The organism is Bacteroidota bacterium, assembly GCA_018698135.1.
Lineage (GTDB): Bacteria > Bacteroidota > Bacteroidia > CAILMK01 > JAAYUY01 > JABINZ01.
The window spans coordinates 1-40,803 of the sequence record JABINZ010000246.1; the positions used below are offsets into that span (position 1 = coordinate 1).

Genomic DNA, 40,803 nt, shown 5'->3' on the forward strand with positions numbered 1-40,803 from the left:
AACCAAAGCCATTGAAATATTGATAACTTTTTAAACGCTAAAGCTAAAAGTTACCAACATTACAACAGCATTATGAATATTATTATAAATTTGAAATTAAAGGAAATTATAACCAGACAGAGTTTGATTTACACTCCCTCTGTATGCTAAACACAACTCTGGTTTAAGCTTGAAACTTAAACATTTGTAGAAGTGAGGCGATCTCAAAAGTCAAAAATTATATCCTGTGGCTTCATATGCCTGCCTGGCCAGTCGCTACCGTGTGGACACAATTATTGATTTGCAATTTTCCATCCTTCAAATATTAAATCAAAACGATCTAGGCCTCTTTTTAGAGTAATGGGACCAGGTGGTCTTTGCTTCACATTTCCCTTCCATCCTCCTAATCTAGCAATTATCCAAGTTGCCCATGACAGCCTTTTACTGTCACACTTGTTCTCAACTTGAGTTCTTTCTTGTTCAAGCTTTATCAGCAGACTATTCAAACACTTTTGCTCTTCTTTATTAAAAACTTCATCCTGTGGTTGACTATTCTTGTTCTTATATGCTAAGAGTAGCTGCATTGTCCTTAACACACTATTTAGTAATAGTATTGTTAGCTTCCTGATTGCCCAACCAGATGTTAATTCAGTATCTTCTATTTTAAAACCTTGCTTTTTAAGCAACCTGAACGCTTGTTCAATATACCATCTTTGTTTATACTTATTAATTGTTTCTATTGCTTCTTCAAAGCATGAAACTTTATGTGTAGTCAGTATTCGCCATTTTATAGCATCTTCTTTCGTACTTCCAACTTCTTTTGCTTCTACAGCAAATACTTCTAATTGTTCAGGTAATTCCTTTGATATTTTTCCATTGGGTTTCTTTATTTCAACTTTTGTGTACCTAACCTCCAAAGTTGCGATCCTTTCCTCTATATTTTTTCGCTTATCACCCTCTACTTTTATTTTGTGTATCCCTGCCAGTTGTTCTGATGATAATGCGTCATACAACCGAGTGCCATTAGAGATCCTTCTATTATCTCTACTCCTAATCAGTAAATCTGTTTTGTCATCTTTAAGAATGCAAAATTGTTCATAAATAACTCCTTCACGATCTTCTATAATTGTAATATTTTTCGCTTGTTCAAGTAACTTTTTGCTTTTTAAACCTGAACGAATCCACCTGTATGACTCTTTTTCTTCTATATGCTGGGTCTTATAAATTCTTGTTGTATTATTCGATTTGTCTTTTTCTCTATGCCAAAGATGAATATCAGAAAAACCTAGCATAGTACAATCATTTGAATCCATGACCAAACAACAATGACCTAAAAAACCAAGGCCTTTTTTGTTACCCACTAAACCCAGTCCACTATTAGGTTTTAAATGCTTTCGGTGTTTACTTAATCCAAAGTTGGTACTATCTTGTATTACCAGAACATGGCGACCTGAAACATTAGAACTACAGCGTTGTGTTAATTCCTGTATAAGCTTATCTTCAGCAACTTCCTCATTCATAAGAAATCTATAAAAACCTTTCTGCTCTGCTTCATTGTTTGTCATACTTTTAATTGGGCATTTTTGACCCTTTTTGACCAATGAACTTACAATATTTCCTCGTTTATCTAAACGTTTGTCATTAAAAATACCTGTGAAATTTGATTCGAAAAGTGATTCTCTCATGGTTTTTGAAACAAACGTATTAATTAATAAAATAGTTATGGAAATTTTGTGTCCACACGGTAGCTGGCCAGTCGGACTGAAAAATTGGAATCTCTGTCTTTAATTACATAATTCCTATTCTATGTAACTAGACCAATACAGAACTATCTCAAATATTATTGTTGAATTTTGAGAATATAATGTCAAATTGCAATTATAGTAATATCAATATTCCATAGCTTATATTTGCATCCAAATTTGGATTGTGTTGCCGCAATTTAAACAAGGCTTAGGGTTATTTATGAAGTATATCGACTTAGAAAAGGAAATAAAAGAGGGTAATATAAAAGCGCTTAAGCGTTTACCTAAATTTATGATCAATATCATTAAGAGAATTATTTATGAGGATAAAATCAATGATATATTAGATAAATGTCAAGGTCTTGAGGGTGTATCATTCCAAAACAAACTAATAGAAATATTTAATATTAAATTAGAAGTTATTGGGATAGAAAATATGCCTAAAGATTCCCGAAACATCTTTTTTGCGAATCATCCATTTGGTGTAATGGATGGAATGATCATTTCAAAAATTGTTTTAGATCATTATGGTAATTTTAAAGGAATAGGTAACGATGCATTCAAATTTGTTCCTAACCTTAAGCCCTATGTAGCTGTGGTAAATGCCTACGGACAAACGTCAAAAGACGGAATTACTGAATTAGAAAATGTTTTCAAATCGGATGTTGCTGTAACCCATTTCCCTGCTGGTGAAGTATCACGTCATTACAAGCGAAAGATTCAGGATAGAGAATGGCGAAAAAGCTTGGTCAGTCGTGCGGTTGCACATAAACGAAATTTAGTACCTTTTTATTTTTATGGCAGGAATTCACGATTGTTTTACGCTATTAACCTATTGCGAAGAGCCATTTTTATTAAACTAAATATTGAATTAGCCTTGCTCCCTCATGAAATGTTTAATAAACGAAACAAAACAATAAAGGTAAAAATAGCCAAGCCTATTCCCTATTCAACCTTTTCAAAGAAACATTCACCAAAAGTATGGACTGAGAAAGTGAAAGAATATGTGTATGAAATGGGTATGGCTGAGCAAAATAATATCGAGTTTCGTGCCGAATAAAACGTAAGTGAATCATATCAATACCTCAAAATATTATCTTTGTTTCTTAAATTCTAGTTTTTCACAGCTTATAGCTTCATTGTATTTAAATGTATAAAAACAAATCCATAGCAGTTGTAGTACCTGCTTACAACGAAGAAATACAAATTAAATTAGTCATTGATCAAATGCCTGATTATGTTGATCGGATCATTATTGTTAACGATTGTTCAACAGATCAAACTGCTCAGGTTGTTCAAAACTACCTTATAGATTCAGACAAACGACCACTGCTTAATCCAAAGTCATTAATTGAAGAAAGTGTTTACAGTCAGGCTGATATAATGATTCAAAAGTTAAATGCTGAGGAAATCAATTATTTTGCCCCATCTGAAGTTGTAAATGATGACGAAGACAACGATAGAATTATCCTGATAAATAATTTGGTCAATACAGGTGTTGGAGGAGCTATTGCCAGGGGTTATAAATGGTGTAAAGACCATGAAATAGACTGCACAGCAGTGATGGCTGGAGATGCACAAATGGATCCTGCAGAGTTGATTGATATCATCAGCCCTGTAGTTGAAGAAAATGTCGATTACGTTAAAGGAAATAGATTAAAGCACCCTACGGCTTCATTGATTGTACCTCGAACCCGCTTTTTTGGAAATGCTACTTTATCTATTTTAACGAAAATTGCCTCCGGTTACTGGCATATTTCCGATACACAAACAGGTTTTACAGCCATCTCAAAAAGTGCATTAAACCAGATTAAGCTATACAAAATATATAAACGTTATGGCATGCCTAACGATCTTTTGGTTCGCTTGAATATTGCAAGCTGTAGTTTGAAAGAAGTAGGGATTAAGCCCATTTACAATGTTGGTGAGCAATCAAAAATGCGCCCGATGCGCGTAATACCAAGCATTTCGTGGCTTTTATTACGTTCATTTGGAAGACGTTTATGGGTGAAATATTTATTCAGGGACTTTCATCCACTTTTTCTATTGTACAACCTCGGATTCTTACTACTAACTGCATTCATCCCCGTTTTGCTGTATATGATTCCAATTATTTTCCGACCTGGCGAATCAGTTAGCATAAGTGTTATGTTTATAGCTGCTTTTTTGCTCATAACTGGCCTGCAAAGTTTATTTTTTGCCATGTGGATGGATATTGGCGATAATCAAAAACTCTATAAGTATTAATAAAGCTCTATGAAGAGGTTTAAACTTCTTTTTAATTTTCTGATTTACTTATCAATAGCTTTTTTAGTCTATTATCTTTATCGTTTCGATTATTTCAATTTTGAGGGTATCGAATTTGATTACGCCTATTTAATAGTTTCCTTGCTTCTTTTATGGTCTGGATTTTTGATTTCTCCATTTGCATGGAAAAATCTTTTATTCAAGCATCAGGTTTCAACAACTTATCCAAGTTCATTAATATCAGAAGGGATTGCTATTTTTACAAAATATATTCCCGGAAAAGTCATGATCATTTTAGGTCGTGCTGGATATATTTCATTACAGGGTCCATCTCTTAAGTTAACACCTTTGGTGTCGTTGAAAGCACAATTCGTAGCCTTTTGGGTAGGACTTGCCATTGGCTGTATTCCCTTGTTTTTCATTCAGGATTCGACTGAACTTATACTTTTGGCAATAGGATCTTCTTTATTGATAATCTTGTTTTTACATAACAAGTATATTCATAGAATAATTTCAATGATATTGTCGAAAGTGCTCAAGAAAAATCTTGAGATTCCCTTACTTGGTTTTAAAGAAACAATAAAATCAATATTAATATATAGCCTGATGTGGTCTTTTTGGGGATTGGGTTTTCTGTTTCTAACCAAGGCCATGAGCACTCCTATCGATTTCCAATTGTTTTTGTTATTTCCATTAGCTGCAACAGCAGGAATGTTGGCTATTATTATTCCGGGAGGCTTAGGTGTTCGAGAAGGAATTATCACTTTTGTACTACACAAGTCAGGAGTTCCATTAGAAATTGCCGGCAGCATTTCCATTATCAGCCGATTATGGTATTTAAGTGGTGAAATTTTCGTGTTTCTAACAGCAATACTATTAAAATCAAGAAAGAAAGCTTTAAAAGAGACTACTCTTTAAACTTATAGAGTCGAAAATGCTCGTTGAAATAAACAACCTCTAGTTTATAGCCATAGTTTTCAATATACACTTGCATGGCAGAATCTCTGATTTCATTGAAATTCTCTAATAAATAGTCTACATGGTATTTTTTATAGATATAATCCAACGAATCGGCATCTCGTTGTTTTTTGTTATTTGCCAGGCAATATCGATCAGTATATAATGAAAGGGCTCTTGGCTTGATAAACACAAAAACAGAAGTATCGGCTGTATTTTCCTTGATATAATCGAATACGTCAATTGACTCTGGTAATTGGGGGCCATATATAGGCTTCAGTTTCTCAGGTCTTGACATACGAGCAATGCCTGGTTCATACTGAGCAAGCAATAAAATGAAAAAGCTATAGGCAATTACATACTCTTTCTTGATTTTCAAGTTTTTAGCCAGAAATCTAAATCCCTCAACCATATAAAGAAAAACCAGAGGAACCAGAGGAAGCAAATATCTAAAACCGGGGTTAGCCGGATAAGCGAATACGACCAATATGAATCCAATAAAGAAAAAATCCGCTATTTCTATTTTTCTAAATATTTTCACAACAAAACCACCTAATGTAAAGGCAGAAAACACAATAATATTGAATGTGTGAATACCAGCAGGCATTTTAAAAGTATGGAAGAAACCTACAAAGTAGTTATAGTAATAACGAATATGTCGCGTAAATACTTCCCATAAATTGTGTTCCTGAAGGTAGCCAACATAAGATCCATCTTTTGGATTTGGAAAAAATAAGTTATCCAACAACTTGTAAAAACCAATGCTGATAACAGCAAAAAGAAACAAACGAAGCATTCTTTGTCTTGCATCTAAGGCACATGTGCCCTTTTTCAGCCGATGAGAAATGAGTTCATATAATGTAATGGCTATCACTGAAAGAACAAATACAACTCCTAAGGTTCGGACAGATATGACAAAACCAGCTAGCAGAGCTAGTATCATATATTTCAGCCAATCATTCTTCCATTTTTGTTCATACAGATTGAACATGATAAATAACAAAGCTAAAAACGGAATATCAGATAGTATGTTATATTTAAAAACGAGCACCCATCGATTATAAACAATAAGAAGTATTAAAATAAGAGACAACCAAAAGGGAAATCTTTTTCTAAAAAAGAGCAGAATAGATATGGCAGCCAATAATAAATAAAATGTCATATATATTGTAAAAGAGAGTATTTCTCCCTTCCAAATTGCATAAATGGGCGCCAGCAAAATGGAAAAACCAATGGAAACAGATGAAACCATAATGGGATTATCATCATTGAAAATCAAGCCGGTTTCCTGAGGTGAATCTCCTTCCACTAAATTCTTAGCCTGATGCAGATACAATGCAAAGTCATCACCCCAATTGTGAACTTCGCGCATATTAATTAGAAAAAGTGGAATTAAAAGGACAAAAGCTATAAGAAGTTGTTTGAGCTGCTTTTTATTGGTATGTATAATCATGAATTTGGGGGCTTTTCTGTATGGTCGCTGATGATATAGTGTGGTCGGTGCTTTAAAGCAATAAATATTTTTCCAATATATTCTCCTATTATGCCGATAGTAATGAGCTGAATTCCACCTATCAATAAAATTGAAATTAACAAGGATGCCCAGCCCATTCCTGTAACATGTAAGATGTATTTTGCCACTAAAGCGTATACAATGTAGGCAAATGCAAAGGTTGAAATAATGAAACCAAGTAAAGTAGCTAAGCGTAATGGCTTAATACTGAACGACATCACGCCATCTTTGGCAAATCGTATCATCTTCTTAAGTGTGTACTTGCTTTGGCCGCTGAATCTTTCTTCTGCTATATAGGGAATGCTTATGCTATTATAACCAACCCATGAAATAATGCCGCGTATAAACAAAAAATACTCGTTCATTTCCTTGAATTGATTCACCACTTTTCTATCCAGTAATCTAAAATCTGATGCACCATCTTCAATTTCAACATCCGATAAAAAATTCATTATTTTGTAAAACAGATGTGAAGAGAATTTCTTGGCAACTCCTACCCCTTTTGTATCTTTTCTTATCGCATTTACAATTTGATATCCTTCTCTCCATTTTTCATAAAAAGATTCAATAAGGCTTGGTAGATGTTGCATATCAGCATCCATCGAAATGACTGCATTGCCCTGAGCCTGATCAATTCCCGCTTTTAAAGCATATTGATGACCGAAATTTCTTGAGAAACGGAATCCTTTTATTTGTGTATTGTTTAGAGCCAATCTTTCAATTATCTCCCACGATTTATCTGAACTACCGTCATCAACAAATATAACTTCCCAACTTGTTTTCAACTTAAGCTCCAGAACTTCTTTTAAAGCTGTGAATACAATTCCGATATTGTATTCTTCATTATAAACAGGTATTACAATAGATAGTTCCATAATCAGCTATTACTTGAATTAGGCTTGGCATATTGCCTATAAAAATACGTTGCAATCCACATTAAAATAATGGCCAGACAAAGCATTGGAAAAGTTGAATTAAATGTAGCATTCCCTTTTGCAAATATAATCAGTGGTGTTAACGATAGTGGCAAAGAAGCTATTAGCAAATATATAAAGCGCCATTCCTTTGCCATAAGCAACAAAATGAACACTGGAAAAATGAGCCATCCACTTCCTGAAAACGGCAAGGTACGATTGAGTATACGTTCAAATCGTTTTAAAATAATATTGGCATACCATGCTTTATCATTTCGAATATCGTGTAAAACCTTGGCTTTCACTATTTGATCATATTCGTCAAATTCTTCCAATTTTTTATAATACAAACTATCCTGATCGTAATACTCATCTAAACCATATTTCCCTGAATAGGCTAAATCAATAGCGTACTCTTTTTGCATCATATCCAAACCGTAACGATAAGCAACGATATCATCCCATTTGTAGCCATATTTGCTATCAAAATCACCTAAGCCGCAGTAAACCGGATGCCAGAAGGAATGCGCCCCCATACGTGGTCCAGTGTAAACATGACCTCCATGTTCTTTTACAAAGACAGTTGCTTTCTCAAATTTTATATCAAAATAATGCCTGATTGTTTTTTGCATGCCAATGCTGGAAGCTATTAATAAAATGATCAATCCTACTTTAGTAATGAATTGTAGTTTAGATGCAAAAAAATACAATAAGGTTGCCGACAGAAGTAAAACTTTTATTTCACCCCTGATTTCTGTAAAAAATCCAATAATCAATCCTGTGATAATAGGTATAAGCAAATAGGCTATTTTACTTCGTTTATAATATAAAAAACGAATATTCATTCCTACGATTAACAGAAAAACTGAAGCTAATAATCCGAAAATATTTTTATTGTGATACACCTCATACAAATAAAAAGGTGTGAAACTGAATAATAAAACAAGGATAATAGCCAATAATGGGTAACCAATTCGTGATAATCCTATAAAAATTGAAATAAGGCCACTAACAAACAGAAGGGTATTAAACAGCTTCATGGTAGGTTTGGCTGCACTTCCACTAACCCAGGCATCTGGCAAATAGGCAAAAATGCGTGCGTTTTCACCCATTCTACTCCAATGTTTGTATTCCATTATCAGGCTTTCCCCATTGCTATCTGCCAATTTCTGGGCTCCCTCCTTACTGAAATCCTTTTCTTTTACGAGACTTGCAACTGGAAATTGATTTTGATAATAGAAGTAGTAGAAAAAATGTTGACCAAAATGGTGTACAAAACCGGATGTTAATTCACGTTTTTGCAAGCCTTTGTAATTTGGACTGTTGATAGCTAAAACTAGGTGTAAAACAAGAATTGCTAGAATTCCAAGCCATATAAACCTTCGGCTCGGCACTTTTCCTTGAATTGTCAATTCTTTTATTTTACTCCCAATGTTCATTTAAACTATATTTGAGTTTTAAATTTCAGGACGAATACTTTTACTAAGCAATTGTATTTTGAATAATTGAAGCAAAAAATTATCAGCGCACGAAAATAAGTCTTCTATGAAGAAATACGTAATATTCATATATATATCCTTTTTCATTGAAATGGCCTTTATTACGTTTTGGCGTGGCAAGTTAGGAATCTATATTAGTCCTATGGTATTGGTACTTGCCTCCTTAGCTATTGGTATTTTGCCTTTGCTATTTGGTATGAAAATCCGGAAACCATTGATCAAAGAAGTTAAAAGACAAAGTTTAAATTATCTATTTATTCCTGCTATTTATGTATTGGGTGCAGTCATAAGTTTTTTGATCTTTCATAATATTATACTCGATTATCCTATAAACCCTCAAGTTTCTGATGTTATTCCAACCGTTCAAATTATGAGTGAACGCTTTATTATGGGCGATTTCCCTTATTCATTTATCACCGATTTTGGTTATTCTTTACCACCCACCTATCTTACTTTTCAATGGTTACCTTTTATTGTTTCTGCTTATTTTCATTTTGATCCCCGATTTATCATCATCGCTTTATTGTTTATAGCATTTGCCTTGTATTCATTCAGTGTTATGAAGTCCAAATCAAATATATTGGCAAAGGTCATTTTAACTGCCTTGCCATTCCTTATTTTGATTGCCTTTATGCTTGATATGCCTTCGGTATTTGGTCAAACTATTGAGCTTTTACCGACATCATATTACATTTTTATGGTGTTGACATTTTTCAGCACTTCCTTAATTTTTAGAGCTGGTGGTGTTTTATTACCTCTATTATCCAGGTATTCATTTATTTTCTGGCTACCCTTTTACTTTCTTCTTCAATTTTTCAGAGATAAAAAATGGAAATCCATAATTACAGGAGTTTATGTTTTGATTTTTGTGGGCTTGTTATACATCATTCCCTTTTTATTAAAACAACCCGATATATTCAAAAAAGGCTATAAATACTATACAGAAGCAGCTTTGGGCGAATGGCAATTAAAAGATTGGCAAGCTGAAAATGATAAACCTTTCCACCTTTTTAAAGGAATTGGTTTTGCTTCCTATTTTTACGATTATGCAGCTGGAAGTTTGTCTGAAAAACTAATAAAGCTTAAAAACACACATTTAATAGGTTCTATACTGGTTGCCATTTTGATGGGTTTATTGTATTTCCGGTTTAAAAATAAAATACCTGACAGGCTTTATTTATTATTGAGTTTAAAAGTTTACCTGACCTACTTTTATGCTTTTATCCAAGTTCCATATATTTATTTACAACTCGTTCCATTGTTCATTTCTGTATTGATCATTGCAGCCATAACGATTGAAACTAAAAAAGGAATAGTATCTTTACCTAGTCTATTTGAAGCAAACAACGAATAAATGAAGAAGTTTTTCTTATTTATATTTTTAATTTCTGCCACATTATCTTTTGCGCAGCCTAACATTAAGTTCCGACTCTCAGCTTCCTCCATAGTTGATTTTAGTTTTCTCAAAGTATATGAATTTAAAACTTCCTATACGTCTGTTCATAGTTATTATCCGTTTAAGACAGGATTAAACGTCATGGTTAAGCTCCCACCACACTTATCCCTAAGCACTGGCTATAATTTCCTTTATCGCTTTATGGAGATTAATATGTACACTACCACTGTTGGAGACCTTTTTTATGGCTATAGAATGTATACTTCCGAAATTCCGTTATTACTGCGTTACGATTGGAATTCACGAAATGAGCATGTTGGATTTTTTACAGAACTAGGAACAAGTTTTGATTTTATGTATGCTGAGAAAAATGTTTTTGGACGGTATCGCCAAATACAGGATTTTATTGTTGTTGCAACCTGGGGTTATTTTTATACGATGAATCTGCCAAAAGGTTTTACAACCGCATTGCAAGGTGGTTTTGGTTTTGTAAATAATTTAGGCGAAGGGAAAGGAATTATTGAGTTTGGGGCTAATTACCACTACCAACCCAAGCAAAAAATTGCTAATAATTTTGTGTATTATTACGACAATGGCCTTGGCAATGTAACGAAGGAAAATTATAATTTTTTAACGAGATCCTCATATTTTGCTATCGATTTTAAATATTATCTTCCTTTTAAAATAAATTTGCAGAAGGATAAAAACAAGGACATCCTTGCACATTAAAAATATTAAAGATGGAAATTTTATCAATTCATATGCATACATCAGGCGTTTTTTGGGGCATTATGGTTTTAGTATTGGGAATACTGCTCGTTATTAAGCAAGTATTTAATCTTGATTTCCCCATTGGTAAAGTTATGTTTGGCGTATTCCTTATTAGTTTTGGGATGAAAATGTTGTTTTTCAAAACTGACGTTCATGAACACAAATATGTGGATAAGGGAAATGTAATTTTCGGAAATGAAGATTTACGGTATGTTGAAGACCAATATGAATACAATGTCATTTTCAGTAGTTCTGATATCGATTTAAGAGATATGGATGCTTTTCCTACTCATGCCATCGAAATAAGCACCGTATTTGGTGATGCACGTGTCATCATCGATAAATATATGAAAGTTGATATCAACTCCGATGCAGTTTTTGGAGCAGTTCAGCATCCTTCAGCTGAAATTGAAAATCCGTTGGATTCACTTTCCCAAAACAATATACTGCGCATCAATGCCTCAGCCGTATTTGGAAATATAAAATTTGTGAGAGATTAAGCAAATAATAATAAACTAATAGCCATTACAGCCATTCCTCCTATCAATCCATAAATTGATAAATGATGCTCACCAAATTCTCTGGCAGCAGGCAATAGTTCATCCAAGGATATAAAAACCATAATTCCAGCAACTCCGGCAAACAAAACACCAAATACAACAGGACTTAAAAATGGCATTAATATCAAAAATCCTATTATTGCACCTACTGGTTCAGCCAAACCTGATGCGAAAGAATACCAAAAAGCTTTCTTTTTATCTCCAGTTGCATAATATATAGGAATCGAAACAGCAATACCTTCCGGGATATTGTGTATAGCAATAGCCACTGCAATGGCAATACCCAAACTAGGATCATTTAAAGCAGCCGTAAATGTTGCTAAACCTTCCGGAAAGTTATGAATTGCAATGGCTAATGCAGTAAACATGCCCATTCGCATCAACTTTTTCGACTTACTTTCTACACTATCAATGTCTTCTACTTTCTTAATCTCGTGTGGATTTTCAGCACTTGGAATAAATTTATCAATAATGGCAATGAGGGCAATACCACCAAAAAATGCCAATACTGTTGCCCAGTAACCACCTTTATCCCCTAACTCCATACTTAATTCTGCTCTTGCCTTTACTATAATTTCAACAAACGAAACATAAATCATCACCCCAGCTGAAAAACCAAGTGCAATACTCAGAAATTTTGTATTTGTTCTTTTGGTAAAGAATGCCAATGCACTGCCAATACCTGTTGATAAACCTGCAAATAAGGTTAAAGCAAAGGCAAACAATATTGTTTGAAAATCGTATTCCATCATGTTTTCTTAAATAAGATTATAATCCTTCAGATAGAGTTGTGCACAAATTTACTGATAACGTATTGGTCTGCCAATTTTGAGTATCGAATTTCTTGTAATTCCGTTTAGCGAACATAATCGATCAATTGAAACTCCATATCTACGAGAAATTGCCCATAATGTATCTCCCGACCTAATATAGTGGTATTTCGTTTTACTTCTTTCGATCAAATATTCATAGGTATGACAACACATATTCAAGGTATCGGAAAGCAGTGCATAGTTTTCAAAATCGATGATGGTTCGAGGATCCATCGCTTTACCCAAAAAACGAACTTCAAAATGCAAATGAGCTCCGGTTGCTCGACCTGTTCTTCCACCATAGCCTAATAAGTCACCTGCTTTAACATATTGACCTTCCTCTACAAGTATTTTCGAGAAATGACCATATAATGTTTCCAAGCCATTGGTGTGATTAACAAGTACATAATAACCATATCCACTGTTATATTTGGCCAATCGAACTCGTCCATCAAAAGCACATAATACACTATCACCCGTATTCAAATCCACATCCATTCCATAATGATAACGATAACCTCTGAATCCAAATACCGAATTGATTTTATTTTTAACAGGATGTACATAAACACTGGAGTCAGTTACCAAAATCATGATAGTGGTATCTGTTTTTTTTGCCACATTAATTTTATAGGGATCGATGATTTTCTCATTCCATAATGAATAAATATAATTATTTGATATAGAATCAGATTTTAAGGCAGTAAATGAATCAACTTCGAAATAAAAATAAGGAGAATCCAATGCAGATATGATTCTTACATTAGCTTTTCCATTGATTGGTGCCAACAAAATAAGAAAAGAAAAAGAAATAAGTACAAGGAGTAAAAATCTATTCATTCATTGGAATTTGGAGCAAAGATATTCTAATACCTTAATTTGATTTTTAAAATATGGGAAAGAAATCCACAATAATGCCTTAGGATTTCAAATCCATTTTTATCATTTCTAATAATTCCTGCTTTTTAAATCGATCGTTGAACTGACCGTTAAAACTGGACGTAGTGGTTGAGCTGCCATCATCCTGGATTCCACGACTGGAAACACACATATGCTCAGCCTGAATGATAACGGCAACATCTTCTGTGTTCAAGGCTTTTTTTAGCTCATTGGCAATTTGAATGGTTAATCGCTCCTGAACCTGAGGTCTGCGTGAAAAATGATCAACAATGCGATTCAGTTTTGAAAGCCCTACAACTTGGCCCGATGAAATATAAGCTACATGGGCTTTGCCTGTAATTGGAACAAAGTGATGCTCACAATACGATTTTACGGAAATATTTTTCTCCAGCAGAATTTCATCATAATGATAATCGTTGCTAAAGGTTTTCATAAATGGTTTATGTGCAGGATTCAATCCTTGAAAAATTTCCTTTACATACATTTTTGCCACCCTATGCGGTGTTCCTGCTAAACTTTCATCTGACAAGTCCAATCCCAAAGTATCCATAATAGCAGCAAAATGCTCTTCAATTATGTCTATTTTTTCTTCATCTGATTGCTCAAAAGCATTTTGTTTGAGAGGAGTTCGTGCACTTGAACTTACATGGTCATTCCCATTTGATTCAAAATCCAATAAATCTGCAATAAGTTTGCTTTGCTTTGTATTTCTATTCAAGTTTTCAGTTTTGAAATTTATATCCTTATACATAAGTATTATTTTAATGTTTTCTGATATGGTATGAATCAACTATAATTTCATACATAAATTATATTTCTGTTCATTTTCATTCGTACATTTGGGCAATGAGAAAACAATTCATCATATCTTCTTTTCTATTATTTATTGTCTTATTTACTTTCCATTCTTTTCTTTCTTGCAATAACAAGCTACCTGAAAGCATTCCAACAATTAGCATAAGTATTCCAAATACACGAGCTCCTTTATATTACAATTTGGATACCATGATTTTAATTGGTCAAATAAATGATCAACAAATAATCAAAAAAGTTGATTTTAGAATGGAAGATAAAGACATGAAAACAGTGTATTCAAGAAGTTATGAGCCTAATGCCTTGCAATTTGAGATTAATGACTCATTGCCTTTGATTGTAGATGATCATACGAACTATATTTTTTATATAACAGCTACCAACGAATCGATGGCTACTAATGAATATAGCTTATTCATTCATGTAATGCCCTAAACTTTGCCTTTGAATTCGTATCCAAGGTCATTTACTTTATTTTCAACATCAGCTATATCCACTTCATCACCTTCAATAGATACATGCATATTGGCCAAATCAATATTGACAGATTTGACGCCTTTTATTTCAGAAATACCTTTTTCTACCGTATTCTTGCAATGGTTGCAAGTCATTCCTTTCACAATTACATTCATAGCGTTAATATCATTTTTTTCTTTTCTTCTTACATAAAACGAAGGAAACAGTTTTCGATAAAGACCATATCGGATCATATATGCATTGGCTATTAAAACACCTAAAACAACAACACTTAGCAAGTTAAACCATTCAGGAAAAATATGATTTGAATGTTCGTGCGATTCCAGGTTCAAACCACTCAACAACATGCCTTCAGGAAAAAGTATATTAATTAAATATCCGAATACCAAGGCTCCACCAATGATTGAAAACAAATAGGCAAACAGTGTTCGTTTGCCTAAAGCTTTACCGATTACAGTTATTGTGGCCGCATTGGTTGCTGGTCCTGCCATGAGGAGAACCAATGCTGCTCCTGGTGACAAGCCTTTTAAAAGCAAAACTGCTGCAATAGGCACCGAACCTGTTGCACAGATATATAAAGGCACTGAAGCCACTAAAACAATAGCCATTTCAACAAAATGGTTTCCGATATACATGCTGAAAAAATCATCAGGAATAAGTACAGCCATTAGTGCCGCCAAAAACAATCCAAATAGTAGGTAGGTGGATATATCCTGCATGAATTCAACAAAGGCATAGCGGAACATGCCAAAAAACTTATCTTTTTTACTGCTTGGGGCAGTTTTTACATTATTTTCTACTACTTCTTCTGCTTCCTCCTGCGTTTCCATTTTATTGGTCAACCAGCCTCCAAAAACACCTGTAACCATCGCTACAACAGGACGTAAGAGCGCGAAGGGTAAACCAATCATTGAATAAGTAACGAGGATTGAATCGACCCCGGTTTGTGGTGTTGAAATTAAAAACGAAACGGCAGCACCTTTTGATGAACCATTTTTGTGAAATGATATCCCTGTAGGAATGACCCCGCATGAGCAAAGAGGTAGTGGAACTCCCAATAAGGATGCATAAATTACTGACTTGAAATTTTTTGCACCCAGGTATTTCCTTACCCTTTCCGGTTTGAAATAGATGTGTAATGCACCAGCGAACAAAAAACCAAATAAAAGATAAGGTGCCATATCTTTTGAAAGGATATAGAGTTCGTTAATATATTGTATGAGGTATTGCATGTGCTGGCAAAGCTAAGTTTATTTAAATAATCATATATTTAAATTTGACTTTTAATTTAGCACAAATAGTGCCGACCAAATAGCCATTAAATTAGCTTTTGAAGAAAATTAACGATATCAATGGCAACTTCATTTTTGTCTTTTAAATCGAAGGCAGTTTGCTCACCCCCTTTGCCAATTATCGTAATTTTATTTGAATCAGAGCCAAATATGGCATCTATGTCATTTAAAGAGTTCAAAACAATGAAATCCAGATTTTTTGTTTTTAGTTTTTTGATTGCATTTTCAATTTCATGATCGGTTTCCAGACTAAATCCTGCTACAATTTGGTTCTTGTTTTTAGTATGCCCCAAACTAGCTAATATATCCTTCGTTTTCACCAGTGAAATAATCATTTCATCCTGATTAAGTTGTTTTTTAATTTTCAACTTACTGGGTGCTTTGGGTGTAAAATCTGCTACAGCTGCAGCTAATATGGCGATGTCACATTGAGGGAATGCCTTGATTGAGGCCTGATACATTTCTTCTGCCGTTTCCACATCAATCATGCTGATATGTGAATGCTTCAGCTTAAGTGTTGTCGGACCACTGATTAAAATAACCTCTGCTCCTCTTTCAGCTAATTCTAGCGCAAGAGCATAGCCCATTTTACCAGAAGATCGATTGGCAATATAGCGGACAGGGTCAATTGGTTCGTGTGTTGGACCAGCTGTTATAAGTATTTTCTTCCCTGTAAGCATAAGGAAGTGAAATTAAGAATATGATTTGATAACGTTGTGAAGGAAGTGAACAATATCTTCAGGTTCGGCCATGCGTCCTTCACCGCACAATCCGGAGGCTAGCTCGCCATCATCAGCAGGAATAATATGAATTCCCAAACTATCCAGTTTACCCAAATTTTCTTGAGAAGTTGGATGTTTGTACATATTTAAATCCATTGCGGGCGCAACAACGACTGGGCATTTTGCTGATAAATAAGTAGTTAATAGCATATTATCAGCCAAGCCATGTGCCATTTTTGCCATGGTATTAGCGGTTAGCGGTGCAATCAGCATATAATCAGCCCAATCAGCTAATTCTACATGAGAATTCCACACTCCACTATCTGAATCGAAAAGTGTGTGATTTACTGGATTTTTTGATAGAGTTGAGAGTGTTAAATGCGAAATAAAGTCTTTAACAGTTGGAGTAACAACAACTTTAACTTCGGCTTCTTGTTTTACTAATAAACGGATGATATAGGCAGCTTTGTAAGCTGCAATACCACCCGTTATTCCAAAAAGGATTTTCTTCCCTTTAATCATTTTTCTCTTTATCGATTACTTCCTCTTCTACATTTGTAGAACGAAAATAGACCTTATCATTGATGAGCTCTTCGATTGCTACAAGACTAGGTTTTGGAAGTTTTTCATAATGAGCAGATATTTCCATTTGCTCACGATTATCAAAAATTTCTTCAAGTGTATCATTTTTAGGAGCAAACTCAGCAAGTTTTTGTCCCAATTCTTCCTTTTCAATCAATGCAATTTGATTTGCACGTTTACCCAGAATTACTAAACTCTGATATAAATTACCAGTGATCTCGCGAATTCTATTCAAATCTCTTGGAACTGCAAAAACTTCGATATTATCACTTTTTTTCATGAATATATTTATTTAAACTATTTTGTGCATTATTAACGATATTCTTTGCTTGCGATGCATTACTACTACTTTCAAAACTCTCTTGGTTATTTCTGAAATAGGTAATTACCTCTTCAAAGCGTTCTTGTTTTTTTGATTCAACACTATTGTTGGCTAACTTATAATAAGAGTCTAACACCTTAAATTCCAAATCAGGCCTTTCTTCGGCAAATGGATATTTTTCTATTACATCCGTTAAGGTCCAAATTGCCGCTTTATAGTCTTGTAATTGATAATATAATTGGGCTGTATAAACAGCTTTGTCTTCCAGTTTCTGATTTAGCTCATCAATGTAGCCATTGCATTCTTCAATCCGTTCGCTTTGTGTGTATTTATTGATATACAACTGAATGGCTTCAATGGCAATGGAGGTTCCACTTTGATCTAAATAAATAGGTGGAGATTCCAGATAATTGCAATAAGCATAGTTAAACAGACTTTGTTCAGCATACTTACCATAAGGATAGGTGTCGTACAAGCCTTTAAAGCGATGTGCTGCCACAATATTGTTTCCCATAGCAAACTGACAGTAAGCGTACATATAATTGACTAATTCAGCCTCTGTGGAGGTTCTGTAAAAGGGAAGAATGTCTTCTAAAAGCAAAACTGCTTTTGAATACTCTTCCTGATTAAAAAGATCCTTTGCCATTTGATATTTCAAGGCAAAGTCTTCACTTTTCAGTGTCTTCTGATATTCAGTACATGAAAACAGCATAGACGACAAAAGCAGAACAAGGATATTTACTCGTATAAGTCTCATAATTTCAAACCGCAAAGATATGTTATTGAATTTAATATAATTAAGAATCTAACAACTTATTAACAATTCTGGAAGGTTTTATTCTTTTTCTGAGGTGATTTTAACTGTGCAAAAATTGAACCCAAAAATACTACTTGTAGTGAGGAAAACATATATTACCAGAGTTCGGGATACTAAATACTTACAGAAAGCAAAGAGAGGATAAGGATAGAAGCCTATTGTTCCTTTTCTGCAATTTATAAAAAAGTGCGAAAACGTCATAATTTCGCCCTAAGCTTGAGGAATTATGACATTTTCTGCTTTAACACCCTTTAGGGCTTGGGCAATTAAAGCAGAATATATTAATTCAACAATTGCTGAACAGATACAGCTAATTATCAAAGCAACCTTCCTATGCTCTATCATGAATGTTTTATGATTTTGATTTTCACTACAATGATTATGGCTGTGAATTGTATTTTTGTCCTATGTCCAGATACAAGACAATGGCCAAATTGAGCAGTGGAGAATTCAAGGATAGAGGAAGCAAATTCATTGGATATGCAAAAGCTTGTTATTCGGAAGAGGATGCCAAACTGCTTATTGCTGATTTGTGGAAAGATAATCACAAAGCTTGTCATGTTTGTTATGCCTATAAAATTGGACTTGACAATCCTATAATCCGCATTAATGATGATGGAGAACCTTCAAACACCGGTGGTCAACCCATTATGAACTACATTAATAAATATGAGTTGGATAATATTGTTATAGCAGTGGTTCGCTATTTTGGAGGAACTTTACTAGGCAAGGGAGGATTGATTAACGCCTATGGAAATGCAGCTGATTTTGCTATACAGAATGGAAAAATAAGCAATCGATCAGAAAAGATTATTTTGAACCTGAGCCTTCCTTTCGATAATTACGCTTTGGTTGTTGACTCTTTGAAGAAAATGAATGTAACGTTTTTAGGTGAGGATTTTGATACAAATTGCCATTTTGAAATTCAGATTGAGAAAGAACATTTGGAACAACTGGAAGAAAAACTTAGTGAATTTAAAATTGATTCCTTGAAGCTAAAATCCTGATCAGTTGGAGTTCATAATCCGACTTAAGCAAAGTTTGCTACATCAAAACAGAAGCTGAAGAGTCTAAAGGCATGCTAAAACTAAACAACATAAAGTCATTATATATCAACAATATACGCATTCAATCAATCTCGTATTCCTATGATTAAATACTTCCTCCATCCTTAAAAAAGAAATACTCTATTTTTTTCTTAAACACTATTTTTTCATCCCGATATACTTGAATTTCAGTGTATAAATTGTTGTCATCAAATATGTACTTATACTGAGTTGCCAGTTTTTTCTTCTCGCCTTTGTATGTATAATATTTGTAATCTGTTCTATTTCCATTTTCATCATAACTGTTCAAACGAATAGATTTTAACCGGCCCTTCTTGTAGCTATAATAAGAAATGTATAAGGGTTGATCAGGCTGATAGTTGGCTTTGTGCAATAAAACATCATTTTTATCATAGGACCTCGATTCAATTAAAATCGTGTCCTGATTGAAAATGCTTACGTATTTGGTCATTTTATTTTTATCATTAACGGCCTGAAATACACGCATTAAATAGCCATTACTATCCTGACTATTTACTATACAATATTTCGTGGTATCTTTATGTTTGGTGCTTCTTTCTCCCTCCTGGCTACATTCATAGGACCAGGTATATTTTAGTTTTCCTCGCGAATTAAATGATTGTGCTTTTTCCCGATTCCCTTCCAAATCATAATAATACAAAGCATAAACGCTTAATTTTCCTTTTTTGAAGGTTTTTGTTTTTATTATTTTAGTGGAATCATATTCCCAGTACAAAGCATATTCAGCTTGCTCTGCATCCTTTTTAAAAATACTATAGGAGGTAGTCAATCCCAGCGAATTGAATTCACAAATTAATCGTTGAAGCTCCTGCCCTTTTTTATCGACTGCTGTTTTTGATGTTATTTTTCCTTCTTCATTATAAACATACATCCAAACCTTAGTGATGTTTCCTTTATGATAAAAAGTTTCCATAATCAGCTTGCCTTCCTGATTATAAATCTCTTCTAAGGTTTGAAACTTCCTCTCTTTTCCATTGTTTTTTTCCTTGATTTCAAACTGACTAACTAGCTGAACGCCCATTTCTTTGGCTACATTCTGCTTGGTTGAAGGATAAGCTTGTATGCTAATAGCCCTATAACGATAATCATTTGATTCATTTCTAAACTGACTAAAAGAGCTGCTTGAAATTAATATTGATATGAGGATGAGTACTGTTATTTTTTTCATTGGACTTGCATTTGTTGGCATTTACTGAAACGAAATTTCGGGAATTTTATTTTCGTAAAATCATTAATTGAAAATTCAAGCAGTTTCAATCTATATGCTGGGAAAGAGAATTGAGGTTACAAACTGTTTAATAATGAACTCATAAAATGCATGATGAGTCACTTACTTGGCTGTTCAATGATTTTGCATGCAAATTACAAACTGCTATTTCAAATTTTAATCATATCTGCAAAAATGCAAAATTGCTTTACTTCACAAACACCTTTGTCGAAGAATTCACTTCATCACCAAGGATGGAAATAATATAGTAACCCTTAGCATAATTCAGTTCAAGCGTTTCGAAATGGCTATTTGTTATTAATTTACTTTGAAGTTCTTTCCCTAACAAATCTTGAACACGCAATGTTCCAGAAAAATCAGAGCGGGATTCTACAAATAATGTTTTCCCTTGTATGGTAATAATAGGTTCTTTTCCATCTTCTCCCGACAGATTTTCTTCAATATCAATAGTTTGAGGTTTAAACTTAATCACAAAGCGTTCATCTGTTACACCCTTATCCAATGTGAACTCATAAGTGTCTGTATTTCTCAAATCTGTGAGTTTAGCAACTGCTTTATCTTCCAAATAGATTTCAGTGGTGACATCAAAATTTTCAATCAATTCTACTTTGAACTGGTATTTACCACTAATTCCAACATCTAAGCCAACAGGAATAATTTCTTCTAAAGTAAGTGGTGGCAATGCCTGAATGACCAAGTTTCTGTCATAACCAGGAATCATGGAGTAAAATGATAAATCAGGATTTCCTTGTAGTTTATGTCCATCATACAGGTTATCGACCCCGTAAGTTGCTTCATTAAGGAAACCAATGAGTATTTCATTGAAATCGCCATTCGGATTGGTGACACTTATTTTCAAACGTTGCACATTTTCAATGGGAGGAATGAAAAACTGCGTATTGTTTTTCTCACGCATGGCATTGTTGAAGGTAATTGTATTGCTTGTTTTTGTTTTGCTTTGCACAAAAAAGGCTTGTCCTGTGCCTATATAGCCATTAGGCACTTTTCCTCCATTGAAAGTATAACCTGTTCCATTCCAGCTGGCATAATCGTTCGCATTGAAATTAGCTGATTCATCCCAGAAATACAGTGTTCCATAAATGCTGGGAGTTGTAGCGGGTGCATTTGCTGTCAGAAAATCATCAGCATTTAATGCGCTTGGATATGGATTACCTACCAGGTTCCATTCCTGATCTGTACTTGAAATCGAGGGTGTAATTGTACCATAACTCAAAGCACCCTCACTGTAAATAGTATTGCTATCCGTGTAAGCAACTGTGTATCCAGTAGTGGCAACTAAAGATGTTCCTGCAAATACTCTTATCCAACTTTGTGACGACACATCAAACCTATACACATTATAATTTCCTTTATTGGAATTGATCAGCTGGGCTCCTGTAGCATCACTAACCGAGGGTGAAAAATAATGTATTTCTCCTCCACTTTGTCCGGTAACATAACGCCCAACCTGTGCTCGTCCGCTTGATTGAGTAATTGTGCCATTGTCGAGAAAACTCCCTGTTCCTGTTGAGCTGGAGTTTATCCTTAGATAACCTATGTTGGTAAAATCTCCACCAAGTGTTACGCTTTGGTCATCATCAATAACAAGCTGAGCACCCGAATTGATTTTCAGTTTTTCAATGCTATAATCATCAGTAGCTGAACCACTCAAGTTTTGTTCTGCAGTTCCATTGATTTCAATGGTTCCATCCGTATTCTGATTAATCAGAACATCAGCTGAAGAGTTATTATTGATCCAATCACCCTCTAGCTTGATTGTACCATCCAAATCAATTTTGGCTTCCGAGCTGCTAGCATTGGCAGCTGTTAAATCTCCATTTTGCCCACCAGCAATATGTACAATGGCATCAGTGGTGATAATGATTTTTGCTCCATTTATTCGCAAGCCTGTTTGCCCTATTGAGACATAAGATAAAAAGACAAAAGACAAAAGGCAGAATGTTAGTTTTATGGTTCTCATAATCTTCTTTTTATACATCATTGTGGAAAGTGTTAACGAAGAATCAATCGCCATTTATGATGGGATCTCTTCTGCTGATAAATCGGGACCGCAATGACGGTTTATTATTTATTTTCCAATTCTTCAATTCTTGCTAATAATTCTTCAATAATTACTTGCTGCTCCTGAACTGCTTTCACCAAGGGCACCACAAACTCAGCGTAACTTAAACTGTAAAGTGTTTTGTCGTTAGTTGGTATTTTTACTCCACTGAAGTCATACCCTACTTCCCTAGCAGTTTGTTCCACTTCCTGAGCAAGAAAACCACTGAATTTAATCTCTTCAACAGCATATTTTTCAACATAGTCACTTGAGTCAACAATGCCCATTAATTCATCACTTTTATCCTTATCAAGGTTATATGTTACAGGGCGCAGCTTCATAATGAAATCCAATCCAGCTACATCTTCTTTAATGTTGTTTTTAATGCGTCCATCTGACATGGTTGACCAGCTAACCTGACCTCCTATCCATGATTGTGAGGTGTTTCCAATGCAAACATGATTGGTCGTGGCAGTAGCTGCATTATAGCCAAGCAGAATTGTATTGTTCAATGCTGAATATGCTGTTAAAGGACCTGCTCCATAGCCAATTGCCGTATTGTTATTTCCTGTGATATTGACTGTTAATGCATTCGAGCCACAAGAGGTGTTGTAGTCTCCTGTAGTAGTATTAAGCAGGGAGCTGTATCCCATTGCAGTGTTATAAAAACCACTTGTATTTTGCCTGCTTGCATTAACTCCTAAGGCTGAGTTATAATAACCAGTTGTATTAGAATATAAAGCTGCTCCACCACTTGCCGAGTTTGAATAACCAGTTGTATTTGAAAACATTGTTTGTGAACCAACAGCTGTATTGTAGGTGCTAGTTGTGTTAGAATACAAAGCATTGAAACCAACAGCTGTATTATTATTACCTGTTGTATTTAAGTAAAGTGCACCATGTCCGTTTGCGGCATTCTGAAATCCTGTTGTGTTTGTATATAAAGCCCAGCTTCCGATTGCTGAATTTATATAGCCTGTTGTGTTGTTTTCAAGAGAGAAATATCCGACACCTGTATTGTAATACCCACTTGTATTATCTTTTAAAGAGCTGTAACCGATTCCACTATTTCGATAACCGCTTGTATTGGCATTAAGGGCAGAATACCCAATAGCAACGTTCAAATTGTCACTTAAATCATCATTAGCACCAGCCGATTCTCCAATAAAAACCGAATACCCAGTACTTAGTACTTCTAATCTTGAACCAGTCATTTTCCACTTTTCTGTTCCTCCTAAATCAAAACGTATCATATCTTCATCGGCAGCTTCTTCTACTTGAATCTTGGTATCGTTATCAGCATCTATTATTTGATCCAAATTGATAGCTCCTATTGAATTATCAACATACGTTTTTACTGCATTCTCAGTAGGTAATGCAAAGTCACTAGTTCCTGTTAAGGTTACATCAGTTGAAAACTCATTAATGGAAGCACCAGTAGTTGACATTTGCAATGAACCATAAATTCTAACTAAACTCTGATCGAAATCTCCATATATAAGAGGATTGCTCGAACTTGAATTTTCTATATAGAGTTTATTGTTTCCGGTTTCGTTGTAGCCTGCCTGGTATCCTAAAAATATATTGCCTGATTTATTGTGTATTGAAGTGCCTAGGCCAGCCTTATATCCAATAATTGTATTATAGTTTCCTTCTTCGTTATTGCCATTTGCCTTTACACCTAAACTAACATTTCCAGTTCCACTTGTGTTAAAGTAAAGTGCAGAAAATCCAATTGCAGTATTCTCAGACCCATTTGTATTAGAATAAAGAGCTTCTAAACCATTTGCTGTATTGTAACATCCTATTGTATTGGCATACAGTGATTTAAATCCAATTCCAACATTGTAACTGGCATTAGTTGGACTGCTTGAATATGCGCTATTGTAGCCACTTTGGTATCCTATTAAAACATTATAACCGTCTTCGTTGCCTGTTATTGAGTTTCCAGCTCCCTCTCCAATATATACACTATAATCGCTATTAGGAAATTCTAATGCATTGGTTGTTAGTAACATCCTTTCAGTACCCCCAATATCAAAGCGAATTAAATCTTCATCATTGCTTTCTTCTACTTGTATTTTGGTGTCACCATCAGCATCAGACAAGCTAGTAATAAATGATATCCAAGCCGATCCGTTCCAATAGTAAAAACCATCAGGCGCATCTCCACCACTGTTGTAAATAATCAGACCAGTAGCTGGGCTACTTATGGGAGTTGCTGTACTGGCATCATCCAAATCAATTCGTGGTATTAGCAATCCTTTTGTTGTTGATTTTACATCTAAAATTGCCGAAGCATCTGGTGTGTAGGTTGCATCATCAGTCACCACCACATTTTGAGCAAATATTTTTGAAGTAATTAATAGTACCAATACAGTTGTCTTAATGAGTAAGCCAATGTACTTCAGATAAATTGTGTTTCTTGTTTTCATGCCTCTGTTTTAATTAACATGTATTTGGTCTTCGACTACGCTCAGACCAGCATTCGTTTTTTAAACGATGATTTATTTATTTTCTAATTCTTCAATTCGAGCCAATAACTCTTCTATTGTATTTTGTTGTTGTTGCATTTGTAGTTGTTGTTCTTGTACCGCTTTTACCAAAGGCACTACAAACTCGGCATAACGCAAACTGTAATGTGATGTTTCGTTTTTAGGCTTATCCACACCATGAAAATCATAATTTACACTTTGTGCAGCAAGTTCTACTTCCTGTGCAATAAATCCCGTTTGAACTTCAGCAGCTTTCAATTGTTCGCTTTCTGGAAGTCTTACTGAATCACCAGTACCATTAAATTCAGCAAGCGCATCCATGTCTAAATTGTAAGTAATTGGTCGGAGCTTCAAAATGAAATCAAGCCCAACAACATTTTCTTTTACATTAGTTTTAAAACGAGCATCTGAAAGGTTTGACCAACTAGAATACCCTCCAATAGTTGAAACAGAACTGTTGCCTAAGCGAATTGTATTACTTGCTCCAGGCTCTGCATCAGAACCTATTGCTGTAGAATTATGGTATGAAGACCCTGTACTAAAAGCACTATATCCAACAGCGGTATTATGGTATCCTGTAGAGTTAACATAACATGCGAAGTCTCCAATTGCTGTGTTATAATCACCGTCAGTAATATAATTTAAAGAGCTAAATCCAACTGCTGTATTATACACCCCTGATGTAATAGTTTTCATACTTTTACTCCCAATTGCTGTATTTCCAATACCACTATTATTTGAAGCAGTTGTACTTCCCATATGTGCTTCATATCCAATTGCGGTATTATTAGTTTCTATACCACTGGTTCTGTTATCAGCATATTTCATTGCATCATATCCAATTGCAGTGCTAGCATAATTTGCCTTATTAAAATATAGTGATTGATAACCTATTGCAACATTATATTTCCCAGTTGAGTTAAAATATAATGCAGAATTACCAACTGTTGTATTGTTTTCACCAGTAGTGTTTGAATACATCGCAAGAGCTCCAATAGCAGTGTTTTGTATTCCAGTATTCCCTGAAGCAGGAGATGGTCCTTCCAAAGCCCTATACCCGACAGCTGTATTAAATGAAGATTGTCCAGATGATCGATCATCTGCATTACTTATTGCATTATAACCACAGGCAGTATTACCATGATTACCCTTGTTATTAGAAAGTGAATTTCTTCCTATAGCAGTGTTGTAATGTCCTGTAGTAGTAGATGTCAATGTTAGGCAACCAACTGCAGTGTTATAATATCCTGTGGTGTTGTCAGTTAATGCTTCATTCCCAATAGCTGTATTATCATATCCTGTGGTGTTACTCGACAAAGAAGAACTACCAGTTGCTGTATTCTGGTTTCCCGAAGTATTTGAGCTCAATGAATTGTACCCTAGAGCTGTATTATAGCTTCCCGTAGTATTATCAAGCATTGCTTGATCCCCAACAGCAGTATTATATTGACCCGTATTATTGGCTGCGGTCGTACTTCCTTGTAGAGCTTCATAGCCAATCGCAGTATTATATGTTGATCTTCCTGTTGTTCTGTCATCAGCAAAATACATTGCTCCATACCCAATTGCTGTACTTCTACTGTTTCCTTCATTTGTTAAAAGAGTAGAACACCCATTCGCTACATTATATGATCCTGTTGTATTATGTAATAATGCATTGTTACCAATTGCTATATTTCTCGATCCTGAAGTATTGCTATACAGTGACTGTACTCCAAAACCATTATTCCGCTCTCCCGATGTATTAGAATACACTGCTTGATCTCCAACAGCTGTATTTTTCTGGCCTATATTATTAGAAGCTGTAGAACTTCCTTTTAAAGCCTCGTACCTATTGCAGTGTTATAACTCAACCTTCCGGATGCTCTGTCGTCCGCATAGTACATTGCAAAAAAGCCAATTGCAGTGCTTCTTGAATTTGCTATGTTTGAATTTAAAGCACTACCTCCAACAGCTATATTATATTCTCCAGTAGTATTATTTTCTAATGCAGAACCACCAATAGCAATATTTGTCCATCCTGTTGTATTAGAAAATAGTGCTTTATAGCCATAAGCAGTATTATAATTTCCACTCGTATTGCCAGCTAATGAGGATGTTCCTATCCCTGTATTTTTATTTCCGCCATTATCATTAGCTCCAGCATTAGTTCCAAAAAAAATACTAGATCCATCATTAATTCCATCAGATAAATCATCAATTGAGGCTGCACCCCCATCATCTTCCCAGCTCAATGCACCACTTCCATCCGTTTGCAATAATTGCCCACTGCTACCATCAGCTTCAGGTAAGGTATAGGTTACATCACCACTTTGTGCTTGGGTTTGAAATTTAGTATAATTGCTACCAGAGCCACTGGGTTCAAAAAATTTAAGGTTTGAAGCTTTGGTTCCATTGGCTAGTTCAAAGTCAGCATTAATTTTCAGTAAATCAGTATCAAACTCACCATAAATCAGCGGACTTGCTGAATTGGAGTTTTCAATGTAAAGTTTGTTGGAATTATCTTCACCAGCCCCTGCCTGATAACCAATAAATATCCCTCCCGTTTTATTATGAGTAGTAGTTCCTTTACCTGCTTCATAGCCAATAGCTACATTGTTTCCTCCAGTTTGATTGTTATAATTTGCACCCGATCCAATGCCTACATTGTTTGTACCAGTTGTGTTTTTATACAAGGCTTCAAAACCAATTGCTGTATTTAAATTTGATGTGTTGTTATACAATGCATCCTGCCCAATAGCCGTATTAACCTGTCCACTGGAGTTTAAATAGAGAGATTGATAGCCCAAAGCTGTGTTGCCAAGTCCATCAGTGTTTGATGAAAGTGAGTTACTTCCTACAGCTGTATTATAATAGCCGGTTGTATTTGATGAACCGGACCGATATCCATTAAAAACATTTAAATAACCAGATGTATTTGAAGCACCACTATAATAGCCAAAAAAGTTATTATCATGCCCTGATGTATTCGAATAGCCTGCGTAATATCCAAAGAAGGCATTTTTATTTGATGAATTGTCATCATTAACACCAGCATTAGTCCCAAGAAAAACACTGAGACCTCCGGTTTTGCCATCAGTTAAATCGTTAATTTCAACATTGCCTGCAAATAGCAAAACCCATTGTGCGCCTATATAGGCATAAAACCCAGGTGTGTTGTCTGTCTGAAAAATGAGCAAGCCTTCTGCAGCACTAGAAAAATTATCTCTTTCGGTTTTGGTAACTCTAGGTATTAACAGACCCTTGGTGGTTGATTTCACATCCAACATTGCTGAGGCATCTGGTGTGTAGGTATTATCATCGGTTACAACTACGTTTTGAGCCGTTGAGACAAAAGATGAAAAGATGAAAGATACAAAGAGTAATGACCAGCCTATTTGTTTTGTTATTTTCATGATATTCCTTTTTTTGCGTTATTGCGATGAGTGTTAGCGAAGACCAATCTTTAATTATTATGGGATCGCTTCGTTCCTCGCGATGACGATTCATATTATATTAGTTTTCTAATTGTTCGATTCGGTTTTGTAATTGTCGAATTAATTCTTGTTGATCTTGCAAGGCTTTAAGCATGGGAGTTACTAGTTGTGAGTATGAAACAGTTTCTACACTTCCATCCTCATTGTAACTAACAAAATCAGAATTTACCTGCTCAACCTCTTCGGCTATTAAGCCATATTGAATAGTATTGTTTTTGTCGTTCTTGTAGGTGTAATTAACAGGTCTGAGTTTATAAATCCAACTAATATCAGCTAAGTTATTTATGTTTTTCTTGTACCGTAAAGAAGATGATATGTAGCCAATTTTACCAAGATTATCAACATAAACGTCTCTACGTGTTAAACCCACTGTTCCGGCATATGCTCCCTGACAATGCAAACTTGTTATTGCTGTATTGCCAATCCTGACCTGATTACTTGCAGAAGCCAAGGAATTGTAACCAATAGCAGTTGAGTTGGTTTGAGAAGATGAGCTGACATCGGAAAAACTTCCGATCATTGTATTCTGGTTTCCAGAAGTTAATGTGTTTCCTGACTCATAACCCAATGCACAATTGTAATCCCCTGTGGTAACAAGTTCAAGAGACTCGAAACCGACCGCACTATTTCGAAAGCCAGAAGTATTATCTTTTAATGCATGATAACCTAGTGATGAATTGCTATAGCCTGATGTGTTTTTGTATAGCGCCTGATCTCCAACTGCAGTATTGTATTGTCCGGTATTGTTTGAGGCGGTACTACTGCCAAGTAATGCTTCACACCCAATGGCAGTATTGTAGGTTGCCTGACCTGTTGTTCTGTCATCTGCATTAAACATTGCTTTATAACCTACAGCAGTACTTCTGTTGTTTTCTGTGTTTGAAAAAAGAGTTTTAAATCCTATGGCAGTATTATTATTACCTTCAGTATTGTTTTCTAAGGATGAGCAACCAATGGCTATATTCTCAGACCCAGTTGTATTTGAATGAAGAGTTAAGTCTCCGATACATGTATTATACTGCCCACTATTATTAGATGCTGTTGTGCTTCCTAGTAAAGCTTCATAGCCAATTGCTGTATTGTAAGTTTCTCTTGCCAAAACTCTATCATCTGCATATCGCATAGCTTGATGTCCTATGGCAGTAGATCGGTTATTTGCTTTATTTGAATGAAGCGAATAGATCCCGTAGGCAATATTGTTGTTTCCTGTAGTATTTGAATATAATGACTGATAACCACTTGCCACGTTAAACCCACCTGTTGTATTTGAATATAGGCCACCTGAACCCATTCCACTATTTCCAAGACCAGAAGTAATTGAGTACAATGACTGATCACCGATTGCTGTATTATACTGACCCGTATTATCAGCCGCAGTAGTACTCCCTCTCAAAGATTCGTAACCTATTGCTGTGTTAAAGGTAGACTGGGCAGAAGAAGTTCTGTTATCTGCATAAAACATGGCATGATATCCTATTGCAGTACTTCTGTTGTTTACTTTGTTATTATATAAAGAGCCAACTCCGTTTGATGTGTTGTAATCTCCTGTTGTATTGTGATTCAATGCATCTTTTGCGATGGCAGTATTGTAATCTCCCGATGTATTGTATTCCATCGCTAAATGTCCAACTGCCGTATTATATGACGCAGTATTAGTATAAAGAGCTCGTAATCCAAGTGCCGTATTTTGAGTACCAGATGAATTAGAATACAATGACTGAAATCCAATTGCTGTATTGGCAGTACCATCGGTATTAGTTGTCATGCATTCATAACCTATTCCAACATTGTAATTGTTTGTACTATCATCATTAACACCTGCATTTGTCCCAAGAAAAACACTGTTCCCCCCAGTAGTACCATCGGTCAGGTCATTGATTTTTATATCCCCAGCAAACAGCAATTGCCAAGTGCTGCCATTGTAGTAATAAAATCCTGCTGTACCATCTGTTTGATAAACCATAAGACCGTTGGCAGGGCTGCTTATATTGCCTCGTTGTGTGGCTGTGAGGCGAGGGATTAGCAAACCCTTTGTAGTAGCCTTTACATCCAGCATTGCCGATGCATCTGGAGTGTAGTTTCCATCATCAGTTACAACCACATTTTGAGCAAATATTTTTGAGGTGAAAAGTAGTACCAATACGGTTGTCATTATAAGAAGGGCGAAGTACTTCAGATAGATTAAGGTTCTTGTTTTCATGATCCAGTTATTAAATCTATTTTCACTCTTTCTATTTGCATAAAAGAGTTCAAAATCAATATAATTGAGCACTTTATAAAAGTGTTTTTACTATATCAACAAATCAATACTTTTCTTGTAGGTGTATTAGAAATAATGGATCACAGTTCCCTGAATTTCGTTTTTCGTAAAGAAAAACGAAAGCATTGCCACAGTACTTATATGTACTTCGTTTTCATCAATCATGTGTTTTTTCGGGAGAAAGTATTATCAACACGAATATATATAATCAATGTAACATATCATGTATTAATTAATATTAATGTAATATTAATGTGCTCATTATGTGCAATGTAAGAGATTTTTTCTGTGTTGAATTTTGAAATATATTTATAGCTTTCAGTGTTCATGATAGTTTCATGATGTTTACTTAAATAATTAAGATTGTGTGTTTGCTTATTGAAATTACAATAACACATTCATTCTATTTCACATTTTTTTCTACTCACTATCTTAACCATTTCAAGTTCTGCTTCACAAACAAGAATCGATTTATCAATCTACAAGCAACCATTGCAATCATCAAATCATCTACCCTCAAATAATCTGATCAAGAGAATCAAATAAAAAGTCTTTTTCATGATATTTGCTGCAAATGCAATTATTATTTAGACGATCCGTTTACATGCTTTAGAACAAAAAGTCCTATGAGAAAATATATTATTCTATTGTTCCTTGCCATGTGCACTATTTATTCATCTGCACAAAAAAAACACACCATAAGTGGTTATTTAACTGATTCGGAAAGTGGAGAGAAATTAATAGGTGCCAATGTGTATGATCAGCACAGATTAACCGGAACCACCACCAACACCTATGGTTTTTATAGCCTAACCCTGCCTGCCGACACTTACAATATTGTTTTCTCCTATTTAGGATATGGAACAAAAATCAGCAAACTGAAACTCAACAAAGATTTGGTATTAAATGGCAAACTACTGCCCGGGCTAAATTTGGAGGAAGTTGAAATAACAGCTGATCAAACAGAGCGGATTGAAGAAATGACCCAAATGAGTACGATTAAAGTACCCGTTGCTCAAATAAAATCGATACCGGCCATGTTTGGAGAAGTAGATGTATTAAAAGCATTGCAGTTATTACCAGGAGTTCAAAGTGGTATGGAAGGTGGCAGTGGTTTGTATGTTCGCGGTGGAGGTCCCGATCAAAACCTGATTTTATTGGATGGAACACCCGTTTACAATGCTTCTCACCTTTTCGGTTTCTTTTCTGTATTCAATGCAGATGCAATCAAAAATGTAGAATTAATAAAGGGTGGCTTTCCGGCACGATATGGAGGGCGTTTGTCTTCAGTAATTGATATTACGCTGAAAGAGGGAAATATGAAAAAGATTAAGGGCGAAGGTTCCATTGGACTAATTGCTTCAAAGTTCACCTTGGAAGGCCCTATTTGGAAAGACCGCACTTCTTTTATTATTGCTGCACGCAGAACGTATTTGGATATTTTGATCCAACCCTTAATAAAAAATGTTTTAGGCGAAAGTAACGATGTTAATGCTGGCTATTTCTTTTATGACCTAAATGCTAAGATAAACCACAAATTAACTGATAAAGACCATTTATACCTTTCGCTCTATACCGGAGATGATAAATTTTATTTAAAGCAAAAACCATATTCCTATTTATACGATGGGGTTTTATTTACCGAATCATCTGATGCAGGTTTGGGCTGGGGTAATTTAACTTCTGCTTTGCGCTGGAATCATCAGTTTAATAATAAGCTGTTCTCCAATCTCTCTTTAACTTATAGTCAATATGATTTTGATATACATAGCAATGAAAGTCAGGTTTTTGACACCGTGAATCAGTCTTATTCCATGCAATACCTTTCCGGTATAAATGATATTGCCGGGAAACTTGATTTTGATTATTTACCCGGGCCTAATCATTTTGTTAAGTTTGGAGCCAATGCTATATATCATACTTTCAAGCCGGGCGCTACGGCTTATACAATTTCTACTCCTGCCAGCACCATTGATAGCACTTTGGGAGCAGGCGTTTTAAATGCATGGGAATTTGCTGCTTATATCGAAGACGATTATCGAATTACCGAACATATTAAAGCCAATATTGGCGTTCATGCATCGGCCTTTATGGTAAACGATGAGTTTTATTATCGGGTGCAGCCTCGTGTTTCTGCTCGTTATTTGTTCGACAAAAATTGGTCAATCAAAGCTTCTTATGCCAGTATGCAACAATATGTGCATTTACTTACTAATTCAACAATCGGTTTACCAACGGATCTTTGGGTGCCCAGTACGGATAAAATTCTTCCTCAAAATTCCGATCAAATTGCTTTGGGATTTGCTACCTCAATTAAGAAAAAATACCAGCTTTCTGTAGAAGGATACTACAAGCAAATGCATAACCTGATTGAATATGTTGATGGAGCTACTTTCCTTAATTCTGAAACAGATTGGCAAGACAAAGTAGAAGCTGGTGAAGGCTGGTCCTATGGTGGAGAAGTGTTTTTTGAAAAGAAAGTGGGTAAAACAAAAGGTTGGGTTGGTTACACCTTATCATGGACGTATCGTAAATTTCCCAATATTAATTTTGGTGAAATATTTCCCTATAAATATGACCGCAGACACGATATTTCAGTAGTTGTTAGTCATGAATTAGGTGAGCATCTTGATGTATCAGCTACTTGGGTTTATGGAACAGGAAACGCAGTCACACTGCCCGTGGTGAGGGCAATGGGCAGCATTGATCCCTTTGGTTGGGGCTATAATAATGAAATCGAATATTTCAACAAAAAGAATGATTACCGCATGGCTGCATACCACCGATTGGATCTGTCGATAAACTGGCATTTAGACAGCAAATGGGGCGAAACAACTATCAATGGTAGTATTTACAATTTCTACAACCGAAGAAATCCATTCTATTATTACTTTAGCTTCGATAACAGAGGCAATCGGGTGTTGAAAAGAGTTAGCCTGTTTCCAATGATTCCTTCACTAAGTATCAACTTCAAGTTTTAATGATGAAGATTATGAAAGTAAAGCAAATTGCCATTTATATGGCCATAGTAGTTGCAGTTGTGTCGTTTAGCCGATGTGAAAAAACGGAAGACATAGTTGATTTCCCTGTCATTCCTCCTGCTTTGGTGTTGAATTGTTATTTTTCTCCAGATTCAATATGGTCATTTAAGCTTAGCAAAAGCTTGTCTGTTATTGATAATGCTGAATTATCCTTTGTTTCAGATGCTAAAATAAAGCTATTTGAAGAAGGAAATTTATTAACGACCATTAACAATGCCGATTTTGATGGAATTTATCGGTATCATGGACACTCCCCTATTATTGGTAAAGAATATCAAGTTGAAGTTCAACATCCCAAGTTTAAAACAATCACATCCAGCGACTTACTGGTTAATACAGGCAATGGTTCAGTATCAGCTTATCGCATTATCGATTCAATGACCTATTACGATCCCGGACAAGGTAAAAATTACGGCAACATTGATGGCAACATCACCCTTAGAATTGAAGATCAGGCTAATACGGATAATTATTATCGAGTTCAAATGTATTATATCGATTCATTTTTTGGTGTTAAGTACAAGTTTATGATATGGGATATCACTTCAGATAATCCGGCTGTGGATGAAAATTACTACAATGGTTTATTAATTTCTGATTTCTTTTTTGATGGAAAATCTTATGAAATCAGTTTCGATTTCAATGATTGGGATTATTCAACGAATAAAGAATATATTATCAGCATAGAATCAATGTCGAGGGCACGCTATTTATATGAACAATCCTATTATCTGTATTTAGACCGTCAGGGAAATCCGTTTGCAGAGCCTGTAATGGTTTACAACAATATAGTAAACGGATATGGTATTTTTGCAGGTTTTGTGACGACTGAAACAAAGATTACATTTTAGCAATCTCTATAGCAATGAAATTATCGTCTCCAGTTGAGGCATCTATAGTTAATTCATATTCTCCTTTTTCGTAATATGTAACTGAAGCATAGCCAAAATAGCCGTAATCTGCTGCTCCATCAATATAAGTCCATCCTTGTTTCATACACTCTTCTACTTGTCCCCAAAGAGTATTCACATCATCTTCAGTACCACTAAATGAGAAGTAGATAGTCCACTTACTGGATGAACTCATCTCATGTTTTTTATAATTTCCAGCAGTAAAACCTGTCAGAATATACACAGCTTTATAATCGTAAATAGTAAAATTGAAATCATCAATTCTCTTCTCTACTCCTTCTGTTGTGTACATTCCGTAAAATGAATTGTCAAATCCAGCAATTACTTTGTCAATAGATTCACATAATGGATTTGAAGCTGTTTCAGTTCCTGAACTTTGTGCAAATGAGTAAGATATAACTGAAATTAAGCACATAATAAGAGCAAACTTTTTCATAATTGTGTTTTTACATGTTTTTGAATTCAGTATTGTATACCCAAAATTACATAAAAGTAAATGGATAAAATCTATGAATTGAAAACTCAGTAAATGAACAAATGTTCACTTTTCAGGACTTTGAGGAGGAAATTAAACCACTATGGATCTAAATCCATAAGTTTTAATGATGAATAAAACTCATTTAATAAGCACCAAAAAATAAATAACAAATATCAAACAATATTCAATGTTCAAAATATCAAATTCAAAACCATACGTATTATTACCTAAATATTAATAGATAAAAACTAGACCTTCTGCTTTGTCTTTTGATTTTTGTTATTTATTTGAAATTTGGATATTGTAATTTGTATTTTAAATTGGATTTTTTAGAAACTAATTAGCTGCAATAAAATTGCAGGGTTTTAACCTTTAATAGATAATAAATAAAACGATGTAGGATTTCTTTAGCTGCTTATCTCTTCAGGTTTATCATCTACAATAGGAGTTAATTCTTCTTGTTTATCCTTGACAAAAATCAATATGGCTATTCCTATTAAGATGAAAGGAATACTAAGCCATTGACCCATATTCAGTACCATATCGCTCTCAAAACCCACCTGATCCTCTTTCACATATTCAATTAGAAAACGGGCTACAAACAATACAATCAGGAATATTCCGAATATTTGACCACTCCTTGCCTTTCCATCTTTTTTATAATAAAACCATAACAGGAAGAAGAAAAGTGCCAAATAGGATAAGGCTTCATACAGTTGGGCTGGATGATGTGGTCCAAAAACACCATAGGGTTCTAATTTTTCAAATATAAAGCCCCAGGCTAAGCTGGTTGGTTTGCCAATTATTTCAGAATTCACCAAATTACCCATTCGAATCCAGAAACCGGCCATAGCCACCATGATAACCACTCTGTCCATGATCCAGAAAAAACTTGTTTCTTTATGCTTTCGGGCAAATAATACAATAGCAATGATAATAGCAATGGCTGCTCCATGACTGGCAAGTCCGCCTTCCCAAATTTTTAAAATATCTATTGGATGTGATAAAAACCCTCTTTCAATTATTTCACCATTAAGTCCAAATGTATCAAAGTGAGGTCCATAAAACAAACAGTGGCCTAAACGTGCACCAACTATGGTTGCAACAAGCATATACATGGTTAACTTATCCAGAAGCTGAATATCTTTTCCTTCCTTTTTAAAGATTCGATTCAGTAAGATATACGATATGTAGAAAGCCAATACGAAAAAAAGTCCGTACCATCGGATAGGAATACTTGTGTTTGGGAATATTTCAGGTTCTACACTCCAGTGGATAAAATTCAGAATCATGCTTGGGTATTTATTAATTGCAACAAAAATAAGAAAAGCATACTTATCTCTTCAGGTATTTTAAAAGTGAAGGTAAATTATTAATTCGAATGCTACGAATGACTTCTTCATGAGCACCAAAGCCTTTATTAAATTCGTATACCCCTGCTAAAGATGAACCTGCAAAATCAAAAATATGATCTTTTCCTGCATAGCGTTCGAAGCAATTCTTTATCAGTAAAAACATGGCTTTGCTTTCCTTGCCTTCAGCGCACGTAGCTGAAGTTATTAATATTGATCGGTTTTGATATTCAATCAACATGATTGCTGATACCATTTCTTTTGCATCATTAAAAGCGCCATAAAAGCTTACAGCATTCTTTTGCTGGAGAACACCCATTAAGTCAGGAAGTTGATTAATGTCTTCCTCATAGTCACCCTGATTGTTGAATTTGAACTTAATGAATTCAGCAGCATCAATTTCTTGACTAACAATACCAGCTTTTTGTGCTCTGCGGATATTTTTTCGATGAGTAGGATGTATTGTATTTTCGATTTCGGATAGTTCAGCATTCAGATGGACATACTGATTGATGCCTTTTGCATAAACATAATCGGCATTTTCAGTATGATTTGTAGGATTGATTCGTATTTCGATCAACTTAAATTGATCTTTTAATAAACCAGCAGAGGGACTGAAATCAATTTGATCAGTGAGCGTTGAAAACAATCCTCCAAATTGTGTGTAAGGTGGTTGATATACATACTTAACGCCCCATTTCTTTCGCCAGCATATTGGAATAACTTCTGTATAATCGGCCTTTATGAGCCCCATCCATTCAGGAGATACCGCATCCAGATACCACGAAATTGCATAAACGGAAGGTCTTGAAGAACGCTCAACACAAGCATCCCATTTTACTTTATCAATGTTGTTATGCGAAAATAGTTTAAACATTATTTAATTAGTTTCACTATCCACTGTGTCATATAATCAAGAACTTCTGGAGAAAATGTTTCCTCAATTTGTCCATACTCTCCTGGCAAGCCTGTTGTGCTATGCTGAAACAAATGATTTAGTTCGGGGAATTCTTTTGTTGTTATCATATTATTCCCTCCATCTTGTAAGGCTTTTTCTATTCCCTCTAAATTCTGCTTGGCTGGAACTTGCAGGTCAAGACTTCCATTCAAGGCTAAAACAAGACATTTTACTTGCTGTAATACAGGTACCGGATCGTAAGCAATAAAATACCTAAACCATGGAGAAGTAATCATGTTCAGGTTTTGATCCATCATTTCCTGTGTCCACCCCCTGCTTTGTTTTTCCGATTCAGAATATCCTTTTGATTGCTTCTTAATATATTTTTTGATCTTTTTAATGGCTTTATCGTTGTCGCTCTCTTTTAATAAGGTCTTATAAACTACTGAATTGGTCTCCAGAATATCATTTATCAAACTTTCTCTTGCTCCGCTTTTGGCATAAATTAATTCGGTTTGGTCTAATAAAATCTGCTTGCCTGTAGTACCGGGGCCAGCCAAAAGAATCAGAAAGGCAATATCATCTCTGTTAATGGCTGTCAGAGGTGCAATCATTCCTCCTTCGCTATGTCCGCAAAGACCAACTTTATCTTTAATGATATTTTTTTGCTGCAACAAAAAATCGACTGCAGCAGATACATCTGTTGCAAAATCTTCTGAAGTGGCATTTGTCTGACTTCCTTCTGATTCAGCTACTCCCCTGTCATCAAAACGTAAAACGGCAATGCCATTTCGGGTTAAATAATCTGCGATTACTTTAAAGGGTTTATGAAAAAACAGCTCCTCATCCCGATTCTGGCCTCCAGAGCCAGTAATTAATATAACGGCCGGAACAGGTTGACGAAGCTTGGGTAATGTTAAGGTTCCGGCTAAAGTAATTCCTGCTTCTTTATTCTCAAATTTCACTTCTTTTTCAATATAAGGATAAGGTGCTTTGGGCTCTTGTGGACGATTTGGTTTAGGAACATCCCCTTTTTTCAATACTAAGGGCCATGATTGTCCTGCTTGATTCCATTTTCCTTCAATCGTTGAGTCGCCTACTAAAATATCTCCTTCATATCCTCCATTTATATTGGGCATATTGAGTTTAATCTGTCCTTTATTATAGATTACTTCTTCGACTGCGATTCCATTTGCTCCCTGATCAGGAGAATCCATTGTGGCTTGTAATTTTCCATCTTCTTCACTAATATGAAAAACGATTGTGAGTTGTGCTGATCCCAAATCCAGTTTTCCAATCCAGCTTCCTATTATGGCAGTATTGTTTTGTGCATATATGAAATAAGAAGGAATTAGAAACAAAAGTAAAAAGCCAATATATTTTTTCATGATTATTTATTTTACGTATATCCTTTATTACACCATAAACATACTTACTGCATTACCTTTCTTATATAAAGGCCACAGTCTCGTATAAATTTCACTTGCCTTGTGAAAACAATTCTATAGGTACTAGCATTATTTTTAGTAATTAGTTTCCAACCCATCCGAAATTGAGAGGTGTATTCGTAAGAAAAAGTTATGGATATATGTGTGTAAACGTAATTCATCTGTGTATGGTAGTATAAATATAGCTAAATAACCTCAAATTATAATACATAGACGTATCTACAATTTAAGACTCGCTTATGGCTATTTCTTTTTAAGTACTTCTGGTGATTGTTTAGTATTTACTATATCTACAATATATATACTTTCTTTAGCTTCCCTGTATAAAACTTTATAATCTCGTATTATAATCCTTCTGTATTTTGGATTGATATTATCTAACTGATATTGTTTGGCAAAACGAATAGTTTTTGGACTTTCCAGTAATTCTGTTGTGACGTTTTTTGCTCCTTGTAATGATTTGTCTTTGTAATAATCGTAAATACTTTTTAAAGCATTTTTGGCTTGCTTAGTCCAGATAGTTTTCCACATACGTTCTACCAGTTTTCTACTTCTTTTTCCACTTCTTCCTGTGTCTGGTATTCTCCAGATTGAATCTGGGCTTCTGCTATTTTTAGTCGCTTATTATATTGTTTCTTTGTTAAAGGTTCGCCTTCTACTGTATGGCCTACAATCATTTCGCTGTCCAATATTTTATCGATTTTTTCTAATAGCGAATGTTTTGTAACTCCCATTATTTTTTGGAGTACGTCTAGCTTAAATGCTTGTATGTCCATAGTCTTGTATTTATAGCTTGTTGTACTATACAAAGTTATTGATTTTTCCCATCTTTCATATTTATTATCCTTTCGGATGATACAATTTCCGAAGGATTCAAATGATACTGCTTTTTACTTAAAACAAATTATTTGATCTACTTGTTGCTTGCTGCCAATCAAAATGCATCTGGATTCTATATATCGTTTAAAAAAGCTGATAAAGGTACATTTGTGCATATTCAATTTATTCCCAACTTATTTAAATCACTTACAAAAATATCGATTTCTTCATCAGAAAAGCCTTTCTCTTTTGCAGCACTCTCTACACTACCCCAAATAGGTTCTCCACATCGTATACAACGAATTCCTTTGTCCCCTAAATATTTAATAGACTGTGGGTATTCGTTGACCAGCTCTTCGATAGTTATTTCTTTTGTAATCATTTTTCACTCATTTCATATTGGTTGTCAATAAAACCGTTTATAATTTTTCAGTTTATCATTTTCAGAGTTTATCAATTTCACCTACATAAGCTATGCTCCGGCAGACAATGCAATTTAATCCACTTTCGCTAAAGCTTCAGTGGATAAAACAATTTAACAATTTCTCAGTTTATCAATTTTTCAGTTTATCAATTTTAAACTAAATAACCCCTCGCAGTCCCAATTCAATTACTTTCACATCAAGTATTTTCTTTTTATCCAGTTCCATAATCACCATTGTTCTAATTTTATGAAGTCCATATTTTCCTGCTGAACCCGGATTAATGTGAAGTAAATTGAGTTTTTTATCAGGAACTATTTTTAGGATATGCGAGTGACCACTGATGAATATATCAGGTGGATTAAATTTGACTTCATTCCTTATAGACTGATCATAACGTCCCGGATATCCACCAATGTGAGTCATGAGTACAACAAAATCTTCTATTACAAACCTTCGTTTCAAGGGTATTGAAGCTCGGATTTCATGTCCATCTATATTCCCATA

Annotated in this window: 34 protein-coding genes and 1 pseudogene; 10 read left to right on the top strand and 25 right to left on the bottom strand. The window is 34.9% G+C overall.

Annotated elements, in window-relative coordinates; translation table 11 throughout:
- Window positions 1-272: 272 nt before the first annotated feature.
- The gene (locus HOG71_15115) at window positions 273-1,544 is read right to left on the bottom strand and encodes an IS4 family transposase (protein ID MBT5992178.1); all 1,272 of its coding nucleotides are present in this window, start codon (window positions 1,542-1,544) and stop codon (window positions 273-275) included.
- Between the two features lie 400 nt (window positions 1,545-1,944).
- On the opposite strand from HOG71_15115, the gene HOG71_15120 reads away from it, so the two are divergent.
- The 3 genes from HOG71_15120 (at window position 1,945) to HOG71_15130 (ending at window position 4,889) form a co-directional block, all read left to right on the top strand.
- Window positions 1,945-2,784, top strand: coding sequence for a glycerol acyltransferase (locus tag HOG71_15120; GenBank protein ID MBT5992179.1), 840 nt, complete (start codon window positions 1,945-1,947; stop codon window positions 2,782-2,784).
- Window positions 2,785-2,873: 89 nt separating this feature from the next.
- The gene (locus tag HOG71_15125) at window positions 2,874-3,971 is read left to right on the top strand and encodes a glycosyltransferase family 2 protein (GenBank protein MBT5992180.1); all 1,098 of its coding nucleotides are present in this window, start codon (window positions 2,874-2,876) and stop codon (window positions 3,969-3,971) included.
- Between the two features lie 9 nt (window positions 3,972-3,980).
- Window positions 3,981-4,889 carry a hypothetical protein gene (locus HOG71_15130; protein MBT5992181.1) on the top strand — a complete coding sequence of 303 codons (909 nt, stop codon included), beginning with the start codon at window positions 3,981-3,983 and terminating at the stop codon, window positions 4,887-4,889.
- On the opposite strand, the gene HOG71_15135 is transcribed toward HOG71_15130, so the two are convergent.
- From HOG71_15135 to HOG71_15145, 3 genes are read right to left on the bottom strand one after another with little or no spacing between them, the layout of a single operon-like run.
- On the bottom strand, window positions 4,879-6,381 hold the full coding sequence (locus tag HOG71_15135) for a hypothetical protein (GenBank protein MBT5992182.1): 1,503 nt from the start codon (window positions 6,379-6,381) through the stop codon (window positions 4,879-4,881). The genes HOG71_15130 and HOG71_15135 overlap by 11 nt on opposite strands.
- Entirely contained in the window at window positions 6,378-7,316 is a 939-nt protein-coding gene (locus HOG71_15140; protein MBT5992183.1) for a glycosyltransferase family 2 protein, read from the bottom strand. The genes HOG71_15135 and HOG71_15140 overlap by 4 nt, the downstream gene beginning before the upstream one ends.
- A 2-nt stretch (window positions 7,317-7,318) precedes the next feature.
- The gene (locus tag HOG71_15145; GenBank protein MBT5992184.1) at window positions 7,319-8,794 is read right to left on the bottom strand and encodes a hypothetical protein; all 1,476 of its coding nucleotides are present in this window, start codon (window positions 8,792-8,794) and stop codon (window positions 7,319-7,321) included.
- 106 nt (window positions 8,795-8,900) lie between these two features.
- Between HOG71_15145 and HOG71_15150 the strand changes: the two genes are divergently transcribed.
- From HOG71_15150 to HOG71_15160, 3 genes are read left to right on the top strand one after another with little or no spacing between them, the layout of a single operon-like run.
- Window positions 8,901-10,208: a hypothetical protein gene (locus HOG71_15150; protein ID MBT5992185.1), complete on the top strand. Its 1,308-nt coding sequence runs from the start codon at window positions 8,901-8,903 to the stop codon at window positions 10,206-10,208.
- Window positions 10,209-10,979, top strand: coding sequence for a hypothetical protein (locus HOG71_15155; GenBank protein ID MBT5992186.1), 771 nt, complete (start codon window positions 10,209-10,211; stop codon window positions 10,977-10,979).
- Window positions 10,980-10,990: 11 nt separating this feature from the next.
- Complete coding sequence (locus HOG71_15160) at window positions 10,991-11,521, top strand: hypothetical protein (protein MBT5992187.1); 531 nt, start codon at window positions 10,991-10,993, stop codon at window positions 11,519-11,521.
- Here HOG71_15160 and zupT read toward each other — a convergent pair.
- The 3 genes from zupT to folE form a co-directional block, all read right to left on the bottom strand.
- Window positions 11,518-12,330 (bottom strand): zinc transporter ZupT, encoded by an 813-nt coding sequence (zupT, locus tag HOG71_15165; GenBank protein ID MBT5992188.1) that lies wholly within the window; start codon window positions 12,328-12,330, stop codon window positions 11,518-11,520. The two genes, HOG71_15160 and zupT, sit on opposite strands and share 4 nt — an antisense overlap.
- A gap of 51 nt (window positions 12,331-12,381) precedes the next feature.
- Window positions 12,382-13,233, bottom strand: coding sequence for a peptidoglycan DD-metalloendopeptidase family protein (locus HOG71_15170; protein MBT5992189.1), 852 nt, complete (start codon window positions 13,231-13,233; stop codon window positions 12,382-12,384).
- Window positions 13,234-13,312: 79 nt separating this feature from the next.
- Complete coding sequence (folE, locus tag HOG71_15175; protein ID MBT5992190.1) at window positions 13,313-14,044, bottom strand: GTP cyclohydrolase I FolE; 732 nt, start codon at window positions 14,042-14,044, stop codon at window positions 13,313-13,315.
- Between the two features lie 95 nt (window positions 14,045-14,139).
- Here folE and HOG71_15180 point away from each other — a divergent pair, with 95 nt between their 5' ends.
- Window positions 14,140-14,541 carry a hypothetical protein gene (locus HOG71_15180; protein ID MBT5992191.1) on the top strand — a complete coding sequence of 134 codons (402 nt, stop codon included), beginning with the start codon at window positions 14,140-14,142 and terminating at the stop codon, window positions 14,539-14,541.
- Here the strand turns inward: HOG71_15180 and HOG71_15185 are convergent.
- The 4 genes and pseudogenes from HOG71_15185 to bamD all read right to left on the bottom strand — a co-directional run bounded on the left by HOG71_15185 (window position 14,538) and on the right by bamD (window position 18,258).
- Window positions 14,538-15,815 carry a heavy metal-associated domain-containing protein gene (locus HOG71_15185; protein MBT5992192.1) on the bottom strand — a complete coding sequence of 426 codons (1,278 nt, stop codon included), beginning with the start codon at window positions 15,813-15,815 and terminating at the stop codon, window positions 14,538-14,540. The two genes, HOG71_15180 and HOG71_15185, sit on opposite strands and share 4 nt — an antisense overlap.
- An 86-nt stretch (window positions 15,816-15,901) precedes the next feature.
- A pseudogene (gene coaBC, locus HOG71_15190) lies at window positions 15,902-17,119 on the bottom strand (bifunctional phosphopantothenoylcysteine decarboxylase/phosphopantothenate--cysteine ligase CoaBC).
- On the bottom strand, window positions 17,112-17,459 hold the full coding sequence (locus HOG71_15195; GenBank protein ID MBT5992193.1) for an RNA polymerase Rpb6: 348 nt from the start codon (window positions 17,457-17,459) through the stop codon (window positions 17,112-17,114). The pseudogene coaBC and the gene HOG71_15195 overlap by 8 nt, the downstream one beginning before the upstream one ends.
- Window positions 17,446-18,258 (bottom strand): outer membrane protein assembly factor BamD, encoded by an 813-nt coding sequence (bamD, locus tag HOG71_15200; protein ID MBT5992194.1) that lies wholly within the window; start codon window positions 18,256-18,258, stop codon window positions 17,446-17,448. Before bamD ends, HOG71_15195 begins: the two co-directional genes overlap by 14 nt.
- 467 nt (window positions 18,259-18,725) lie before the next feature.
- Between bamD and HOG71_15205 the strand changes: the two genes are divergently transcribed.
- A complete protein-coding gene (locus HOG71_15205; protein MBT5992195.1) occupies window positions 18,726-19,325 on the top strand; it encodes a YigZ family protein in 600 nt (199 codons plus the stop codon).
- A gap of 145 nt (window positions 19,326-19,470) precedes the next feature.
- On the opposite strand, the gene HOG71_15210 is transcribed toward HOG71_15205, so the two are convergent.
- The 6 genes from HOG71_15210 to HOG71_15235 all read right to left on the bottom strand — a co-directional run bounded on the left by HOG71_15210 (window position 19,471) and on the right by HOG71_15235 (window position 30,867).
- Window positions 19,471-20,574, bottom strand: coding sequence for a hypothetical protein (locus HOG71_15210; GenBank protein MBT5992196.1), 1,104 nt, complete (start codon window positions 20,572-20,574; stop codon window positions 19,471-19,473).
- A 247-nt stretch (window positions 20,575-20,821) separates the two neighbouring features.
- Complete coding sequence (locus HOG71_15215; protein ID MBT5992197.1) at window positions 20,822-22,615, bottom strand: hypothetical protein; 1,794 nt, start codon at window positions 22,613-22,615, stop codon at window positions 20,822-20,824.
- A gap of 104 nt (window positions 22,616-22,719) precedes the next feature.
- Window positions 22,720-25,131 carry a hypothetical protein gene (locus HOG71_15220; GenBank protein ID MBT5992198.1) on the bottom strand — a complete coding sequence of 804 codons (2,412 nt, stop codon included), beginning with the start codon at window positions 25,129-25,131 and terminating at the stop codon, window positions 22,720-22,722.
- A 72-nt stretch (window positions 25,132-25,203) separates the two neighbouring features.
- A complete protein-coding gene (locus tag HOG71_15225; protein ID MBT5992199.1) occupies window positions 25,204-26,946 on the bottom strand; it encodes a hypothetical protein in 1,743 nt (580 codons plus the stop codon).
- Window positions 26,947-27,008: 62 nt separating this feature from the next.
- Complete coding sequence (locus tag HOG71_15230) at window positions 27,009-28,586, bottom strand: hypothetical protein (GenBank protein MBT5992200.1); 1,578 nt, start codon at window positions 28,584-28,586, stop codon at window positions 27,009-27,011.
- 100 nt (window positions 28,587-28,686) lie between these two features.
- Window positions 28,687-30,867 carry a hypothetical protein gene (locus tag HOG71_15235; GenBank protein MBT5992201.1) on the bottom strand — a complete coding sequence of 727 codons (2,181 nt, stop codon included), beginning with the start codon at window positions 30,865-30,867 and terminating at the stop codon, window positions 28,687-28,689.
- A gap of 686 nt (window positions 30,868-31,553) precedes the next feature.
- Here HOG71_15235 and HOG71_15240 point away from each other — a divergent pair.
- Together HOG71_15240 and HOG71_15245 are read left to right on the top strand one after the other, a co-directional pair.
- Entirely contained in the window at window positions 31,554-33,908 is a 2,355-nt protein-coding gene (locus HOG71_15240) for a TonB-dependent receptor (GenBank protein MBT5992202.1), read from the top strand.
- A gap of 11 nt (window positions 33,909-33,919) precedes the next feature.
- Window positions 33,920-34,819: a DUF4249 domain-containing protein gene (locus HOG71_15245; GenBank protein MBT5992203.1), complete on the top strand. Its 900-nt coding sequence runs from the start codon at window positions 33,920-33,922 to the stop codon at window positions 34,817-34,819.
- Here the strand turns inward: HOG71_15245 and HOG71_15250 are convergent.
- The 8 genes from HOG71_15250 to HOG71_15285 all read right to left on the bottom strand — a co-directional run.
- Window positions 34,809-35,315: a hypothetical protein gene (locus HOG71_15250; protein ID MBT5992204.1), complete on the bottom strand. Its 507-nt coding sequence runs from the start codon at window positions 35,313-35,315 to the stop codon at window positions 34,809-34,811. The two genes, HOG71_15245 and HOG71_15250, sit on opposite strands and share 11 nt — an antisense overlap.
- A gap of 449 nt (window positions 35,316-35,764) precedes the next feature.
- Complete coding sequence (gene lgt, locus HOG71_15255; protein ID MBT5992205.1) at window positions 35,765-36,649, bottom strand: prolipoprotein diacylglyceryl transferase; 885 nt, start codon at window positions 36,647-36,649, stop codon at window positions 35,765-35,767.
- Window positions 36,650-36,692: 43 nt separating this feature from the next.
- A complete protein-coding gene (locus HOG71_15260) occupies window positions 36,693-37,586 on the bottom strand; it encodes a hypothetical protein (GenBank protein ID MBT5992206.1) in 894 nt (297 codons plus the stop codon).
- Window positions 37,586-38,995, bottom strand: a complete 1,410-nt coding sequence (locus tag HOG71_15265; GenBank protein MBT5992207.1) for an alpha/beta fold hydrolase — start codon at window positions 38,993-38,995, stop codon at window positions 37,586-37,588. Before HOG71_15265 ends, HOG71_15260 begins: the two co-directional genes overlap by 1 nt.
- 303 nt (window positions 38,996-39,298) lie before the next feature.
- The gene (locus HOG71_15270; GenBank protein MBT5992208.1) at window positions 39,299-39,586 is read right to left on the bottom strand and encodes a type II toxin-antitoxin system RelE/ParE family toxin; all 288 of its coding nucleotides are present in this window, start codon (window positions 39,584-39,586) and stop codon (window positions 39,299-39,301) included.
- Between the two features lie 5 nt (window positions 39,587-39,591).
- Window positions 39,592-39,831 (bottom strand): hypothetical protein, encoded by a 240-nt coding sequence (locus HOG71_15275; GenBank protein MBT5992209.1) that lies wholly within the window; start codon window positions 39,829-39,831, stop codon window positions 39,592-39,594.
- Window positions 39,832-40,052: 221 nt separating this feature from the next.
- Window positions 40,053-40,256, bottom strand: a complete 204-nt coding sequence (locus HOG71_15280) for a DUF1858 domain-containing protein (GenBank protein MBT5992210.1) — start codon at window positions 40,254-40,256, stop codon at window positions 40,053-40,055.
- 199 nt (window positions 40,257-40,455) lie between these two features.
- Window positions 40,456-40,803: metallophosphoesterase family protein (locus HOG71_15285; protein MBT5992211.1), on the bottom strand; the 348-nt coding region annotated here is incomplete at its 5' end.

Coding starts and splice junctions, on each gene's coding strand:
- HOG71_15115 (MBT5992178.1), bottom strand. CDS start 1,544: ATGACAAACAATGAAGCAGAGCAGAAAGGTTTTTATAGATTTCTTATG.
- HOG71_15120 (MBT5992179.1), top strand. CDS start 1,945: ATGAAGTATATCGACTTAGAAAAGGAAATAAAAGAGGGTAATATAAAA.
- HOG71_15125 (MBT5992180.1), top strand. CDS start 2,874: ATGTATAAAAACAAATCCATAGCAGTTGTAGTACCTGCTTACAACGAA.
- HOG71_15130 (MBT5992181.1), top strand. CDS start 3,981: ATGAAGAGGTTTAAACTTCTTTTTAATTTTCTGATTTACTTATCAATA.
- HOG71_15135 (MBT5992182.1), bottom strand. CDS start 6,381: ATGATTATACATACCAATAAAAAGCAGCTCAAACAACTTCTTATAGCT.
- HOG71_15140 (MBT5992183.1), bottom strand. CDS start 7,316: ATGGAACTATCTATTGTAATACCTGTTTATAATGAAGAATACAATATC.
- HOG71_15145 (MBT5992184.1), bottom strand. CDS start 8,794: ATGAACATTGGGAGTAAAATAAAAGAATTGACAATTCAAGGAAAAGTG.
- HOG71_15150 (MBT5992185.1), top strand. CDS start 8,901: ATGAAGAAATACGTAATATTCATATATATATCCTTTTTCATTGAAATG.
- HOG71_15155 (MBT5992186.1), top strand. CDS start 10,209: ATGAAGAAGTTTTTCTTATTTATATTTTTAATTTCTGCCACATTATCT.
- HOG71_15160 (MBT5992187.1), top strand. CDS start 10,991: ATGGAAATTTTATCAATTCATATGCATACATCAGGCGTTTTTTGGGGC.
- zupT (MBT5992188.1), bottom strand. CDS start 12,330: ATGGAATACGATTTTCAAACAATATTGTTTGCCTTTGCTTTAACCTTA.
- HOG71_15170 (MBT5992189.1), bottom strand. CDS start 13,233: ATGAATAGATTTTTACTCCTTGTACTTATTTCTTTTTCTTTTCTTATT.
- folE (MBT5992190.1), bottom strand. CDS start 14,044: ATGTATAAGGATATAAATTTCAAAACTGAAAACTTGAATAGAAATACA.
- HOG71_15180 (MBT5992191.1), top strand. CDS start 14,140: ATGAGAAAACAATTCATCATATCTTCTTTTCTATTATTTATTGTCTTA.
- HOG71_15185 (MBT5992192.1), bottom strand. CDS start 15,815: ATGCAATACCTCATACAATATATTAACGAACTCTATATCCTTTCAAAA.
- HOG71_15195 (MBT5992193.1), bottom strand. CDS start 17,459: ATGAAAAAAAGTGATAATATCGAAGTTTTTGCAGTTCCAAGAGATTTG.
- bamD (MBT5992194.1), bottom strand. CDS start 18,258: ATGAGACTTATACGAGTAAATATCCTTGTTCTGCTTTTGTCGTCTATG.
- HOG71_15205 (MBT5992195.1), top strand. CDS start 18,726: ATGTCCAGATACAAGACAATGGCCAAATTGAGCAGTGGAGAATTCAAG.
- HOG71_15210 (MBT5992196.1), bottom strand. CDS start 20,574: ATGAAAAAAATAACAGTACTCATCCTCATATCAATATTAATTTCAAGC.
- HOG71_15215 (MBT5992197.1), bottom strand. CDS start 22,615: ATGAGAACCATAAAACTAACATTCTGCCTTTTGTCTTTTGTCTTTTTA.
- HOG71_15220 (MBT5992198.1), bottom strand. CDS start 25,131: ATGAAAACAAGAAACACAATTTATCTGAAGTACATTGGCTTACTCATT.
- HOG71_15230 (MBT5992200.1), bottom strand. CDS start 28,586: ATGAAAATAACAAAACAAATAGGCTGGTCATTACTCTTTGTATCTTTC.
- HOG71_15235 (MBT5992201.1), bottom strand. CDS start 30,867: ATGAAAACAAGAACCTTAATCTATCTGAAGTACTTCGCCCTTCTTATA.
- HOG71_15240 (MBT5992202.1), top strand. CDS start 31,554: ATGAGAAAATATATTATTCTATTGTTCCTTGCCATGTGCACTATTTAT.
- HOG71_15245 (MBT5992203.1), top strand. CDS start 33,920: ATGAAAGTAAAGCAAATTGCCATTTATATGGCCATAGTAGTTGCAGTT.
- HOG71_15250 (MBT5992204.1), bottom strand. CDS start 35,315: ATGAAAAAGTTTGCTCTTATTATGTGCTTAATTTCAGTTATATCTTAC.
- lgt (MBT5992205.1), bottom strand. CDS start 36,649: ATGATTCTGAATTTTATCCACTGGAGTGTAGAACCTGAAATATTCCCA.
- HOG71_15260 (MBT5992206.1), bottom strand. CDS start 37,586: ATGTTTAAACTATTTTCGCATAACAACATTGATAAAGTAAAATGGGAT.
- HOG71_15265 (MBT5992207.1), bottom strand. CDS start 38,995: ATGAAAAAATATATTGGCTTTTTACTTTTGTTTCTAATTCCTTCTTAT.
- HOG71_15270 (MBT5992208.1), bottom strand. CDS start 39,586: ATGTGGAAAACTATCTGGACTAAGCAAGCCAAAAATGCTTTAAAAAGT.
- HOG71_15275 (MBT5992209.1), bottom strand. CDS start 39,831: ATGGACATACAAGCATTTAAGCTAGACGTACTCCAAAAAATAATGGGA.
- HOG71_15280 (MBT5992210.1), bottom strand. CDS start 40,256: ATGATTACAAAAGAAATAACTATCGAAGAGCTGGTCAACGAATACCCA.